General features: G+C 66.8%; 50 protein-coding genes and 1 pseudogene (2 of these 51 cut by a window edge). 25 read left to right on the top strand and 26 right to left on the bottom strand.

Going from position 1 to position 57,671, the window contains the following annotated elements:
- Positions 1–584: the 5' portion of a metallophosphoesterase family protein gene (locus QN239_RS10140; protein WP_499010009.1), read on the bottom strand. Its footprint begins 562 nt before the window's first position; the window shows 584 of its 1,146 coding nt (coding positions 1–584); the start codon lies at positions 582–584; the stop codon falls past the left edge of the window.
- A 79-nt stretch (positions 585–663) separates the two neighbouring features.
- Between QN239_RS10140 and QN239_RS10135 the strand changes: the two genes are divergently transcribed.
- Positions 664–1,155, top strand: coding sequence for a SixA phosphatase family protein (locus QN239_RS10135; protein WP_499010008.1), 492 nt, complete (start codon positions 664–666; stop codon positions 1,153–1,155).
- A gap of 6 nt (positions 1,156–1,161) precedes the next feature.
- On the opposite strand, the gene QN239_RS10130 is transcribed toward QN239_RS10135, so the two are convergent.
- Both QN239_RS10130 and QN239_RS10125 read right to left on the bottom strand, forming a co-directional pair.
- A complete protein-coding gene (locus tag QN239_RS10130) occupies positions 1,162–1,707 on the bottom strand; it encodes a DUF3558 domain-containing protein (RefSeq protein ID WP_499010007.1) in 546 nt (181 codons plus the stop codon).
- Positions 1,704–2,291, bottom strand: a complete 588-nt coding sequence (locus QN239_RS10125) for a DUF3558 domain-containing protein (RefSeq protein ID WP_499016688.1) — start codon at positions 2,289–2,291, stop codon at positions 1,704–1,706. The genes QN239_RS10130 and QN239_RS10125 overlap by 4 nt, the downstream gene beginning before the upstream one ends.
- 105 nt (positions 2,292–2,396) lie before the next feature.
- Between QN239_RS10125 and QN239_RS10120 the strand changes: the two genes are divergently transcribed.
- On the top strand, positions 2,397–4,121 hold the full coding sequence (locus QN239_RS10120; RefSeq protein ID WP_499010005.1) for an ABC transporter ATP-binding protein: 1,725 nt from the start codon (positions 2,397–2,399) through the stop codon (positions 4,119–4,121).
- Complete coding sequence (locus QN239_RS10115; RefSeq protein WP_499010004.1) at positions 4,118–6,004, top strand: ABC transporter ATP-binding protein; 1,887 nt, start codon at positions 4,118–4,120, stop codon at positions 6,002–6,004. The genes QN239_RS10120 and QN239_RS10115 overlap by 4 nt, the downstream gene beginning before the upstream one ends.
- Positions 6,005–6,025: 21 nt before the next feature.
- On the opposite strand, the gene abmR is transcribed toward QN239_RS10115, so the two are convergent.
- Together abmR and QN239_RS10105 are read right to left on the bottom strand one after the other, a co-directional pair.
- On the bottom strand, positions 6,026–6,562 hold the full coding sequence (abmR, locus tag QN239_RS10110) for an ATP-binding transcription factor AbmR (protein WP_499010002.1): 537 nt from the start codon (positions 6,560–6,562) through the stop codon (positions 6,026–6,028).
- 70 nt (positions 6,563–6,632) lie between these two features.
- A complete protein-coding gene (locus tag QN239_RS10105; protein ID WP_187096551.1) occupies positions 6,633–6,836 on the bottom strand; it encodes a hypothetical protein in 204 nt (67 codons plus the stop codon).
- Positions 6,837–6,903: 67 nt separating this feature from the next.
- Between QN239_RS10105 and QN239_RS10100 the strand changes: the two genes are divergently transcribed.
- Positions 6,904–7,752, top strand: a complete 849-nt coding sequence (locus tag QN239_RS10100) for an AIM24 family protein (protein WP_499009999.1) — start codon at positions 6,904–6,906, stop codon at positions 7,750–7,752.
- A gap of 7 nt (positions 7,753–7,759) precedes the next feature.
- On the opposite strand, the gene QN239_RS10095 is transcribed toward QN239_RS10100, so the two are convergent.
- Positions 7,760–8,353 carry a DUF305 domain-containing protein gene (locus tag QN239_RS10095; protein ID WP_499009998.1) on the bottom strand — a complete coding sequence of 198 codons (594 nt, stop codon included), beginning with the start codon at positions 8,351–8,353 and terminating at the stop codon, positions 7,760–7,762.
- Positions 8,354–8,422: 69 nt separating this feature from the next.
- Between QN239_RS10095 and QN239_RS10090 the strand changes: the two genes are divergently transcribed.
- Together QN239_RS10090 and QN239_RS10085 are read left to right on the top strand one after the other, a co-directional pair.
- A complete protein-coding gene (locus QN239_RS10090) occupies positions 8,423–8,629 on the top strand; it encodes a cation transporter (RefSeq protein WP_499009997.1) in 207 nt (68 codons plus the stop codon).
- A complete protein-coding gene (locus QN239_RS10085; RefSeq protein ID WP_499009994.1) occupies positions 8,626–10,827 on the top strand; it encodes a heavy metal translocating P-type ATPase in 2,202 nt (733 codons plus the stop codon). The genes QN239_RS10090 and QN239_RS10085 overlap by 4 nt, the downstream gene beginning before the upstream one ends.
- Here QN239_RS10085 and QN239_RS10080 read toward each other — a convergent pair.
- Positions 10,813–11,922: an adenylate/guanylate cyclase domain-containing protein gene (locus tag QN239_RS10080; protein ID WP_499009991.1), complete on the bottom strand. Its 1,110-nt coding sequence runs from the start codon at positions 11,920–11,922 to the stop codon at positions 10,813–10,815. The genes QN239_RS10085 and QN239_RS10080 overlap by 15 nt on opposite strands.
- A 48-nt stretch (positions 11,923–11,970) precedes the next feature.
- Between QN239_RS10080 and QN239_RS10075 the strand changes: the two genes are divergently transcribed.
- Entirely contained in the window at positions 11,971–12,459 is a 489-nt protein-coding gene (locus QN239_RS10075; RefSeq protein WP_499009990.1) for a DNA-deoxyinosine glycosylase, read from the top strand.
- A gap of 9 nt (positions 12,460–12,468) precedes the next feature.
- A pseudogene (locus QN239_RS10070) lies at positions 12,469–12,892 on the top strand (SRPBCC family protein).
- Here the strand turns inward: QN239_RS10070 and QN239_RS10065 are convergent.
- The 5 genes from QN239_RS10065 to QN239_RS10045 all read right to left on the bottom strand — a co-directional run bounded on the left by QN239_RS10065 (position 12,893) and on the right by QN239_RS10045 (position 16,882).
- The gene (locus QN239_RS10065; protein ID WP_499009989.1) at positions 12,893–13,984 is read right to left on the bottom strand and encodes an HNH endonuclease signature motif containing protein; all 1,092 of its coding nucleotides are present in this window, start codon (positions 13,982–13,984) and stop codon (positions 12,893–12,895) included.
- Entirely contained in the window at positions 13,981–14,271 is a 291-nt protein-coding gene (locus QN239_RS10060) for a hypothetical protein (RefSeq protein WP_499009987.1), read from the bottom strand. The genes QN239_RS10065 and QN239_RS10060 overlap by 4 nt, the downstream gene beginning before the upstream one ends.
- A gap of 124 nt (positions 14,272–14,395) precedes the next feature.
- Positions 14,396–14,656 carry a ribosomal protein L7/L12 gene (locus QN239_RS10055; RefSeq protein WP_499009985.1) on the bottom strand — a complete coding sequence of 87 codons (261 nt, stop codon included), beginning with the start codon at positions 14,654–14,656 and terminating at the stop codon, positions 14,396–14,398.
- Positions 14,640–16,037 (bottom strand): amidase, encoded by a 1,398-nt coding sequence (locus tag QN239_RS10050; protein WP_499009983.1) that lies wholly within the window; start codon positions 16,035–16,037, stop codon positions 14,640–14,642. The genes QN239_RS10055 and QN239_RS10050 overlap by 17 nt, the downstream gene beginning before the upstream one ends.
- Before the next feature lie 17 nt (positions 16,038–16,054).
- Entirely contained in the window at positions 16,055–16,882 is an 828-nt protein-coding gene (locus QN239_RS10045) for an AraC family transcriptional regulator (protein WP_499009982.1), read from the bottom strand.
- 27 nt (positions 16,883–16,909) lie between these two features.
- Between QN239_RS10045 and QN239_RS10040 the strand changes: the two genes are divergently transcribed.
- From QN239_RS10040 to QN239_RS10030, 3 genes are read left to right on the top strand one after another with little or no spacing between them, the layout of a single operon-like run.
- Positions 16,910–17,377, top strand: coding sequence for a VOC family protein (locus QN239_RS10040; protein ID WP_187096560.1), 468 nt, complete (start codon positions 16,910–16,912; stop codon positions 17,375–17,377).
- A gap of 23 nt (positions 17,378–17,400) precedes the next feature.
- Positions 17,401–17,838 carry an HIT family protein gene (locus QN239_RS10035; RefSeq protein WP_499009979.1) on the top strand — a complete coding sequence of 146 codons (438 nt, stop codon included), beginning with the start codon at positions 17,401–17,403 and terminating at the stop codon, positions 17,836–17,838.
- A 3-nt stretch (positions 17,839–17,841) separates the two neighbouring features.
- A complete protein-coding gene (locus QN239_RS10030; RefSeq protein ID WP_499009977.1) occupies positions 17,842–18,288 on the top strand; it encodes a nitroreductase family deazaflavin-dependent oxidoreductase in 447 nt (148 codons plus the stop codon).
- Here the strand turns inward: QN239_RS10030 and QN239_RS10025 are convergent.
- Both QN239_RS10025 and QN239_RS10020 read right to left on the bottom strand, forming a co-directional pair.
- On the bottom strand, positions 18,285–19,340 hold the full coding sequence (locus QN239_RS10025; RefSeq protein WP_499009975.1) for an LLM class flavin-dependent oxidoreductase: 1,056 nt from the start codon (positions 19,338–19,340) through the stop codon (positions 18,285–18,287). The genes QN239_RS10030 and QN239_RS10025 overlap by 4 nt on opposite strands.
- Positions 19,341–19,347: 7 nt before the next feature.
- Positions 19,348–20,181 carry a uracil-DNA glycosylase gene (locus QN239_RS10020; protein ID WP_499009973.1) on the bottom strand — a complete coding sequence of 278 codons (834 nt, stop codon included), beginning with the start codon at positions 20,179–20,181 and terminating at the stop codon, positions 19,348–19,350.
- Between the two features lie 69 nt (positions 20,182–20,250).
- Here QN239_RS10020 and tap point away from each other — a divergent pair, with 69 nt between their 5' ends.
- The 5 genes from tap (at position 20,251) to QN239_RS09995 (ending at position 29,129) form a co-directional block, all read left to right on the top strand.
- Entirely contained in the window at positions 20,251–21,474 is a 1,224-nt protein-coding gene (tap, locus tag QN239_RS10015) for a multidrug efflux MFS transporter Tap (protein WP_499009971.1), read from the top strand.
- Positions 21,475–21,550: 76 nt separating this feature from the next.
- On the top strand, positions 21,551–24,187 hold the full coding sequence (locus tag QN239_RS10010; protein ID WP_499009969.1) for a LuxR C-terminal-related transcriptional regulator: 2,637 nt from the start codon (positions 21,551–21,553) through the stop codon (positions 24,185–24,187).
- Between the two features lie 35 nt (positions 24,188–24,222).
- Complete coding sequence (locus QN239_RS10005; RefSeq protein WP_499009968.1) at positions 24,223–25,587, top strand: FAD-binding oxidoreductase; 1,365 nt, start codon at positions 24,223–24,225, stop codon at positions 25,585–25,587.
- A gap of 2 nt (positions 25,588–25,589) precedes the next feature.
- Positions 25,590–27,932, top strand: a complete 2,343-nt coding sequence (locus tag QN239_RS10000; RefSeq protein WP_499009966.1) for an arylsulfatase — start codon at positions 25,590–25,592, stop codon at positions 27,930–27,932.
- A 6-nt stretch (positions 27,933–27,938) separates the two neighbouring features.
- A complete protein-coding gene (locus tag QN239_RS09995; RefSeq protein WP_499009964.1) occupies positions 27,939–29,129 on the top strand; it encodes an FAD-dependent monooxygenase in 1,191 nt (396 codons plus the stop codon).
- Between the two features lie 12 nt (positions 29,130–29,141).
- On the opposite strand, the gene QN239_RS09990 is transcribed toward QN239_RS09995, so the two are convergent.
- On the bottom strand, positions 29,142–29,705 hold the full coding sequence (locus QN239_RS09990; protein ID WP_499009963.1) for a YdcF family protein: 564 nt from the start codon (positions 29,703–29,705) through the stop codon (positions 29,142–29,144).
- 134 nt (positions 29,706–29,839) lie between these two features.
- Here QN239_RS09990 and QN239_RS09985 point away from each other — a divergent pair, with 134 nt between their 5' ends.
- Complete coding sequence (locus QN239_RS09985; RefSeq protein WP_499009961.1) at positions 29,840–30,223, top strand: STAS domain-containing protein; 384 nt, start codon at positions 29,840–29,842, stop codon at positions 30,221–30,223.
- A 24-nt stretch (positions 30,224–30,247) separates the two neighbouring features.
- Here the strand turns inward: QN239_RS09985 and QN239_RS09980 are convergent, their stop codons facing one another.
- The 6 genes from QN239_RS09980 to QN239_RS09955 all read right to left on the bottom strand — a co-directional run bounded on the left by QN239_RS09980 (position 30,248) and on the right by QN239_RS09955 (position 38,323).
- The gene (locus QN239_RS09980) at positions 30,248–30,856 is read right to left on the bottom strand and encodes an LGFP repeat-containing protein (RefSeq protein WP_499009960.1); all 609 of its coding nucleotides are present in this window, start codon (positions 30,854–30,856) and stop codon (positions 30,248–30,250) included.
- A 487-nt stretch (positions 30,857–31,343) separates the two neighbouring features.
- A complete protein-coding gene (locus tag QN239_RS09975; protein ID WP_499009958.1) occupies positions 31,344–33,128 on the bottom strand; it encodes a UvrD-helicase domain-containing protein in 1,785 nt (594 codons plus the stop codon).
- A complete protein-coding gene (locus tag QN239_RS09970) occupies positions 33,125–35,218 on the bottom strand; it encodes an ATP-dependent nuclease (RefSeq protein ID WP_499009956.1) in 2,094 nt (697 codons plus the stop codon). Before QN239_RS09970 ends, QN239_RS09975 begins: the two co-directional genes overlap by 4 nt.
- Positions 35,219–35,449: 231 nt before the next feature.
- On the bottom strand, positions 35,450–35,776 hold the full coding sequence (locus QN239_RS09965; RefSeq protein ID WP_499009954.1) for a DUF2510 domain-containing protein: 327 nt from the start codon (positions 35,774–35,776) through the stop codon (positions 35,450–35,452).
- Positions 35,777–36,192: 416 nt separating this feature from the next.
- Complete coding sequence (locus tag QN239_RS09960) at positions 36,193–36,894, bottom strand: hypothetical protein (RefSeq protein ID WP_499009952.1); 702 nt, start codon at positions 36,892–36,894, stop codon at positions 36,193–36,195.
- 266 nt (positions 36,895–37,160) lie between these two features.
- A protein-coding gene (locus tag QN239_RS09955; RefSeq protein ID WP_499008985.1) for an IS3 family transposase occupies positions 37,161–38,323 on the bottom strand; the annotation gives its coding sequence in 2 pieces (ribosomal slippage) (positions 37,161–38,036 and positions 38,039–38,323; 1,161 coding nt in all).
- Positions 38,324–38,650: 327 nt separating this feature from the next.
- On the opposite strand from QN239_RS09955, the gene QN239_RS09950 reads away from it, so the two are divergent.
- The 3 genes from QN239_RS09950 to QN239_RS09940 all read left to right on the top strand — a co-directional run bounded on the left by QN239_RS09950 (position 38,651) and on the right by QN239_RS09940 (position 41,789).
- The gene (locus QN239_RS09950) at positions 38,651–39,661 is read left to right on the top strand and encodes a hypothetical protein (RefSeq protein ID WP_499009950.1); all 1,011 of its coding nucleotides are present in this window, start codon (positions 38,651–38,653) and stop codon (positions 39,659–39,661) included.
- A 302-nt stretch (positions 39,662–39,963) separates the two neighbouring features.
- On the top strand, positions 39,964–41,193 hold the full coding sequence (locus QN239_RS09945) for a cytochrome P450 (protein ID WP_499009949.1): 1,230 nt from the start codon (positions 39,964–39,966) through the stop codon (positions 41,191–41,193).
- A gap of 5 nt (positions 41,194–41,198) precedes the next feature.
- Positions 41,199–41,789 carry a TetR/AcrR family transcriptional regulator gene (locus tag QN239_RS09940; RefSeq protein ID WP_499009947.1) on the top strand — a complete coding sequence of 197 codons (591 nt, stop codon included), beginning with the start codon at positions 41,199–41,201 and terminating at the stop codon, positions 41,787–41,789.
- Here the strand turns inward: QN239_RS09940 and QN239_RS09935 are convergent.
- The 3 genes from QN239_RS09935 to QN239_RS09925 are packed head-to-tail and all read right to left on the bottom strand — an operon-like array spanning position 41,761 to position 45,351.
- Positions 41,761–42,474, bottom strand: coding sequence for a siderophore-interacting protein (locus QN239_RS09935; protein ID WP_499009946.1), 714 nt, complete (start codon positions 42,472–42,474; stop codon positions 41,761–41,763). The two genes, QN239_RS09940 and QN239_RS09935, sit on opposite strands and share 29 nt — an antisense overlap.
- A 43-nt stretch (positions 42,475–42,517) precedes the next feature.
- Complete coding sequence (locus tag QN239_RS09930) at positions 42,518–43,657, bottom strand: acyltransferase family protein (protein ID WP_499009944.1); 1,140 nt, start codon at positions 43,655–43,657, stop codon at positions 42,518–42,520.
- Positions 43,654–45,351 (bottom strand): DEAD/DEAH box helicase, encoded by a 1,698-nt coding sequence (locus QN239_RS09925; RefSeq protein ID WP_499009942.1) that lies wholly within the window; start codon positions 45,349–45,351, stop codon positions 43,654–43,656. Before QN239_RS09925 ends, QN239_RS09930 begins: the two co-directional genes overlap by 4 nt.
- A gap of 119 nt (positions 45,352–45,470) precedes the next feature.
- Here QN239_RS09925 and QN239_RS09920 point away from each other — a divergent pair, with 119 nt between their 5' ends.
- From QN239_RS09920 to QN239_RS09910, 3 genes are read left to right on the top strand one after another with little or no spacing between them, the layout of a single operon-like run.
- Positions 45,471–46,013: an LppP/LprE family lipoprotein gene (locus QN239_RS09920; RefSeq protein WP_090364079.1), complete on the top strand. Its 543-nt coding sequence runs from the start codon at positions 45,471–45,473 to the stop codon at positions 46,011–46,013.
- 54 nt (positions 46,014–46,067) lie between these two features.
- Positions 46,068–49,475 carry a TM0106 family RecB-like putative nuclease gene (locus tag QN239_RS09915; RefSeq protein WP_499009940.1) on the top strand — a complete coding sequence of 1,136 codons (3,408 nt, stop codon included), beginning with the start codon at positions 46,068–46,070 and terminating at the stop codon, positions 49,473–49,475.
- Positions 49,476–49,510: 35 nt separating this feature from the next.
- Positions 49,511–50,569: an HNH endonuclease signature motif containing protein gene (locus tag QN239_RS09910; protein ID WP_499009938.1), complete on the top strand. Its 1,059-nt coding sequence runs from the start codon at positions 49,511–49,513 to the stop codon at positions 50,567–50,569.
- 15 nt (positions 50,570–50,584) lie between these two features.
- Here QN239_RS09910 and QN239_RS09905 read toward each other — a convergent pair whose 3' ends face one another.
- A complete protein-coding gene (locus QN239_RS09905; protein ID WP_499009936.1) occupies positions 50,585–52,573 on the bottom strand; it encodes an MFS transporter in 1,989 nt (662 codons plus the stop codon).
- Positions 52,574–52,626: 53 nt separating this feature from the next.
- Positions 52,627–53,880, bottom strand: coding sequence for a multidrug effflux MFS transporter (locus QN239_RS09900; protein WP_499009934.1), 1,254 nt, complete (start codon positions 53,878–53,880; stop codon positions 52,627–52,629).
- Between the two features lie 155 nt (positions 53,881–54,035).
- Between QN239_RS09900 and QN239_RS09895 the strand changes: the two genes are divergently transcribed.
- Both QN239_RS09895 and QN239_RS09890 read left to right on the top strand, forming a co-directional pair.
- Positions 54,036–54,788, top strand: a complete 753-nt coding sequence (locus tag QN239_RS09895; protein ID WP_499009932.1) for a hypothetical protein — start codon at positions 54,036–54,038, stop codon at positions 54,786–54,788.
- A gap of 207 nt (positions 54,789–54,995) precedes the next feature.
- Positions 54,996–57,671: the 5' portion of a multifunctional oxoglutarate decarboxylase/oxoglutarate dehydrogenase thiamine pyrophosphate-binding subunit/dihydrolipoyllysine-residue succinyltransferase subunit gene (locus QN239_RS09890; protein ID WP_499009930.1), read on the top strand. Its footprint extends 1,053 nt past the window's final position; only the first 2,676 of its 3,729 coding nucleotides appear in the window; it begins with the start codon at positions 54,996–54,998; its stop codon lies off the right edge, out of view.

Raw genomic sequence — 57,671 nt, 5'->3', positions numbered from 1 at the left:
TAGTGCACCGCGCCGCGGTCGAGTGCGTAGTTCAGAGCGGCCAGCCGAATCAGCGACGGCTTGGCCGGGTCCGGGTCCAGCACGTCCACGCCACCGTGCGCGACGAGCACCCGCAGCGTCCCGTCGGCGGGCAGCGACTGCAGCACCGCGCCGGCCAGATCGGTGGTCGGCGCCTTGGACCGCCACGGCGCGGCCACGATCTCCAGACCGGGACGAACCTCGAAGACGCCGTCGCGGTCCAGCACGGTAACATTGTCGGGCCGTTCCGCGACGAACAGGGCGCTGGTGTAGACGGAGCCGGCGTCCAGCGGGTCGTGGTTGCCCGGCAGCAGGTAGACCGGAACCCCGATGGCGCGCATGGCTTCCAACGATTTGCTGACCTCGGCGGGCGCGAGCTGGTTGTGCTCGAACACGTCACCGGCCACCACCACGAACTCGGCCCCGGTCTCGGCGGCCAGCGCACCGAGCCCCGCCACGGCCTCCCGACGGGCTGCCGAGTAGCGCGGCTGTGCTTCCGAGCCACCGGCTCCGAGGAAGTGCCGCGTCATACCGAGCTGCCAGTCGGCGGTGTGGAGGAAACGCATGACGGGAAGTCTAGGTTCGACCGCCGACAAGTCCCGGGATGCGCGTCGGCTCGCCGTTGCAAAACCGTACGGTGGCTCTATGCGAACCCTCATCTTGTTGCGGCACGGCAAGTCGGACTATCCGACCGGAGTGTCCGACCACGACCGTCCGCTGGCCCCGCGCGGCATTCGGGAGAGCGCGCTGGCCGGGGACTGGCTGCGCGAGCACGCACCCCGGATCGACGCCGTGCTGTGTTCCACCGCGACGCGGACGCGGCAGACGCTGGCCCGCACCGGCATCGACGCACCGGTGACGTTCGTCGATCGCCTCTACGACTCCAGCCCGGGCATCGTCCTCGCCGAGATCAACGAGGTCGCAGAAGATATCGACACCCTGCTGGTCGTCGGGCACGAGCCGGTGCTCTCCGCGCTGGCGTTGGGGCTGGCCGGGCAGGCCAGCTCCGCGGAGGCCGTCGAGACCATCGAGCAGAAGTTCCCCACGTCGGCGATCGCGGTACTGCAGGTCCAAACGCCGTGGAGTGCGCTGGAACTGGGCGGCGTCCAGCTGGTCACCGTCCACGTACCCCGGTAGCGGTGGTCAGGAGCTGGTGGCCAGCGTCAGTTCCATCAGCTTCAGCGCCATCGAGCAGGCGTCGATACCCGGCGTCTGCGGGTTCACCCACCAGCCGACCACCCCGCTGGCATCGCTGGCGACCCCGCACGCGCCGTTGGCCGCCGGGTTCTTCATCACGATGGACGGCACACCGGCCACCGCGCGGTTCTCGACCTGGTACTTCAGCTTGTCCGCGACCTGCTTCTCGTTGTCCAGGCTGCCCTGCTCGAACCAGAACCGGGTGATGTCGATCAGGCCCGCAGGGTTGGCGGCCTGCCAGCGGCACACCGCACCGACGAAGGTGCTCTGGATGTCCAGCGGATCCGCCCCGACGGTCTTGGCCAGGATGTCCTCGGTGAGGACGTCGCATTCCTTCAGCAGGTTCGGGTAGGTCTTCTGCGAGTCGTTGTTGCGCGGCACATCGCCCGAACCGGCCTTCACCGCCGTCCCGTCCACCGTCGAGGAGCAACCGGCCAGCACCGCGACCACTGAAGCCATAGCGGCCAGCGCAGCGAGAACCCGGCGGCTCATTTGGCGTTCACAATCGATTGCCGGGTCAGTTCCTTGGCCACCTCACACGCGTCCGGATAGGGCTTCTCGGCGAAGCTGACGGACCACTCGATGAAATCGTCGTCGAACTGGATACCGATCTCACACAAGCTCTTGCCCAGCACGGGGTCCTCCCCGACCGCGATGAAACCGCTGCGTCCCTCGATGGTGATGTCGTCGACGCTGGCGCGGGACAGTTCCTCGGTCTTGCGCTCGCGACCGATGGGGCTGCCGCGGAAGCTGGTGAAGGAGAAGTGCGGGCCGACGATGCCGCCACCGGCCAGCCACTGGCACCCCACCGAATTGCGCGCGGTGTTGACCAGACCGGTCACCTTGGTCAACTGCGCGACCGTCTGGTCGCTGATGCCGCCGCACTCGGGGAAGATCGGACCGTGCTTGGCCTGCGGTGCCGCGGCCGTACTGGAAGGGACCTGCGGCGAGCTCGGACTGTCCGAGTTCGAGCAGGCGGCAACCAACGGGAGCGCGGCCGCGGCGGTCACAAGGACCAATGTCTTCGCGGGACCGCTGAATCGGCGGTGGCCTCGTCTGGGCGTCACGACATGCACTGTAGCGGCAGCCTGGCGCAGAACCACTGACATGCGCACTGACCTGCCTTTTCGTGTCCCATGCCGAAGATCGGCGGACACAGGGCGGTATGCGACAGTAACCAGATGCTCTTGGCGTTGCTGCGACGGTACGTGCGGCCCTACCGCGGGTTGCTCATCGTCGTGGCGACGCTTCAGGTGATCAGCACCCTCGCGTCGCTGTATCTGCCGACGATCAACGCCGACATCATCGATCAGGGTGTGGCCAAGGGCGACACCCCGGCGATCGTCCGCCTCGGCGGCGTGATGCTCGGGGTGACCGCCCTGCAGGTGGTGTGCGCGGTGGGCGCGGTGTTCTTTGGCTCCCGGGCCAGTGTCGGCTTCGGCCGCGACCTGCGGTCGTCGATCTTTCGCCATGTGCTCGGCTTCTCGTCGACCGAGACGGCCCGGTTCGGTGCCCCGACGTTGCTGACCCGGACCACCAATGACGTCCAGCAGATCCAGCTGCTGGTGCAGATGACCTCCACCATGCTCATCACCGCACCGATCATGGGTGTCGGCGGTATCGCGATGGCGGTGCACCAGGACGCCGGCCTGTCCTGGCTGCTGCTGATCAGTGTGCCGGTGCTGGCGCTGGCCAACTATCTCGTGATCAGGCATCTGCTGCCGATCTTCCGCTCCATGCAACGCCTCATCGACGGGATCAACCGGGTGCTGCGCGAGCAGATGGCCGGTATCCGGGTGGTGCGGGCCTTCGCCCGGGAATCGCTGGAGCGCAGCAGGTTCGACGAGGCAAACCGGGCGCTGGCGGACACCGCGATCACCGCCGGACGGTGGCAGGCCGTGATGCTGCCGGTGACCACCCTGGTGATCAACGTGTCCAGCGTCGCACTGATCTGGTTCGGCGGGCACCGCATCGACGCCGGGCAGATGCAGGTCGGTTCGCTGATCGCGTTCCTGGCCTATTTCATGCAGATCCTGATGGCGGTACTGCTGGCCACCCTGCTGCTGGTGCTGCTGCCCCGCGCGTCGGCGTGCGCGGAACGCATCACCGAGGTGTTGGGCACCCATCCACAGATCACTGACCCCGCGCATCCGGTGCGCGTCGACGCGCTCCGTGGCGAAGTCTCCTTGCGCGGAGCCACCTTCAGCTACCCGGGCGCGGACCGACCTGTCGTGCAGGGGGTTTCGCTGACCGCCCGGCCGGGCACCGTGACAGCCATCGTCGGCAGCACCGGATCGGGCAAATCGACACTGGTGTCGCTCATCGCCCGCCAGTACGACGTCACCGCCGGCGCGGTGCTGGTCGACGGACTCGACATCCGGGACTACGGCACCGAAACCCTGTGGTCGGCAATCGGGTTGGTGCCCCAGCGCGGCTACCTTTTCACCGGGACGATCGCCGACAACCTGCGCTACGGACGCAGTGACGCCACCGAGGACGATATGTGGACCGCGTTGCGGGTCGCGGCCGCCGACGATTTCGTCCGGGCCGACCCCGACGGCCTGCAGATGCGGGTCGCCCAGGGCGGCATCAACTTCTCCGGCGGTCAGCGGCAGCGGCTGGCCATCGCGCGGGCGGTGATCCGGCGGCCCGCGGTGTACCTGTTCGACGATGCCTTCTCCGCGCTGGACGTACGCACCGATGCACGGGTGCGTGCGGCGCTGCGCGAAGCGTCGGCGGACGCGACGGTGATCATCGTGTCGCAGCGGATTTCCACCGTGGCCGGTGCCGATCAGGTGATCGTCATCGATGCCGGCCGGGTGGTCGGCACGGGCACGCACTCCTCGCTGCTGCGGGACTGCCCGCCCTACGCCGAGTTCGTCGACTCCCAGTCGGTGACCACATGACCCGACCCATGCGCGGTATGCCGCAACCACCGGCCGCCCGGTCCAGGGATTTCACGGGTTCCGCGATCCGGTTGGTGAAGCGACTGACACCGCTGCGCGGGATGACGGTGGCGGTGATCGCGCTGGGCGTGTGTGGGATCGCGATCGGGGTGATCGGTCCGCGGATTCTGGGCCACGCCACCGACCTGCTGTTCAACGGGGTCATCGGGCGTGGACTCCCCGCTGGGATCAGCAAGGAACAGGCGATCGAGGCGGCCCGGGCCAGGGGTGACAACACATTCGCCGACCTGCTCTCGGGCATGAACGTGATACCCGGTCACGGTGTGGACTTCGGCGCGGTGGGGCGCACCCTGCTGCTCGCCCTGGGACTGTATCTCGTTGCCGCACTGGTGGTCTGGGTCCAGGCCAGGATTCTCAACGTCGTCGTGCAAAGAACCATCGCCACGCTGCGCACCGATATCGAGAACAAGGTGCACCGGCTGCCGCTGTCCTACGTGGATGCCCGTCAGCGCGGTGAACTGCTCAGCCGGGTGACCAATGACGTCGACAATGTGCAGTCCTCGCTGGCGATGTCGATCAGTCAGTTGCTCACCGCGGCACTGACGGTCATCGCCGTGCTGGCGATGATGCTGACCATCTCACCGCTGCTGGCCCTGCTGACCGTGCTGACTGTGCCGCTGTCGCTGCTGGCAACGCGGGCCATCACCCGCCGTTCGCAGAAGCTGTTCGTCGCGCAGTGGACGAACACCGGCCGGCTCAACGCCCACATCGAGGAAACCTACAGCGGTTTCACCATCGTCAAGACCTACGGCCACCGCGACCACGCCTGCGCACAGTTCGCCGAGTTCAACGACGATGTCTACCGCTCCAGCACCGGCGCGCAGTTCCTGTCCGGCCTCGTGGGGCCGGCCACCACGTTCATCGGCAACCTCAGTTATGTGGCCGTGGCGGTGGTCGGCGGCGTCCAGGTGGCGACCGGCCAGATCACTTTGGGCAGCATCCAGGCGTTCATCCAGTACGTGCGCCAGTTCAACCAGCCGCTGACCCAGGTGGCCGCCATGTACAACACCCTGCAGTCCGGGATCGCGAGCGCAGAGCGGATCTTCGATGTCCTGGATGCCCCCGAAGAGGCTCCCGATCCCCCGCCTCCGCCGGTGACACCCACCGTCGGCCGGGTGGAATTCGACCGGGTCACCTTCGGCTACCGGCCCGGCACCCCGGTGCTACGCGACCTCTCGCTGGTCGCCGAGCCCGGGACCACGGTCGCCATCGTCGGGCCGACCGGCGCGGGCAAGACCACCCTGGTGAACCTGCTGATGCGGTTCTACGACGTGGATTCGGGCCGGATCCTGCTGGATGGCACCGATATCACGTCGATGCCACGGGCGATGCTTCGCTCGCGGATCGGCATGGTGCTGCAGGACACCTGGCTGTTCGGCGCCAGTATCTACGACAACATCGCCTACGGCCGCCCCGGCGCCGGACCGGACGAGGTGCACGACGCCGCCCGCGCCGCTTTTGTCGACCGGTTCGTGGCCGGCCTGCCCGACGGCTACGACACCAGGGTCGGCGATGACGGTGGCCGTCTCAGCGCCGGCGAGAAACAGCTGATCACCATCGCACGCGCGGTGCTGGCCCGCCCGCAGCTGCTGATTCTCGACGAGGCGACCAGCTCCGTGGATACCCGTACCGAACTGCTCATCCAGCAGGCACTGGCCGAGTTGCGCAGGGACCGGACCAGTTTCATCATCGCCCACCGGCTGTCGACCATCCGCGATGCCGACCGGATCGTGGTGATCGAGGACGGCCGCATCGTGGAGCAGGGCACCCACGCCGACCTGCTGGACCGCCGCGGCGAGTACTGGGCATTGAGTCAGATGTAGCCCCGGTCGCGGCCGCCAGGACTAGAGCCCCGGTCCCTCGGCCCGCAGATCGTCCACCGCCGTCATCGCCGCACGCAGCTTGGACAGCCATTCGTCGGTGTGCTCACCGACCAGACGTACCGACCAGGCCAGCGCGTCGGAACGGGACCGGGCCACACCGGCGTCGACCAGGGTATCCAGTACCTGACGCTCGGGCTGGCGCAGCCGCGTCATGACCGGTACGGCCAAGTGGGTGAACAGGATTCGCTCCTCGCCGGCCCGGACGCCCCAGGAGACCTTGCGCCCGAAGCGATCCTGCGCCTCGTCGGCGATCCGCATGCGTTCGCCGCGGGTCTCCTCGCGGAACTTCGCGGCACGGCCCGACAGCCGCGATGTGCTCTCCTCGCCGTCGGTATCGGGCAACCGGCCGATGACGGTGATCTCTTCGCGGTCGACCACGACGTCCGGATCGCCGGCGAACCAGCCGTCGGGCAGCCGTCCGGCGAACCAGTCGGCGGCTTCCGCGGCGTCGCGCGGGGCACGGTGCCCGTGATCTCGATGATGATGATGTGTCCTCATGATTACATGATTACACCGTTACAAAGGCATGTGGGCGCAGTTCACCGACGGTGAACAACGCGGCTGTTACCTACCGCTTGAGCAGCACTGCCGCACCGCCGGCCAGCACCAGGGCCACCAACAGCAGCCCGGCCCACCCGGCACCGGCCAGCCACCACACCGCGGCAACGGCGATGACCGCCGGCGATACGAGAAACAGCACCATGCCCGGATGTTGCCTGGCCACTGCAAGGGCACTCTTGGCCCGCACCCGATCGAGCTCGTCTCCTGCCATCAACAAAGAATGCCAGCCTAAGGTGGCTCTAGCACGTGCCGAATTCTGGGGAATTTGAGGAGATACGGTGAGTGGTCAGTGGCTCAGAGATCCCGAGGGCCGGTTCGAATACCGGTGGTGGGACGGACAGAAGTGGACCGATCAGGTCTCACATCAAGGACAGGTGCACGCCGCACCGTTGGGCGCGCCGCCCGTGCAGCAGCAGCCGGCGCCACCGCAGCCGGTGACGCCCCCTGCCGGCGACGGATTCACCGGTATCACCGGCGATCTGGTCGACGGACGGTTCAGCGAGAAGGAATCGGCCGCCGTCGCCAACCAGAACAAGAAGTTGCTGCGCGTGCGCGTCGGTGAACCGTTCCTGGCGCGCCAAGGTGCGATGGTGGCCTACCAGGGCAATGTCGAGTTCACCTACGAGGGCGGCGGCGCCGGGAAATTCCTCAAGAAGGCACTGACCGGTGAGGGCCTGCCCTTGATGCGGGTCGCCGGCCAGGGCGATGTGTTCCTGGCCGAGCAGTCCTTCGATGTGCACCTGCTGCATCTGAACAACTCCGGCTTGTCGATCAGCGGCAAGAACGTGCTGGCCTTCTCATCGAGCCTGGACTGGAACATCGAGCGGGTCAAAGGCGGCAGCATCGCCACCGGCGGCCTGTTCAACACGACACTCCGCGGCACCGGCTGGGTGGCCCTGACCACCGATGGGCCACCGGTGGTGCTCAATGCCGCCGAAGCGCCGACCTTCGCCGACACCAATGCGGTGGTGGCATGGTCGGCCAACCTGCAGACCTCGCTGAAGACCAGCTTCAAGGCGAGCGCGCTGATCGGGCGCGGTTCCGGCGAGGCGCTGCAGGTGGCTTTCGCCGGTCAGGGCTTCGTGATCGTCCAGCCGTCGGAGGGCATCACCGTCCCGGTTCAGTGACCGGTCGCTACAGCGTCTGGAGGATCGCCTTCATGGTGTCGATCTCCTTCTGCTGAGTTTCGACGATGGCGTGGGACAACTCGATCGCCGGGCCGTACTGCCCGGTGGCGATCTCGTCCTGAGCCATGGTGATCGCACCCTCGTGGTGCGCGATCATCTGGGTGACGTAGAGCTTGGCGGCTTCCGGGCCGGGGGCGTTGCGCAGCGCCTCGATGTCCTTCTCGGAGACCATGCCCTGCATCGAATCGTGGTTCATCGGCGCCATCGCCGGGCTGCCCCAGGACGTGAGCCAGCCCTGCATCTGCTGGATTTCGGGGGCCTGCGCGGCCTTGATCTCGGTGGCGAGCTGAACCACCCGGGCGTCGACGCCCTGCTTGGCCAGCAGGATGTCGCTCATCTGAACCGCCTGGGTGTGGTGCGGAATCATCATCTGGGCGAACATCACGTCGGCATCGTCATGGGCGGTGGCACCCGCACCGGCCGATGCCGAACTGGGGTGGTCATGGCCGGCGGTGCCGTCGTGGCTCGTCGCACTGGGCTGGCTGCTACAGCCCGCCAGCACCGCAACCGCTGCCGCAATCACTGCCGCTGTCTTCTTCATATCTCTCCTCACATCGCTGGGCCGGACGTGACCGTTTACCCATACCCCCTACCGGTATACCATGGGGGCATGAACATCGTTCTCAATGTCGAGGGTATGAGCTGTGGCCACTGCGTCTCGGCCATCACCGCCGCGGTACAGCCGCTGCCCGGCGTCACCGGAGTCGAGGTCGACCTCGGCGCCGGCACCGTCACCGTCTCCGGCACACCCGGCACCTACCCCGATCGCAAAGCCGTGACTGCCGCCATCGAGGACTGCGGTTACGAGGCAGCATGAGCACCCTCACCCTCGACGTCGGCGGGATGACGTGTGCCTCCTGCGCAGCGCGAATCGAGAAGCGACTCAACCGGATCGACGGCGTTCACGCCACCGTGAACTTCGCCACCGAGCAGGCCCGCGTCGACTTCCCCGACACCGTCAGCCCCGACGATCTGGTCGCGGCCGTCGAGTCGACGGGTTACTCCGCCAGCCTGCCCTCACCGGAACCTGTGGCCGCCCCCGAACGTGACGAGTCCGCCGAGTGGCGGCAACGGCTGCTGATCAGCGCCGCCCTGAGCGTGCCGGTGGTGGCACTGTCGATGATTCCCGCACTGCAGTTCACCAACTGGCAGTGGCTGGCCTTCACGCTGGCGTCGCCGGTGGTGGTGTGGGGCGCCTGGCCGTTCCACCGGGCCGCGTGGACCAACCTGCGGCACGGCGCCGCCACCATGGACACGCTGATCTCGGTGGGCGTCAGCGCCGCATACCTGTGGTCGGTATGGGCGCTGTTCTTCACCCATGCCGGGATGCCGGGTATGAAGATGCCCTTCGAGTGGGTGTCCCGCGGCGGTGCGCCGCACCTGTACCTCGAAGTGGCGGCCGCCGTCACGACGTTCCTGCTCACCGGACGGTATTTCGAGGCGCGGGCCAAGCGCACCTCCGGGGCAGCGCTACGGGCCCTGCTGGATATGGGCGCCAAGGATGTCGCGGTGCTGCGCAACGGGACGAGCGAGGTGCGGATCCCGACCTCACAACTGGCGGTCGGCGATGTGTTCGTGGTGCGCCCGGGCGAGAAGATCGCCACCGACGGCACGGTTACCGCGGGCACGTCGGCCGTCGATGCGTCGATGCTGACCGGCGAGCCGGTGCCCGTCGAGGTCGGTCCGGGCGACACCGTGGTCGGGGCGACCGTCAACGTCGGCGGACGGCTCGAGGTGCGGGCCACCCACATCGGTTCGGACACCCAGCTGGCACAGATGGCCCGGTTGGTCAGCGAGGCGCAGAGCGGTAAGGCCGACGTGCAGCGGCTGGCGGATCGGGTGTCGGCGGTCTTCGTGCCGATCGTGATCGGGTTGGCCCTTCTGACCTTGGCGGGCTGGTTGCTGATCGGCAGCTCGGTGGCCGCTGCCTTCACCGCCGCCGTCGCGGTGCTCATCATCGCCTGCCCGTGCGCGCTGGGACTGGCCACGCCGACCGCACTGCTCGTCGGTACCGGCCGGGGAGCGCAGTTGGGCATCCTCATCAAGGGCCCGCAGGTGCTGGAGTCCACCCGCCGCGTGGACACCGTGGTGCTGGACAAGACCGGCACCGTCACGACGGGTCGGATGTCGGTGGTCGCGGTACACGTCGTCGATGGCGAATCCGAGGCCGAAATCGTCCGGCTGGCAGGTGCTCTCGAGCATGCCTCCGAGCATCCGATCGCCCGCGCGATCGCCGAGCACGCCGGCGGGACACTGCCGCCGGTGGACGGGTTCGAGAATCACGGCGGACGCGGGGTGAGCGGCGTCGTCGACGACCGGGCCGTGGCCGCCGGCCGGGTGTCCTGGCTGTCCGAGGAGTGGGCCATGACGGTCCCGGCCGATCTGCGTTCCGCCGCCGAGGCGGCCGAAACCCAGGGCCGCACCCCGGTATGGTTCGCCGCCGACGGACGTATCCGCGCGGTCATCATCGTCTCCGACACCATCAAGGACACCGCGGCCGAGGCGATCGCCCAATTCCGGGCTCTCGGCCTGACTCCGGTCCTGCTGACCGGCGACAACCGTGGCGCCGCCGAAGCCGTTGCCGCACAACTGGGTATCGAGCAGGTGGTGGCCGAGGTGCTGCCCGCCGGCAAGGTGGCCGAGATCAAGCGGCTGCAGGCTGGCGGTGCGGTGGTGGCGATGGTGGGCGACGGCGTGAACGATGCCGCCGCGCTGGCGCAGGCCGATCTGGGTCTGGCGATGGGCACCGGCACCGATGTCGCCATCGAGGCGTCGGACCTGACGCTGGTGCGTGGCGATCTGCGCGCCGCCGCCGACGCGATCAGGTTGTCCCGAGCCACCCTGCGCACCATCAAGGGCAATCTGTTCTGGGCGTTCGCCTACAACGTGGCCGCGCTGCCGCTGGCTGCGCTGGGACTGCTGAACCCGTTGATCGCCGGCGCGGCGATGGCGTTCAGCTCGGTGTTCGTGGTGACGAACAGCCTACGGCTGCGCCGGTTTTCACCTGTTCGGTAGCCGCGCCCGGAACAGTTTGGTGTCATCCTTGATGCCCTTGAGTCGCCGTGCACCGGCGAAGGACCACTCGAACCCGGCATCGTCGCCGATGGCGTCGCGGGCGGCCTCGGACACCAGTACCGAACCCGGCCGTGCGACGCCGGTGATACGGCTGGCCAGGTTGACCGGGCTGCCGAACCAGTCCCCGCCCCGGCTGACCGCCATACCGGTGGCCACGCCGGCACGCAGACGCAGGAAATCCTCGCCCGCCTCGGTCGCATCGACCAGAGCCAGCATCGTGACCAACAACGGCACCGGGTCCGGGCTGACCAGCATCACGGCATCGCCGATCGACTTGATGAACCGCACCGGTGGCACGACCACGTCGTAGGTCAAGTCGACCAGGCGGCGCGCCAGGTCCTCCAATTCCTCGGGCGGCACCGCCTCGCCGAGTCGGGTGAAGCCGACCAAATCGGCGAAGGCCACCGCCACCGGCCGGGCGCCGGGTAGCGGCAGCCCCTTGGCGCGTTCCCCTGCCGTCACCGCCTCGGTCTCCATGGTGTGGCGCAACTGCAGCCGAAGCATGTCCTGGATCATCGGCCCGAGCAGCGGATCGGCTTGGCGCAGCAGGGCTTCGGAGGCCTTGGCGATCTCCAGTTCGGTGGCGCCGGCGGCCATCATCGCCGAGAGCGCGGTGAACCGAATGGCTTCTGCCGTCTTGGCCAGACCATCGGCAATGACCCTGATCACCGCCACGATGCGCTCCTCATCGAAGCCCAGATCCATGAACTTGACGACATACGAGGTGATGTCACCGTCGATCGCGGGGTGGACCCGCGCGTCCGGATCGTCGGACTGCGGTAGTCCGATGGCGCGCTGGATCCGCCGCAGCAGATCGAGATCGATGCCGGTCGACTCGCAGATCTCACGCGCCGACACCAGCGTGCCGTCATCCCCGAGTACCCGTCGTGACGCCAGGAGCATCGGTGAGTACGCATCACGGATCTGGCCGGTGGTGATGCCCTGCTCCAGTAGCCACTCGATCAGCTCGGCGCGCTCGGCCCGCGCGTCCCCCTCGAGCCCGTCGAGTAGGTCGGCGATGTCTGGAGAGTCCACGACGTCAACGTAGCGGTACGGGATCGTCGGTGTGGGATCGTGGCTGGAATGACCGACGTCCTGCGCGGGCTGCCACCGTTGGTCGGTGCCGGCGCCCGATTGCTGATCTGCGGCAATATGCCCAGCGTGATGTCGCTGGCGGCGGCCGAGTACTACGGCAACCCGCGCAACGCGTTCTGGCGGATCGCCGGTCAGGTGTACGGGTTCACCGCGGACGCGCCGTACCCGGAGCGGGTGGAGTCGCTGCTGGCGCACGGCATCGCGGTGTGGGATGTGCTGCGGACCTGTATCCGCCAAGGCAGCCTGGATTCGGCGGTGCAGCGCGACAGCATGGTGCCCAACGACTTTGCGGCCTTCTTCACCCAGCATCCGTCGATCGAGCGGGTGCTGTTCAACGGGGCGGCCGCCGAGACGAACTACCGGCGGCTGGTCGGCGTCACCCCGGTCCCCGCCGTGCGGTTGCCGTCCACCAGTCCGGCGCAGACCATGCGCTTCGCCGACAAGCTGGCGATCTGGCGCGCCGAACTGGCCGACTAGGATCGCGCCATGAAAGGTTCAGTGACCGTACACATGAACGCGCCGGCCGACCAGGTCTGGAATCTGATCGCCGATGTTCGCAACACCCCCAAGTACTCACCGGAGGTGTTCGAATCCGAATGGCTGGATGGCGCGACCGGACCCGCGCTGGATGCGCGGTTCCGCGGGCACGTCAAGCGCAACGAGATCGGGCCGATCTACTGGACGACGTGCCGTGTCACCGCCTGCGAGCCGGGGACAAGCCGGTGAACAACTGGCATTACGCCCTGGCCCACGCCGGTGACGGCACGGACGTCACCGAGTCGTTTTGGATGACGCCCGGCCTGCTCGACACCGTGTTCGGTATCTTCGGCGGCCAGTTGCGACCCGGCGCAATATCCGGGATATGACCACCACCCTCAACCGGATCAAGGCCGAGGTCGAGGCGGGCTGATCACCCGGACGCGTCTTGGGCCTGGCCCGGCGGTCCGTCACCCAGAATCTGTTCGGGGTGGTGGTAGAGGTTGGTGCGGGCTTGGCCGGTGTCCAGTAGTGGTGGTGGGATCCATTCGACGTGGCCGGTGGTGGTGAGGACGGTTGTCCAGCTGCCGTCTTTGACGAGGCGGTTGTGCGGGCCGCAGGCCAGCACGAGTTGGTCGATATCGGTGCTGCCGCCGCGGGCGAAATCCTGCACCGCGTGGTGGGTTTGGCAGCCATAGGCCGGGACCCGGCACCCGGGGAACGTGCAGCCGCGGTCGCGGTAGGTGAGCACCAGACGCTGATCAGCACTGGCGCAACGACGGGTCCGCCCGAAATGCAGCGGCCGCCCGGTCACGTCATCGAACACCGCCAGGCACAACAGCGAATGCGAGGCCATGCGGATGACCTCACGCATCGGCACCCGGCTGCCGGCCGCGGTGACCGCGTGCCCGGTCGCGGCGTCGAAATCGGCGACGGTCGCACCCAGCACCACCGTCACCGGCAACCCGTTGTGCTCACCCCACTCACCCGAAGCCAACGCATGGCGGGCGACGGTGATCAACGCGTCATGCTGACGCTGCCCGCGGGTGCGGGTATCGGCGTCGATCGCCTCCTGCGACGGGGCGCCCCTGGTGCACGGGGACTCATCGGCGGGATTGCACATGCCGGGTCCGGCGAGCTTGCCCAGCACCGGTTCCAGATACGCCCGCCCCTGCGCAGTTACCGTGCCGTGGAATTCACTGTTGCCGTCCTCGTCCTGCGGACCCAGCACAAACGTCCGGCGCTCCGCACCCCGCTCAGCATCCTCATCCTCATTCGGTTCAGGCCCGTCCGGGTCCAGCACGGCGAGCAGATGCTTGGCCAGCGCGCGCAGGGTGTCTGGATCATGGGCGCTCGCATACCCGGCCAGCCGGGCCTCGGCATCGGCGCGGGTCGGCTCATCCACGGCGAACGGAATCTTTTTCATGGTCGTGGTGATGATGCGGACATGCTCGCCGGTGATCTCCCCGCGCGCCTGCGCGGCCGAGGTGCCCGGATATACCGGCGCCAACGGCTCCCCGGTCACCGACCGCCGTGGGGCCAGCAGTTCCCCTTCGGCCAGGCGGCGCCAGCCTCCTGCGGGGAGAGCCGCAACCGGATCCCCAACGCATCACGCCAACTCCGCGCACCCAACTCAGCCGGACTGGCTTGGGCCTTCACCGCCGCCATCACCCGATGCTGAATCGCCGGAACCCGCCGATACACCCGCTCCAACACGGTCTGAACATCCAGCAACTCGGCCACCGAGGCATCGTCGAACACCGCGCCCGACAACTTGTCGAGCACCGCCTCCACTTCGACCACACCCTCCATGACTCGAACACTAGTACGAACCACCGACAAGATCAGACGTTATCCACAGCTCCAGAAACCATCCACAGATTCACCCGCACAACATGATTCGATGTTGCGCCGACCGAGAGACAGTGCTAGCGCGCTACCCCAGCCGATCCACGATGTCCTTGGCCTCCTTCAAGCCCAACCCGGTCTCGTCACGGAGCACCTTGATGGCCTGGATCTTCTTGCCCTGCAGGGCAAGATTGCGGACTGTCGTGCTCGCCCAGGTCTCATTGGGATCCCCCACCGGTCGCGGCGGCACCGCACCACCCACCATCCGTTCCAGCGCCGCCACCCGGCGCTCGAGTTCCTCGACCCGACGCTGCACATCGCCGTCGCTTGCGCTACCGAACAGTCCCATGGCTCACAGTGTGCCCCGGCGGGCGTCGATGCGCCCACGGCCGGGCCGACTCGATCTGCGCGCCCAGCGACAGCAGCGTCGCCTCGTCGGACGGTCGGCCGATCAGCTGGATCGACATCGGTATCCCGTTGGGGTCCAGTGCCCACGGCACCACGGCCGCCGGCTGCCCGGTGACATTGCACATGGCCTGGAACGGCACCCGTGCTGCCACCAAAGCCAGGGTGGAGATGGCGCCGCGGCGCTGATACGCCCCGATCCGCGACGGTCCGGTGGCCGCGCCGGGGGTGAGGACCACGTCGACGTCGTCGAAGATGGACAGCACCCGCGCCGCGATGGCCGGCTCGGCGGCCCGGATAGCGGCCATCCTGCGCTCGGACAACAAACCGCCGATCCGGGCGAAAGCCCTTGTCCGGGAATCCAGCCGCTCCGGGTGCGGCAACATCTGCACATCGTCGTAGACACCGCGGAAGTACCGCGGCAAGGCGTGGCCGTACACCACGCCGACCGGATAGTCCGGGTCCCGTTCGATGACCTCGTGGCCCAGATCGCGAAGCAGCCCAACGGCTTCGGTGACGGCGGCGCGCTGCGGAGCACCGACCCGTGCCGTCACCCCGGGCGGCACCTTGAGACTCACGGCGATCCGCAGCCGGCCGGGCGCTCGTGCCGCCGCGGCCACGAAACCGCCCCCCGGGGCGGTGGCGTCGAGGAACAGCGCGGCATCTGCCACGGTGCGCGCGAGGGGGCCGTTGGCCACCAGACCGCACCAGGAGTTCTCGTGCGGTGCCGTGGGCACCCGGTCACGCTGCGGCTTGATCCCGAACAGACCACACCAGGTGGACGGCACCCGGATCGATCCCATGCCATCGGATCCCAGCGCGATCGACGCCAAGCCGGCGGCGGTCGCCGCACCACTACCCCCACTGCTGCCGCCGGGGGCGAAATCGGTGTTCCACGGGTTGTGCGTCGCCCCGTAGCTGAGGGTTTCGGTGAACGGCCAGATCATCATCTCCGGCACCGCGGTCTTGCCCAGGATGACCGCACCCGCGGCCCGCAGCCGCCGCACCACCTCGGCGTCCGCGGTGGCGGCGGGGCCGTGCGCGCTGCTCCCGTAGGCGGTCACCTCTCCGGCGACATCGGTGTCGTCCTTGATCGCCACCGGCACACCGAGCAGCGGCAGCCGCTCCCCGACGTCCAGCCGGACCTGCGCCGCGGCGGCCTCCGCCCGCGCCGAGTCGGCGAGAACGACACGGTACGAACGGATCTCGGGATCGATATGCGCAATCCGGTCCAGGAACAGGTCAAGCAGATCGGGCGCACTCAGGGTTCCGGCAGCCAGCATGCGGGCGTGTTCGGCCGCGCCCGCGAACGCGATATCGCTCATCGTGGCCACGGTAGCGCTCACGGCCCGTGTGCGGTGGCGTACTCCCCCGGCGTGTAACCGAGCATGAGGCGAAAGTCGTTGATGAAATGAGCCTGGTCGTACCAACCCAGCCGGATCGCCAGGTCGGCGAAGTCGACGCCGGGCGTGCTCTCGATCTCCAGGGCCGCCTGCTGCAGCCGGTAGCGGCACAACACCCATTTCACCGGGACCCCGACATAATGCGCAAAAACCCGCTGCGTGGTGCGGGTACTCCACGGCGAGATCGCCATCACCTGTGTCACCCGGTGCAGGGTGGTGTCCTGCTGCATCCGCTCGATCAGTCCGGTGAGCTCCCGGTAGACGGGATCGGCCGGCGCACGGACGTCCCCGATCGCGTCATCCAGGCGCGAGCGCACCACGTCTCGATCCTCACCGAATTCGATTGGCGCACCGAAGAGGTCGTCATCCGCAGGTTGCACCAGACCGGTGAGTTCTGCAGCGTCGCGGCCGAATCGCGCGGTGAACCCGCCGGGCCGGAATCGGGCGCCCACCACGGTGCCACGCTCGGCGATGGTGGTGCGGAACACGCGTGGCACCACGCCGTGCACCAGTGTGTTCGGCAGCGCGAAGCCGTGCCGGGCGGCGTCATCGCCCCACTCCCTGGTGAGGTGCATCGACGGGAAGGTGATGACGGTGTTGTCGTGCGGCCCCTCGGCCCGGCGGTCCCACCGCACCGACCAGAAATGTTCGACGAATCTGCCGGCAGCGTCCGACGGCGGCCAGCGGCGCAGCTCGAAGGCCGCGATGCTGCCCGCCCGCCCGACCACACCCCGGACCGGCGCTGGCGTGTTTTTCCAAGCCGCCACGGGCTCAAGGCTACGAAACTGGCCGATATGAGCAGCACTCCGATCCCCCAGGGTTACACCAGCCTGACCCCGTTCCTGTGCGTCGACGGCGCCGCCGCGGCGATCGATTTCTACACCGAAGCGTTCGGCGCCACCTTGATCAGCCGGATGGATGGCCCGGATGGGACCGTCACGCACGCGGAATTGGACTTCGGTGCGGGCCGGTTGCAACTCGGCGATCCCCAGGATGCCTACCAACTGGCCGCCCCGAACCGGGGTGCATTCGCCACCGAGTCGATCGGGTTGTACTGCGCCGATGCCGACGCCGTGGTGGCACGTGCGGTGGATGCGGGCGCCACCGTCCGGGAACCCCTGCAGACCTTCGTCACCGGTGACCGATTCGCGTCCCTCATCGACCCGTTCGGGCGGCGCTGGACGGTGATGACGCGCGTCGAAGACCTGACACCGCAAGAGCAGGAACGCAGGCTTGCCGAGTGGGCGTCCTCGAACACCTGATGGAGGGCGGCTAACGTGGCGGCATGACCTGCGTGTTCTGCTCCATCGTCACCGGCGCCGCCCCCGCGATCAGGATCTACGAAGACGACGACTACCTCGCGTTCCTCGACATCCGGCCGTTCACCCGCGGCCACACCCTGGTGATCCCCAAGCGGCACACCGTGGACCTGACGGACACCCCGCCGGACACGCTGGCCGGGCTGACGGTGCTGGGCCAGCGCATCGCGAAGGCGGCCCGGGTATCCGGCCTGCACGCCGACGGCAACAACATCGCGATCAACGACGGCAAGGCCGCCTTCCAGTCGGTCTTCCACATCCACCTGCACGTGTTGCCACGCCGCACCGGCGACAAATTGTCGTTCGCAAAGGGCCTGGTGCTGCGCCGCGATCCGGATCGCGAGGAGTCCGCACGCCTGCTACGTGCGGGGTTGGCGAGACTGGAGCACACCGCGCAGGATTGACCCATGACGCATCTGTCCCCGATAGAGCAGGCCGGCCTGCGCGTGCTGCACCTGCACGACCTGCTGTACCAGAAGACCAACGGCCTGATCGGTCACCGGGTCCCGGGCCTGCCCAACAGCCTGCTGCTGCACACCGTGGGCGCCAAGACCGGGCAGCCACGCGTCAATACGCTGAGCTACGCCCGTGACGGCGGTGACTACCTGGTGGTCGCGTCGATGGGGGGCGCACCGCGCTCGCCGGGCTGGTACCACAATCTCAAGGCCCGACCGGAGGTCGAGATCAACGTGGGCACAAGGCGACTGGCGGCCACGGCGCGCCCGATCCTGCCCGACGACCCGGATTATGCGCGGCTGTGGCGGTTGGTGAACAAGAACAACGCCAACCGCTATGAGGCCTACCAGCGCAAGACCAGCCGGCCCATCCCGATCGTCGCCCTGACGCCTGCTTAGAGAAGCTCCTTCGCGAGCAATTCCAGCGTCGTCACCCGGGCCGGCGCGGTGGAAGGCGAGGTGCCGCGGTGCGCCGAGCCGACCGGGCTGATCATCACCTCGTCGACATCGAATTCCTCGGCGAGCGAACGGATCTGCTCGGCGGCCTCGGCCGGGTCGCCGAGCACAGTGCGGGCCCGGCCCGCGTCGATGATGAGTTGTTCCTGCGCCGAGACGGTCGCACCGAGCGCATCTTCGACCAGGTCGAGTGGCCCCAGCGGCCGACCGGTGCGCAGCCGTCCCATCATCTGCAGGTTCGGCAGCAGCAGATCCTCGGCCTCGGCGCGGGTCTGGGCCACCGACGCGTTGACCGTCAAGAACGTGGTGGGCTCGGAAAGCTCTGCGCTGGGCCGGAATTCAGCCCGATAGGCGGCCAGCGCCTCGGCGGTGCCCTGCCCGCTGAAATGGTTGGCGAAAACGTAGGGCAACCCCTTGGCCGCCGCCAGGTGCGCCGAATACATCGACGAGCCGAGCAGCCACAGTCGCGGCTCACTGGCCGCGGCCGGGGTGGCCTTCAAGATGTAGTCCTCTTGCTGCGCCACGCCGCCACGGGTCAGTGCCACCCGCACACCACGAGCACCCATCAGGGCGGCCACATCGTCGAGATACTGCGGGAACCGCTCGATATCCGTATCGTCACGGCCGGCTGCGCCGCGCAAGGCCACCGACGTCACCGGGTCCGAGCCGGGCGCACGGCCGATCCCGAGATCGATACGCCCCGGGGCGGCAGCTTCCAGCAGTGCGAACTGCTCCGCGACCGCCAGCGGCGCGTGATTGGGCAGCATCACCCCACCGGAACCGAGCCGGATATGCGAGGTCTGGGCGGCCAGGTAAGCGATCAGCACCGGCGGACTGGTGGCCGCCACCGCCGCCATGTTGTGGTGCTCGGCCACCCAGTATCGGCTGAACCCCAGCCGATCGGCGGTCTTGGCCAGCGCCGCCGTGGCTGCCAGCGCATCGGCGGTGGACTGGTCCGACCGGACCGGAACGAGATCGAGCACAGAAAGACGCACGACTGCGTCAACGCCGGGTGATGCCGGAACGTTCCCGTGCCTGTACGAACACGTCGTCGAGCATGGCCGGTGTCAGCCGGCCGGTGAACATGTTCTGCTGGCTGGGGTGGTAGCAGCCCAGCAACGTGCGGCCCGTGGACAGTGTCGCCACCGCGCCATGACCGAACACCGGCTTCCGCTGTCCGGCGAGCTCCTCGGCGAGCAGTCCCTGGGCGATCTGCCAGGCAAAGCCGCCCAGCGCCACCACCACCCGCACGTACGGCGCAACCAGCCGCCATTCGGCGAGCAGCCACGGCGCGCAGGTCAGCCGCTCCGCGGGGGTGGGCTTGTTGGCCGGCGGGGCGCAGCGCACCGGCGCCACGATCCGCACGCCATTGGCCCGCATCCCGTCGGCGGCGTCGACGCTGAGACCGGAACTGACCAGTCCGGCCCGGTGCATCGCGGCGAACAATTGGTCGCCGGACCGGTCCCCGGTGAACACCCGGCCTGTGCGGTTGGCTCCGTGCGCGGCCGGCGCCAGCCCGACCACCAGGACGCGGGGGCGGGCCGCCCCCCAACCCGCGACCGGGCGGCCCCAGTAGGGCTCGTCGGCGTAGGCACGCCGTTTGGTCACCGCGATCTCTTCTCGCCAACTCACCAGGCGCGGGCATGCCGCGCACACCGTGCAGGCGGCGTCGAGTTCGGCGACCGTTCCCGCGCGGGCGGCCAGCGTCGCGACGGCCTCGGGATCGTGGGCCACCGGCGTCGTGGATTTCGCCCGATCCCCCGGCCAACCCGTCCCGGGTGGCACCGGCGAGGCGAACAGCCGTCCGGTGCGTGGATGGGGAAGCTCGCGGGACACGCCATCATCCTGTCTGAAATTCGATGGCCGGGTACGGCGAAGCGCTGTTAGATTCTCCGGCGAGACGCCATGAACACACGCCCCCGCGGCCCAGCGCTGCTCATCCTGTTCGCTGCCCTCATGGCGGGATCCGGCAACGGCATATCCATGATCGCCTTTCCGTGGCTTGTGTTGCAACGCAACGGATCAGCCCTTGACGCGTCGATCGTCGCGATGGCCGGGACACTGCCGCTGCTGGCATCCACCGTGATCGCCGGCACCGCTGTCGACTACATCGGCCGGCGACGGGTCTCGATGCTCGCCGACGCACTGTCTGCCCTGTCCGTCATCGCCGTGCCGGTCATCGCGCTGATTTTCGGTGTGCACGCCGTCAACGTCGCGGTACTGGCAGGTCTGGCCGCGCTGGGCGCCGCGTTCGACCCGGCCGGGATGACGGCACGGGAGTCGATGCTGCCCGAGGCCGCCTCGCGCGCGGGCTGGACACTCGATCACGCCAACAGCATCTACGAGGCGGTGTTCAACCTCGCCTACATCGTCGGGCCGGGCATCGGCGGCCTGCTGATCACCACCCTCGGCGGGATCAACACGATGTGGGTCACCGCGGCCACCTTCGGCTTCTCCATCGCGGCGATCGGGTTGCTGCGGCTGGAGGGCGCGGGCAAGCCGAACCGCGAGGCACTGCCCGAACGCGTGTGGGCCGGCGTCGTCGAGGGCCTGTCCTTTGTGTGGAACACCAAGGTGTTACGCACGCTGGCCATCATCGATCTGACGGCCACCGGGCTGTACATGCCGATGGAGAGCGTGCTGTTCCCCAAGTACTTCACCGACCGCAACGAACCCGCGCAGCTGGGCTGGGTGCTGATGGCGCTGTCGGTGGGCGGCCTGGTCGGCGCGCTGGGGTACGCGGTGCTGTCGAGATACCTGAAGCGGCGCACCACCATGCTGATCGCGGTGATCACGCTCGGGGTGGCCATGACGATCGTGGCATTCCTGCCGCCGTTGCCGGTGATCCTGGTGCTGTGCGCGATAGTCGGTTTCGTCTACGGCCCGATCGCACCGATCTACAACTACGTCATGCAAACCCGGGCACCACACCACCTGCGCGGTCGGGTGGTCGGCGTGATGGGCTCGCTGGCGTATGCGGCGGGGCCGCTGGGTCTGCTGCTGGCCGGGCCGCTGGCCGATTCGGCCGGATTGCACACGACATTTCTCGCGCTGTCCCTGCCGATGCTGGTGATCGGCGTGGTCGCCGTCGCCTTGCCGTCACTGCGCGAACTCGACCGGCCCGTCTAGCGCACCGGGTCAATCGGTCCGACCAAAAACCCAATAATGCTAGGCATTTCCTGGACATGCCTTTTACGCTGCCTATGTGCGTTTGACGTGGCCGTTGACGGGCCGCACCGAGGAGATCCGAGCTGTTCGCGCGGGGGTGTCGGACCCTGACTCAGCCGGGATCGTGGTGTGCGGTCCGGCTGGTATCGGCAAGAGTCGCATCGTGCGCGACGCGCTGCAGGGCACCGAGTACCGCTGGATCGTCGGCACCACCTCCGCACGCGACATCCCGCTGGGTGCCTTCGCCGCGTGGACCACCTCGGCTGACGATGACCGACTCAAGTTGGTCCGGAGCGTGATCGAGGCGGTGACCGCGTCGCCGGCGGGACGTCCGGTGGTCATCGCGGTGGACGACGCCCACCTGCTCGACGACCTGTCGGTGTTCGTGCTGCATCAGATCGTGCAGCGCCGGGCGGCGAAACTGGTGCTGACGGTACGCGACGGGCGGGACGGATCCGGGGTGCCCGACAGTGTGCGGGAGATCTGGAAGGACCCCGGTCGAGCCGCGGGGACGGGCACCGACAACCTGGCCTTCGACAGGCTCGACGTGCAGCCGCTGGCACCCCAGGAATCGGCGGAGCTGCTCGCCGCCACGCTGAACGGGCCGGTCGATCCCGACGCGGCCACCCGGCTGTGGAAACTCACCCGCGGCAACGCGCTGTATCTGCGCAACATCGTCGAGCAGGAACTCGCCGACGGCCGCCTGGAGCTACGCGGCGGGTGCTGGCAGTGGGGCGGTAAACCGGTGCTGCCCAGCAGTCTCGTGGAACTCATCGATTCCCGGTTCGGCGATCTGCCACCGGCCGTCGGCAATGTCGTCGACGCGTTGGCGGTCGGGGAACCCATCGAGCTGGCGGCACTGCAGCGCATCACCGACCGCGAATCGGTGGAGGACGCCAACGTTCGCGGGCTGATCACGTTGGATCACGGCGATTCCGATGTGCAGGTTCGGATTTCGCATCCGCTGTACGGAGAGATACGCCGGATGCGGGCACCCTCGACGACGCTGCGCCGGCTGCGTGGCCTGGTGGCGACCGAGCTGGCGGCCGGACCCGATCGCGACAAGATGCGCATGGTGGTACGCCGCGCCAGCCTCTGTCTGGATTCCGACCTGCCGCCCGATGCCGACCTGTTCGTGCACGCGGCGCGCGGGGCTATCTGGCTGGCCGATCTAGGTCTGGCGGACCGGCTGGCGCGGGCCGCCATCGCCGGCGGAGCCGGGGCCGACGCGCACTTCCTGCACGCCCACGCGTTGTCGTGGTCGTTTCAGGGTGAGGAGGCCGAGACCGCTCTTGCCGCGCTGACGGCGCAGAACTGGGATGACCGCGACCGCGCCAGATTCGCCTATCTGCGGGCCACCAACCTGCTGTGGGCGCTGAGCCGGCCGGACTGCGCCAAGGCCCATATCGATGCGGTGTCGGTCGGGCCCGAGGGCCGCAGCTGGATCGACGCCTTACTGGTCATCTACTGGTTCGCCACCGACCAACCCGAGGCGGCACTGGAGGCGGCCAAGGTTCTGAACCTGGCCGAACTGCCGGGCGTGGTCGGGGCCGAAACGGCCTTCGCGCTGACCGTCGTCACCGGCGACGCGGGCCGCACGTCCGAAGCGCTGAAAACGGCAGAGACCGGCTACACCACCACGGTGCGCGCCCACGATGCGCCCCCTATGCGGTTCAACATCGCCGATGCCGAGCTCAGTGCTCTGCTCCTGGCGGGCCGGCTCAGCGACGTGTGGCCCGTGGCCGAACGCGTCCGCGAGCAATCTGCGGAACTGCCCGGGGCCGCCCACGCACTCGGTGCGGCGATCGCCGGCCGGGCAGCGCTGGGGACCGGCAGATTGCACGAGGCCTGCAGCCTGCTCAACCAGGCGGCCGTGGCGTTTGCCACCAATCACTCCACCGGGTGGGGCTACCGGTACAACGTCGTGCGCGCCACCGCGCTCGCGATGCGCGGTCGAAGCGCCGAGGCCACCGCGATCCTCGACGAGATCGACGCCCAGCAGCGCCCGTTCCGGTCGCTGGACTACGAGCGCAGTATCGGTAGGGCCTGGGTGGCCGCCGGTCAGGGTGTGGTGAGCGAGGCCGCGAACATCTTGTCGGCAGCCGCGGACACCGCAGCGGCCAAGGGCCAGTTCGCCGCCGAGGTGATGTGCCTGCAATTGGCCACGCAGTTCGGTGCGCACTCCCATGGCGCCAGGTTGGCCGAGCTGGCCGCGGTGACCGAAGGTCCCCGGGCCGGCCTGGCCGCCCGATTCGCCGCCGCGCTGCACGATGACGATGCCACCGAATTGAGCGCGGTGTCAGAGGAATTCGAGGCGATGGGCGATCTGGCTGCGGCGATGGACGCCGCCGCGCACGCGGCGATCGCACACCGGACCCACGATCGGCGCGGTTCGGCATTGAGCTGTTCGGTGCGCGCCGAAGCACTGGCAACGCAGAGCGGGGTGGTCACTCCGGCGCTGCTGCAGGCCGCCGACCCGTTCCCGCTTACCGCACGCGAATGCGAGGTCGTGGCGCTGGTCGCGGTGCCGCTACCCACCAAGGCGATCGCCGAACGTCTGCACCTGTCCGCGCGCACGGTCGAAGGCCACGTGTACCGGGCCATGCACAAGACCGGCACGACCACCCGTGAGGAACTCGCCGAGCTGTGGCGTAAGCGGCGGCGCACGGAGTGAAACCCCACCGGTGGCGCCGGCCATACACTGGCCCGGTGAGCTCCACCCTGGACAGCCTGATCGCGGCATTGCCCGAGGGCACCGTGGTCACCGATCCCGATATCGTCGCCTCGTACCGGCAGGACCGTGCCGCCGATCCCCACGCTGGCACCGCATTGGCCGTGGTCCGGCCGACCCGCACCGAAGAGGTGCAGGCGGTACTGCGCTGGGCCACCGGCCATCAGATCGCGGTGATCCCGCGGGGCGCGGGCACGGGGCTTTCCGGTGGCGCCACCGCACTCGACGGCGCCATCGTGCTGTCCACCGAGCGGATGCGCGATATCACCGTCGACACCGCCACCCGAACCGCCGTCGCACAACCGGGGCTGCTCAACGCCGAGGTGAAGAAGGCGGTCGCGGCCTACGGGCTGTGGTACCCGCCGGATCCGTCGTCGTTCGAGATCTGCAGTATCGGCGGCAACATCGCCACCAACGCCGGTGGCTTGTGCTGCGTGAAATACGGTGTCACCACCGATTACGTGCTCGGTCTGCAGGTGGTGCTGGCAGACGGCACCGCCGTGCGACTCGGCGGCCCACGGCTCAAGGACGTCGCCGGCCTGAGCCTGACCAAGTTGTTCGTCGGCAGTGAGGGCACGCTCGGTGTCATCACCGAGGTGACGCTGAAACTGCTTCCCGCCCAGCACAGCCCGTGCACGGTGGTGGCGTCCTTCGACTCGGTGGAGGCCGCGGCCCGGGCGGTGATGACGATCACGGGCAAGATCCGGCCGTCGATGCTCGAGTTCATGGACTCGGTCGCCATCAACGCCGTCGAGGACAAGCTGAAGATGGGGCTGGACCGCAACGCCGCGGCCATGATGGTGGCCGCTTCGGACGAGCGTGGTCCGGCGGGTGGGTCGGACGCCGAGTTCATGGCGAAGGTGTTCACCGACAACGGCGCCACCGAGGTCTTCTCGACATCCGATCCGGAGGAGGGCGAGGCCTTCGTGGCCGCCCGCCGGTACGCGATCCCGGCCGTAGAGGCCAAGGGCTCACTGCTTCTTGAGGATGTCGGTGTCCCGCTGCCGGCACTGGCCGACCTGGTCTCCGGGATCGCGAAGATCGCGGCCCAACGCGAGGTGTTGATCTCGGTGATCGCCCACGCCGGCGACGGCAACACGCATCCGCTGATCGTGTTCGATCCCGCCGATACTGATATGGCGCAGCGCGCCGAGCTCGCGTTCGGCGAGATCATGGATCTCGCCGTCGCGTTGGGCGGCACCATCACCGGTGAACACGGTGTGGGCCGGCTCAAGCGGCCCTGGCTGGCAGGGCAGATCGGGCCGGAGGCAATGGAACTCAATCGGCGGATCAAGGATGCACTGGACCCCGCCGGCATCCTGAACCCGGGTGCGGGGATCTAGACGTGTCCTTCGAGGGAATCGTCGCCACCGATGTCCGGGACTCCACCCCGGACTGGACGCCCTATCGTGAGGCGCAGGCTCCCGCGGGGGCACCCAATGTGCTGTACCTGCTGTGGGATGACACCGGGATCGCCACCTGGGACTGCTACGGCGGTCTGGTCGACATGCCGAATCTCCGCCGGATCGCCGACCGCGGCGTCCGGTTGACCCAATTCCACACCACCGCACTGTGTTCGCCCACCCGCGCCGCATTGCTGACGGGCCGCAACCCGACCAGCGTCGGGGTGGCGTCGGTGCTCAACCTGGCCGACGGCTTCCCCGGACACCACGGCCGCATCCCCGCGGAGTCGGCGCTGCTGTCCGAGGTGCTCTCCGAGCGCGGCTGGTCGACCTACGCCGTCGGGAAATGGCATCTGGCGCCCATCGAGGACTGCCAGGCCGCGGGCTCGCGCCGATACTGGCCACTGCGCCGCGGATTCGACCGGTTCTACGGATTTCTCGACGGGATGACCGACCAGTGGTACCCCACCCTGGTCCGGGACAACGACCCGATCGATCCGCCGGCCAGCCCGGAGCAGGGCTATCACCTGTCCAAAGACCTGGCCGACAACGCCATCGGCTTCCTTCGTGATCACCGCGCGGCCGCACCCGACAAACCCTGGTTCATGTATCTGTGCCCGGGCGCCGGCCACTCCCCCCATCAGGTCGCCCCCGAGTGGGCCGACCGGTACTCCGGCAGCTTCGATATGGGCTACGAGCGCTACCGTGAGATCGCCCTGGCCAACCAGAAGGCCCTCGGCCTGCTCCCGCCGGACACCGAGCTGTCCCCGATGAACCCGTACGCCGACGCCACCAGCCCGGACGGAATTCGCTGGCCGGACAATGAGAATGTCCGGCCGTGGGATTCGTTGTCAGAGGACGACAAACGGGTGTCCTGCCGGATGGCCGAGGTGTTCGCCGGGTTCTTGTCCTACACCGATGCGCAGATCGGCCGGATCCTGGACCACCTGGAGGACACCGGCCAACTCGACAACACCCTCGTGGTCGTCATGTCCGACAACGGGGCCAGCGGCGAAGGCGGCCCGAACGGCACCCTGGACGAATCGGTACCGATGCTCGGCGGATCCCACACCACCGCGGACGGCCTACGCCTGTTCGGCGAACTCGGCGGCCCGGCCACGGCGATGAACTACTCGAACGGCTGGGCCATGGCGTTCAACACGCCGTACAAGCTGTTCAAGCGGTACGCCTCACACGAGGGCGGGATCGCCGACCCGTGCATCGTCTCCTGGCCGGCCCAACTGTCCGCACACGGCGCGGTCCGCGACCACTACGCCCATGTCAGCGATGTCACCCCGACGGTGTATGACCTGCTCGGCATCGGCGACATCGGCACCGTCAACGGTATCGAACAGACTCCGTTGGAGGGCACGAGTTTCGCTGCCGCACTGCGGGATACCGCTTCTGGCACCGGTAAGCACACCCAGTTCTACTCGATGATGGGCACCCGCGGCATCTGGCACGAAGGCTGGTTCGCAGGCACCGTGCACCCGCCCACCGCGGCCGGACCGCGCGGCTGGGCGGCATTCGACCGGGACCGCTGGGAGCTGTTCCACATCGAGACCGACCGCAGCCAGATCCATGACCTCTCCGCGCAACATCCCGACAAACTGGCCGACCTGCAGGCGCTCTGGCACCGGCAGGCCCTGCAATTCCGGGCCTACCCGTTGACCGACCTGAGCGTGCAGGAGATCGTGCTGCGCGCGGCCGCCGCGATCGGCGAGCCCGCGTCTCGGGCGGTGTTCTACCCGGGTACCCCGGCCCTGCACACGGCGTTTCGCGGGTTGGTACGCGGCAGGTCGTTCACGCTGCAGGTGGCGGTATCGCTCGAGCGACCGGACGCCGAGGGCGTGCTGTTCTCCCAGGGCAGCCGCACGGGTGGGCAGGTGCTGTTCCTGGCGGATGGGCATCTGCACTATGTGTGCAACACGGGCGGGCAGGAGCAGAAGGTCACCTCGGCGCATCCGATTGCGTTGGGACGCAGACTCTTCGAGGTTCGCTACTCCCGCACCGGCGCGGTCGACGGCACCATGGACATGGTCGGTGACGTCGCATTACTGGTCGACGGACAGCCGGCGGGGACGGCGACTCGGGTGCGGATGACCGGGCTGGACATCATGCAAACCGTCTCGGCGGGCCGCGGTGTCACCTACTCGGTATCGGCTGCGTACACCTCACCGTTCCCCTTCACCGGCGGCGGATTCGACGAGGTCGTCCTCGATTTCACCGGCCGCGACACACATGACGACGGCGCCGTGGTCGATACCGCATTCAGACGGGACTGAGCACCGGTGACTTTGCACGCCCTGATTTCGGGTGCAGGTATCGCCGGGCCTGCGCTGGCCCACCAACTCAACGCCCGCGGCTGGCAGACCACCGTGGTCGAACGGTACCCGCAGCGTCGCGACGAAGGACAGAATGTCGATATCCGCGGCGCCGCACGCGAAGTCGTGCGCATCATAGGCATCGACGAGGCGGTGCGCGCGGCCAACACCGGCGAGGTGGGGATGCGCTTCGTCCGAGCGGACGGTTCGGCGGCGGCATCGTTTCCCGTCGACGCATCCGGTGAGTCCGACGGTCCCACAGCAGAATTGGAGATCCTGCGCGGCGAGCTGTCGCGAATCCTCGTCGAGCGCACCGAAGCGCAGACCGACTATCTTTTCGGCACCCAGCTCTCCGACGTCGTCGATCACGGTGATCACGTCACCGCCGTACTGGACGACGGCACCTCGGTGGACGCCGACCTCCTGGTGATCGCCGAAGGACTGCATTCGCGTTCACGCCGCTTCGTCACCGGCGCCGAGGTCACCCCGCTCGGGATGTACCTGGCCTATGTCACCCTGCCCCGGCGGGATGACGACGGCCGTTGGTGGAACTGGCAGCATGTGAACCGATCGCGCAGTGTGCACGTGCGACCGGACAATCTCGGCACCATGCGTGCGGTCCTGACCTTCATCTCCGATGTCCGCGGTATCGACAACCTGGACCAGGCCGACCAGATCGCGATTCTGCGAAGCACTTTCGCCGACGCCGGGGGCGCTGCGCCGCGCATCCTGGACGAGCTCGACCAAGGTGCGCCCATGTACTTCTCGACAGTCGGCCAGGTGCACACCCCCACGTGGAGCAAGGGCCGTGTCACCCTGCTCGGCGATGCCGCCTTCTGCAATGCCACCTTCGGCGGCGCGGGTACCAGCCTGGCGCTCATCGGCGCTTACATTCTGGCCGGCGAGCTGGGCGTGGTGGCCGATCATCACGCCGCACTGGCAAGCTATCAGCGACTGATGAAACCCTTCGTCGGCGCCGCACCCTCCGTCAGCGCCGGTGGGCTGCGCATGATGAATCCGCGCACCGAAACCGGAATTCGCGTGATCCACACGGCTGCCCGCCTCGCCACCAGCCCGATCGGCAAGGCAATCGGCAAGGTGGCCGGACGCGGGTTCACGGGCGAACGCCTGCCGCTGCCGGACTACCCGGTGCCGTGAGGGCCCGCGGCGCTAGCTGATCGGGACCAGCGGGCTGAGCACATCGTGCACGAACTGCACGATGTTGGTTTGCGGCGATCCGTCCGGAAAGCTCACCGTGGCCAGCAGGTTGCCACCGGCGTCGACGAAGTTCCCGTCGGCCCGGTCCTGATGGGTCGACGACGTCACCAGGATGATGCCCGACGTGCCGGCCTGCTTGGCCAACGGCACCGAGAACTGCGCGTTCTGGACGGTGCTGTTGGCCTTGTCCTCCTTGATGATCCGGTCGGCCGGAAAACCGAGTGTCTTGAGCAGGAAGCTCATCGTGCCGGCTTCGGTCTTTCCGTTCTGCGGGTTGCCGCCGGTGACGATGATCGGTGACTGCGGGAACATCTGGGCCACCGCCAGACCGGTGAGGACGCGGCGCCGCAGGATCGGGCGCATGTCACCCTGGGGTGTGAGGCCGTAGCCGAGGATCACGATCGCCGGCTTGGAGAAGTCCTTACCCCCCGGCGCGGGCGCCGCCTGGGCCACCGGAGCGATACCAGCCCACAGACCCGCAAGCGCCAGCACCACCGCCGCAATTCGGCTACGCATCACCGCAGATTCCCCTCGTCACTATTTGACGTTAGCGCCACTAAGGGTTCGTCGCACCGGCGCGCGCCGGTGTTACGTCAACTGCGGTGTGGAACACTCCAAAGACACCACGAGTGGATAAGACGGAGGGGCCGATGAGCCAGCAAGATCCGGACGCCAGGGCGACTTCCGCGGCCAACACGTGCGAAATCGCCGAACGCCGGGTCGGGGCCGTCATCGTCATCGAGGTGTCGGGAACGGTCGACATGATCACGTCGCCACAGCTGGAGGCGGCGCTCACCTCAGCCATGACGGGCGCACCACAGGCCATCGTGGTGGACCTCAGTGCCGTGACTTTCCTGGCGTCGACCGGCATGGGTGTGCTGATAGCGACGCGTGACGAGCTCCCGGCCACCACGCCGCTGGCGGTGGTCGCCGACGGACCTGCCACCAGCCGGCCGCTCGATCTGATCGGCTTCGCCGACATCCTGAACATGCGGCCCACGCTGGACGAGGCGCTGAGCGCCGTCACCGGCTGAGCTCGACGCCTCTTTCACCGGCGGCTACAGCCCGGCCGGCACGACCTTGCCGTTGACCGTCACCTCGACCTGGCCGGTCTTGGGATCGTAGGAAATCCTGCCGTGCTCGAACGTCGTGACGAGAAGCCCGTCGTCGGCGTTTTCGTCGCTGGTCGGGACGCCCAGCGGACCTGCCGACCCGTTCTCGCCCGTGATCGCGGGCACGCCGTCCGGGTCGCGCTGGACATTCCACGCCTCCCGGATCTTGCCCCAGGTGATGTACGCGGGCGTGCCGTCGTCATCGTTCTTGGCCACGATCACGCCGCCCTGAAACTGCTGGAACACCACCCCGCTGTCGCGCGTTCCGGCGTTGTGGTCGCCCGTCAGCGCCAGGCCGAGAGCGTCCTTCTGACTCGGGGTGGCCGAGGCGTACCTGACCGCGATGGGGCCGGTCAGCGTGACCTCGACGTCCCTGTCCCCGATCAGCTTCACCTCGGTCGGCGGCACCGGGGCCTCGGACGTGGCGACCAATCCAACCTCTGGCGGTACTGACGCCCCGACGTTGTCGACGTTGCTGAAGACCAGGGTGATCAGCGCGACGGCAGCCACGCCGCCGGCGGCGGAAGCAGCACGGCGGTATGCGGTCGTCCCCATGGATTCCTCTCTCGGGTCTGCCGGCCTGGGCGGATCGACTACCAAGCTACTTGGGTGCCGAAGATTTTGTTGCCCCAGGAACTGTAGGTTCTCCGTTCAGATGTCATTCCTCCACGACCGTGACCTGCCGGTACTAACGGCGTCCCACCTCCTGTCCTGCGGAATCTGTCCCAGGGTTCTGTCACTTTTTTACCCGCACGGACCAGCGTCAAGGTACCCATTCGTACTGCGTGAAGAATTGCACCTCGTAACGGGACGTACTGGATGGTTTGGCACGCACCGTTTATCACCTGACGGAGAGCGCGCCTTGCATCGCGGTCCCATAGACCTCGAACGTCGGCTGCGATCTAGTCGACCGGCCGCGTAACTCGTTGATCCGGCCACGGCCATGTGCATATCGCCGATGCCGCCGTGGAGGCCAGCGGTGATCGACGCTACTCGGCTCGATACGAAGCCATCGGCAATCTACGCGAAGGTGGCATCCGCATCAGTCGCCGGCAGGTGTCCGCTCATCGACAAAGTCGATCGACACGACGTTGCCAGCGCCTACCCACTCAATGAGCGTAGCGAGACACTTGCCATCGAGCTCTTGGGTGAATAGGAGGGCTAGGTTGTGTTTGGCGCGCGATGCGGCAACGTAGAAGAGGTTACGCGTCCGTTCAAATCTGGCGCGCTCCTGGCTGTTCAGGCTGTCGCGTTGAGGATAGGTCGACAACATTTGCGCGAAGTCGTACAGGTTCCATCCGCGTCCGAGCACGACGATCACGTCATTGAACTCGGCTCCTTTCACGGCGTGCTTTGTGGAGAAGACGGTGCTCTCTGACAGGTAGGTTCTCAGAGCCCGCACCTCTTTGTAGGGGACAGTGCGTAGGGCGTTGTGTTCGACGAGTCGGCGGGGTTCGGTGGGCGGGTAGCCATCTGGCAGTTGCTTGACGGCCTCGCGTAGTTCGCGCTCTCGCTTGGAGACTCGAGTCGGTAAGGCGAACGGCCCTTCGGCCTGGAGCAAATCAAGTACGTCACCGACTGTGCCTTCGGCCGTGATTGTGGCGAGCTTCTTGAGGAAGTTGTTCCACCGGGCTTTGTCGCTCGGGGCTTGTATGGCAGGCCCTTTGGTCCCTAGCGCCGCGAATAGGGTTCCATAGCGGCGACTTTTGAACGCTTCCAGGACCGGCTCGATGACATCGATCAGGTACGCAATTACCGGATCTTCCTTACGAACGAAGGAGTCGTTGTATTTGAAGACGTCATTGAGACTCGAGTAGCCAAGCTCGTTAGCGATGGTGGCGTGGGTGAGCATAAGGACTTTGAGATCGTCAGATTCTCGCGCCCATACGCTACTTGGCGAGTCCGTGCGCAGCCACGTCAAGCAATTTCGGGTAGCCTCGTGCGAGATCTGGCCTTTCCAGTGACCGGTAAGCCGTTCCCCAGGCCAGGCATTCGTGTGATAAACGGTGACGGTGCCCTCTGCCGCGTCTAATGCGGGTGCCTGAGTGAGTTCGGGGCGCAAGCAGTTGAGAAAGTTGACGATCGATCGATCTGACCGAAAGTTCGCGTTCTTGGGTATCGAGGTGACAGTCGGGTGGTCGATGGATCCGCATGTTCTGGCATAGATCTGTTGCCAATGATCGCCGAAGAATCCGATCACCGGGCTTACTTTGTCGATCCCGTGGCCAGAAAGGAAAGCTTCGGCGAGCCCCGCGGGGGTGTCCTGGTACTCATCGACGAAAATGACGGGAAATCTATCGGCGATGAGCGAGCGGAACTTCGGCATCTTGAAGAGTTCGATTGCGAGGCTGGGTATATCATCATGATGGAGAGCGATCTTGTTGTCGTCGAATGCGCGAATGCCGAGGTCGTAGTCGATCTCGACACCGTCGATATCGGGGTGCTCGGCCAGGATTTTGGTCCATGCTTCGGACGCGAGAAGCGCCTTTGCGAGCGCTTTTTGGTAAGGGCTGATCATTTCCCAGAGAAATCCGTGCAGGGTGTCTGCGAAGACGAAGGGGCTTTCGTCGGTGCGTGTAATGATCTCGTCGCGGGCGACATTGGTGTACGTCAGGCATGCGACGCGCTGGTCGCTTCGCGGTAGATACGTTGAGCGTTGAGCGAGTATTCGGTTGAGGGCTTGGATGAGTGAGTAGGTCTTTCCGGCTCCAGCGCCGGCTTCCAGCTTGAAGTTGTGCCACTGCTTCAGCGCGGCGAACATTGTCTCCAACGACTGTTCACTGGCCTGCTGCGCAGTATCGAGTGGAGTCGAAGCGCTCTCGCTCACTTGACCACTGCCTCGATAGGTTCGGTCGTAGTCGTGTCAGCACCGCCGCTGTCGGGATAGGCAAGCAGCCAGTCGAGGCCCCGTTGGATGTAGCGCGGCGTGACCCAGTCCTTTTCGAGAATCGCGAATCGTAGGGCGAACGCGCTCTTTTTCTGAAGTTCTGCAATACGTTGCGCTTCTTCCTCGTCCTTGTCCACATCATCGGTCATCGTGATACTGAAGATGGAGGGGTTGGCAAGGATGAATGCATCTTCGAATGACCGGCCGCATGCTGCTGAGCCGGCCTCGGGTACTTGATACGCGAGATATCGGGCCGGTTTGATGATCTCCGCCGTTTCGGCTGCTCTCAAGAGGTCGAATGGGGTGTTTTCCGATTCGGAGAACCACTTCTTGATAGTGGCGTTGCTGGTTCCGTCACCGTGGTGGACAGTGGTGGCGTGCTTTTGAGTACTGCCGGTCTGCGGACCGACGGTGTCGATGTCAGTGATAACCAAGGCTGGGATGCCGAGGAAGTCGAGCAGCGGGAAGAAAATGTATGCGTACGCGCCCCCCACTTCCATGAGGGTGACGTATTGGTTGGACAGTGCTGGTGCTGTCTTCCTAATTGCTGCAGGAATCATCAGCCGTTCGGTGGTGCCTTCGACGAGGATTGCCTTGTCCGCGAAGAACAGATCTGACCGTGTGAGCGTGAGGTACTGGTGAAGGAACTGCTCATCGAGTCCCTTGGCGCGGCTGAGGTCGAGCACTTCGGCGTGATTGCCTTCCCGTCCTTCTTCGGCGGCCACTACGCGGAAGTATCGAATTCCGGAGAATTCGGCTCGGTTGGCGACGTGTGATGAGTGCGTGGACACCACAAACTGTGGCGTCCACGGATGGGTCTGAGTGTCTAGCGATGGGAACAGCTTCGCGATTCCGGATAGTTGCTCGATGAAGACTTCTTGCATCTGTGGGTGCAGGTGGGCTTCGGGTTCCTCGATGAAGATCAGGTGCAAGCCCGGCATGCCGTCGCGGGTTGCGTATTCGCGGTAGTAGCCGAGGAGCGTGAGCAGCATGAGTACCAGGTTGCGGGAACCCAAACCACTGTAGGACTCCGGGAGCGAGACGCCGGCGACTCCTTTGTGTCGGACCGTTGTGTAGTTTGACAGGAGTCGCTCGATGTCGAGTGTTGTCTCGGCCTCTAGTTCCGGATTGTTCAGTCCCGGGTATCCGAATTGTTCGAGGGCTGGAGCGATGCCCTTCATCATCTCACTCACACTATCGCCCAGATCTTGCTCGATACCTGATACTGCGGCGGCGAGCTGGTCGGCCGTCTCACGCTGCGCAGTGCCGTCACCTGCTTTCGCCGCAGCGGTGAATAGTGTTTGAAAGATTCTGCCGATGAGGTCTTTTGGGCGTTCCTTCTCGTCGTCGAGCCCTCGCTGCGCCCTCAAGAAGTGGACGGTGATAAGTTTCCGAATGGCGTCGACGTTGATGTCGCGCGTGTTGGTCGGATCATTCGGATCAACCGCAGTGATGCTTCTGCTGAAAAGCTGAGGGACGCGCCGGGCGATGGCGGCGAGGATGGTCTCGATATCTGGTTGGGCTGCAGACGCATCGGTGTTGGCGATGCCGTCGAAGAGCTCAGACAGCCGGCCCCCCTGCAAAGAATAAGCCAGTCGGACGATCGCCTCGTTGCAGTCAGGATCAAGATCAACGATCAGAGCGGAGAGGGGACCGTACTCAGGCACGTCGGCAGCGTAAGTGATTCTTAGAGTCAGAGAGATCTCGGGAAGGACCTCACGCGCCCGTGTAGTTTCGCCCTCTCGGTAGAAACGATAGGCAGCGTGAAAGTCCCTGTATGTCTCGACAGAGAAGTCGGCTAGCTTGAGCCTGGGCACGCTCACATCCAGAAATCTGGTGATCACCTCAGCCAAGGTAGTTTTCCCAGTGTTGTTACGCCCTACCACCACCGTTGCTTGCTGCGCTAGGTCGACGTTCACGTTGCGCAACAGGCGAAAGTTGCGAACCTCGATGCCAGCAATCTTCATCTGAGGCTGAGGACTGCCAGCGTAGGCGCCAGATTCGTTTGACGCATTCTTGTCTTTTGACACTCGTAATCCTGTTCTTGGGTTTGCCCTGCGCGCATACGGACAGTCGGAGGCAATGCATTGCGTAACGGACGGCATCACACCGTTTCGGGTCCGCCAATACTCTGCTTGCTGGGCCAAGGACCCGAATTGCCGCGCTCGACCTTCGATCTTCGATCGAATCACGCTCGCGGACAGGCATATTCGCAGTAATCGAGGTCAGCCGCAGCATCATTGGGTGATGGCCGAGTCAAGCTACTTAAGAGAGGCGACAGGCAATCCCTCAGCTGCGTCGCTTCGTTCAGCGGCGATCTCGACGACGCGATCCGACTGGTAGAAGCCTGTCGTCTCGACATTGATGACCGCAACACGCTCAAACCCAGCGATGCTCGAACGCGGCTGAGCGGATACGTCGCCCCTGGGTGGCTGGATGTGCAGGTGTACCGGCGTATCAGCCGGCATGTGACTCGGGTCGTCTGTCCGCTGAGGAGGATGTGTCCATCCGGTCCACTCATCGCCGTTCCACCAACGTAGCTCGGCATGCCCCCAAGGATCGGGATGCCATCCCGCAACTACACCCACCTTCAATCCTCACACTTCCGATAGCTGTCGGTTAGCTATCAAGACGGCTGCTACACCTACCGCGTCATACCTCGGACAGAGAACGGAGCCAGGCGCCGTCTGTCTTTTTCTTTCGTTCTCAACGAGATCTGATTTCTACCAGAGGTGTTAGCCGGTCGACCAAAGCCAGGCCGTCAAGTCGGGATGGTCGCAAACTCGATGCCCTTGAGGGCACAACCCACGTATCAACACGGGCGTCAATATATACGTATCGTTGCTGTCACGGTAGGAATTGCGAACGTCCTCCCCCGAACGACTGACAGGTCGTTCAGTCCCGCCTGAACGCCGTACTCGTAGATGCACGACCACGCGACGACCCAATTCCCAGTTTGCAGTTCGATTTTCGGCGGTGGATGTCCTCAGCGGTGCGCCGTTCGTCAGAACGTTGAAAAGCCATCGACGCTTATCGTCATGCCGTGCCCGGTCGCGTCGTACATGAATGTCGTACCCTGGCTGGTTGGGGTGATGATCCAGCCCATTGCGTGGTAAACCGAGCCGTAAGCCATGGTCACATAGTCCGGATCTCCTGGATCGCCGTATAGCCATTCCCAGACACCGCGTGAGTTGACGCCGACGCCCGAGACGGGCATCCCGTTGTTGATCGGTCCAAGCCTGTTGGCGAAGTGCACGTTGCACTGAACATCGCCTGCGGTCATCGCGCAAACGGTTCGGCCTGACACGGTTCGCACATGTACTTGGCCGTACGGGTCCATGGACAGCGTGACTGGCGCGGGTTGCGTTGGTCGCGAAGGTGACGGGAACCCGGACGCCGGCGGAGCCGCGGTCGCGGCGGTCGTCGCGGGCGCCGGCTGAACCGAAGTGGTAGACGCCAGGCCCGCTGCTGGGAGATCGGACCTGTCGTGCAGAACCATCCACGCCACTGTGCTCGCCACAGCGATAATGGCTGCGCTCGAAGCGACCACGATTCCTGTGATCTGGGTGGGCGTCACGCGCTGTGTTTGCCAGTCTTCGGCGTCGTCGAGCGACCACGCGGTGCGCGCCTGGGTCTCCTCGACGGCCGAGGCGAGCTCGGTCGGAGCTATACCCATGGGGGCCGCGTCGTCTACCTCATCGCCCATCCGCGAATGGTATCGCTGACCTGAGCAAATAGAACCGTGACGTTCGAACAATGAAGAGAACGCCTGACAGTGAGGGTGGGCTCGGAGGCGTTCGCGACCTATCCGCACAGTGCGTGCCACTCATTCGCAACGAAGACTCACCAGACATGCGGGGAAAGCGTCCTGCCTGTCGGTGGCTACGGGCAAAATGCTCGGCCATGTCTAGGTACATCGAGTTTCGCAATGACGACGCTGGGGTCTGCTGCACGATCAGGTGACAGTTGCGGTCACGCAGCCTGACTGGCCGGTGTGGTCATACTCGCTTCGTATTCGATCGGGGTCAAGCGCCCGAGGCCGGCCTGGCGTCGGCGTCGGTGGTAGGTCCGTTCGATCCAGGTGACGATGGCGATCCTCAACTCCTCGCGGGTGGCCCAGCGGCGGCGATCGAGCACGTTCTTCTGTAGGAGGCTGAAGAAGCTCTCCATGGCCGCATTGTCGCCGGCGGCACCGACGCGGCCCATCGAGCCGACCATGTCGTAACGACCCAAGGCGTGAACGAACTTTCGGCTTCGAAATTGACTGCCGCGGTCGCTGTGCAGAATGCAACCGGCCACTCCACCTCGTCGTGCAACCGCACTACTGAGCGCGGTCGTGGCCAACCGGGATTTCATCCGGGAGTCGATCGAGTATCCGACAATGCGGTTGGAGAACACGTCCTTGATTGCGCACAGGTAGAGCTTGCCTTCGCCGGTCCGGTGTTCGGTGATATCGCTGAGCCACAACTGATTTGGTGCATCTGCTGTGAAGTCGCGCTCGACGAGATCGTCGTGCACCGGCGGCCCGACTTTGCCGTTCTTGCCGCGCTTCTTGCCGAACACGCTCCACAACCGATTCTGCGAGCAGATGCGCCAAGCGGTCCGCTCGGCCATCGGCTCACCAGCATCGCGGGCCTCTTCGACCAGGTAGCGATACCCGAACTCCGGATCGTCGCGGTGGGCGTCGAACAGGGCGTTGGCGCGGTAGGCCTCGACGAGTTCGGCGTCAGTGATCGGCTGGTCCAGCCAGCGGTAATAGGGCTGGCGGGCGAGCTTAAGTACCCGGCACGTCACCGCGACGGGAATCCCGTCGGCGGCGAGCTCCTTCACGAGCGGGTAGACCCTTTTCCCGGCAGATTGGCCTGCGACAAATACGCGGTCGCCCGGCGCAGGACCTCGTTTTCCTGCTCCAACAACTTGATCCGCCGCCGCGCATCCCGCAGCTCCGCAGACTCGCCGGTGCTCTTCCCGGGCTTGGTGCCCTCATCGATATCGGCTTGGCGAATCCACTTGTGCAGCGTCATCGGGTGCACACCGAAATCAGTAGCGATCTGCTCGATCGTCACACCGTCATCGCGGTTACGAGCGACCCGCACAACATCGTCACGGAACTCTCGGGGGTAGGGCCTGGGCACAAGGACATCCTTCCAGCTCACCCGTCCCGGGCAAGCCAACTCAGATGTCACCTATTCGTGCAGCAGACCCCTGGTTACCTGGCCTGGCTCGCTACCCACGCCGACGGATACGTAATCAACATCGCGGACAGCCACAGCCTGGCCCAGTCGCGAGTACACAATGCGCATTGCCACACGATCGGCGGCCGGAATCCTCGCGGCGGCACTTGGACCGGGCCGTACAAGAAGGTGTGCGGCGACCGCCTAGACGATGTACAGTGCTGGGCGATCGAGACTGTCGGGCAGCCCATCTCTCCGTGCGGCACGTGCCGACCCGGCACTCGGGACATGAACGCCACGCCGCAGCAGCAATCCAAGATCGCCCCTGCCGCTGTGTCTTCCAGCAGGCCCACGACAGTCACAGCAGCGACACTGGCCGAAGGACGTCGCGCAATCCGGATGCCATCCGCGGGCAGTCCCGCAGTCCAGGCTTGGGCCGACGACTACATCCGTTTCGGGCGCCTCCCGGCCTGGCAGGAGCAGTTGCGCACCGAGATTCGCGAAGCGTGCAACGATCTCGAACCAAACCTCCAGCAGGTCCTACACGCCACATACTTCGGCGCCAAGCGCGTCAACGCTGATGTCGAGAACCTCGTGCTGTACAACATCGGTCCGTCGTTTCGACTCCCGGGACGCAACGGGATCCGCTTCGAGCACGGAACCACGGTGCCAGCCGGCCCGAACGGCGATAAGTACGCGTTCGCCTACCGATACGAAGTAGCAGCCAGGTCAGCTCACTTCACGCATTGGCAGCTCGGCCGAACGCTGGCGGCATTCGACTGGACCGACTTCCATCCGTCCTCAGACTCGAAGCTCGCACAAGTCTGGCTAGCTCTGGCACGCGCCCGGGCGCAAGGACTAATCGAGGTGGCCAAACCAGGATCTGCGGTCGACACCGCGTTCGCCGTACGGGTTCAAGTCCGCCCTCCACAGGGCCGCCAACCCGGGTGGGGAGACCTGATAAAGCCCATCTTCGACGGTGTGATCAGTGCGTTTCAGGCTCATACCGACGCAACGGTCTTGCCGACAGTCACCGAGCGCTTGGCGATGGCCCTAGACGCAGAGCCTGCCGAGATCGAGCAACATCTGCTTGATCAGCGATGGGCCGCGCTGGGCGCCGTCTCGCGACTGGTATCGCCCTACCGCGAGCGCGTGAAATGGGATCCCGCCGACCACTGGTGCGTTGCCGGAGAGCTACTGGCCGCGGATCCGGATGGTTCTCGGTGGAGCATCCAAGGCGAACTCGTCGAGGTCACGCGCCGACAGTTGCAGCTTGGACAAGTCAACAGCCACTTGTAAACGGTAAGCAGCGTCTCGCCGAAAACCCCACCCGATGCGCGTACACCGCCATCGACCGGCCATTATTCGGCGCGATATTCCGAAAGGGCTGCGAAGCAAGATCTTTAGCACACAGGAGCGGCAGCTCAATAACAGTGCATTCCACGGGCTTGATTAGGAATCGCCCCTCCGCTACCGCGGGTCTCGTCCAACTTGTCTGCCCAATTGGACAGACAAGTGGACAAATCATCTGGGATTAGGACAACCAACCGAGATTCTCCAGGACCATTGACACCAGCAACCATCTGCCATACACATAAGACATGTCACTTGATGTGTCTCACGCGCCCCGCTTCCAGCTCGCCGGCGCGGACACCTGGGCCGACCCATTCGCGCTGTACGCCGCACTGCGCGACCACGACCCGGTCCACCACGTCATTCCGGACAATCCCGAGCAGGACTATTACGTGCTGTCCCGGCACGCCGACATCTTCACGGCGGCCCGCGACCACCAGACGTTCTCCTCGGCGCAGGGGCTCACCGTCAACTACGGGGAGCTGGAAATGATTGGGCTGCAGGACAATCCGCCGATGGTCATGCAGGACCCACCCGCCCACACCGAGTTCCGCAAGCTGGTGTCCCGCGGCTTCACCCCGCGGCAGGTCGAGGCCGTGGAACCCAAGGTCCGCCAGTTCGTCGTCGAGCGCATCGAGGGGTTGCGTTCGAACGGCGGCGGCGACATCGTCACCGAACTGTTCAAGCCGTTGCCGTCGATGGTGGTCGCGCACTACCTCGGCGTACCGGAGGAGGACCGCGACCAGTTCGACGGCTGGACCGAGGCCATCGTGGCGGCCAACACCGCCGAGGGCGGGATCACCGGCGCGCTGGAGACACTCGGCGAGGCACTCGGTTCGATGATGGCGTACTTCACCGCCCTCATCGAACGGCGCCGGGTCGAACCGGAGGACGACACGGTCTCGCACCTGGTGGCCGCGGGCATCGGCGCCGACGGTGACATCGCCGGGGTGCTGTCCATTCTGGCGTTCACCTTCACGATGGTCACCGGCGGCAACGACACCACCACCGGGATGCTCGGCGGCTCAGTGCAACTGCTGCACCGGCGACCCGATCAACGACGGCTGCTCGCCCGGCAACCGGAGCTGATCCCCGATGCCGTCGACGAATTCCTGCGGCTGACCTCGCCGGTACAGGGCCTGGCCCGCACCGTCACCCGCGACGTCACGATCGGCGACACCACCATTCCCGCCGACCGCAAGGTGTTGCTCTTGTACGGCTCGGGCAACCGGGACGAGCGGCAGTACGGACCCGACGCCGCCGAGTTGGACGTGACTCGCCGACCGCGCAACATCCTGACCTTCAGCCACGGCGCACACCACTGCCTGGGCGCCGCCGCGGCGCGGATGCAGTCCCGGGTCGCACTGGAGGAATTACTCACCCGCATACCGGAATTCACCGTCGACGAGGACGATATCGTGTGGGCCGGTGGCAGTTACGTGCGCCGGCCGCTGTCGGTGCCCTTCACAGTAGGCTGACAAGCATGCCGGACTGGCTCGCCGAGCGACGCACCGAGGTGGCGGCCGAACGCATTCTCGACGCCGCCGACGATCTGTTCACCCGGCGGGACGCGGCGACCGTGGGGATGAACGACATCGCCACGGCCGCAGGCTGTTCGCGCGCGACGCTGTACCGCTACTTCGAGAATCGCGATGTGCTGTACACCGCGTACGTGCACCGCGAGACGCAGCGGGTGTTCGGCGCGATCGGCAAGCAGCTTGCCGGCCTGACCGATCCGGACGAACGGCTGGTCACCGGGATGCTCGCCGCCGTGCAACGCGTCCGCGACACTCCCGCCCTGGCGTCCTGGTTCGCCAGCACCCACCGCCCCATCGGCGGCGATATGGCCGCGCAATCCGAGGTGATCGCAGCCTTGGCCCAGGGCTTCCTGGCGACACTGGGCGACACGACCGGAGTCGAGGCGAGGGCCCGCTGGGTGATCCGGATACTGGTGTCGCTGCTGCTGTTTCCCGGCCGCGACGCCGAGGACGAGCGCGCGATGCTGGAATCCTTCGTGGTGCCCGTGGTCAGGCCCGAGCAACCGGTCAGGCAGCCCAGTAGGCGCGCGCCTTGAGCGAGCGCTTCGGAATCTTGTAATCCTCCCGCAGGACCTTGGCCACCGCACGGGTCGTGCGGTTGTCACAGGCCACCCAACCGAAGTGCGCGGAGGCGTCGAATGCTGCCGCGGCCACCGCTTCGACGAGCGCCTCCCCCGCGTTCTTGCGGTCCACCCAGGTCACGCCGGGGCGTGCCACCGGCAGCTCACGGTCGCCCTCGTGTGCCGACTCCAGGAACACCCGGGCCGGTGCGTCGCCGATGGCTTCCAGAAGCGAGTTGATCGCCGGTAGCGAGGCGGTGTCGCCGACGATGACGTAACCCTCCGGCGCCGGTGCGGGCAGCACGAAATCGCTACCCAACACGGTCACCTCCAGGATGTCGCCCGGTGCGGCCTCGGTGGCCCACCGCGTGGCCAGCCCGTCGTGCAGGGCGAAGTCGATGTCCACCGTGCCCGCGACCGGATCGGGGTTGACCAAGGTGTAGCCACGCTGATGCGATTTGGCGCCGTCGGGAAACCAGCCGCGGACCCACATCGTCGGGTGGATGGGCCGGTCGGCGAGCAGCTCCGCGGCAGCGAAGTGCAGGCGCAGGAAGTGCGCAGTGATCTCGGTCCGGCCGGTCACCGTGAGTTCGTAGTCCCCGCCGCGCCACAGTTTGACGAGCGCGCCGGACAATCCGCGAGACGGCTTCTGCTCGGACAATGCATCCCCCTCGACGAGTGTTCAATGCTTAAGTAAGGGTACCCTATCCTCGCACTCGAGTGGCGCGGTGCAGAAGCCACGCCAGCGGGATGGTCACCGCCATCGTCCAGAAGAACAGCCACCACATCGGGCCGGTGTAGACCGGGTAGCCCAGGATCTCCACCATCACCAGCTCCATCAGGACCAGGTGGACGAGGAAGATCTCGTAGGAGATCTCACCGAGGAACACCATCGGCCTGCTGCCCAGCAGCCGTGAGTACCAACCGTGATCTCCCAACGCCAGGGGAGCGACCACAAGCGTGGCGATGACCGCGTAGAAGGCGGTCTTGACCAGTGCCTCGGACAGCTTGGCCGGCGAGGTGGTGGGTTCACCGGCGATCGGGGTGGCCACGATGAGGTAGCTGACCAGAGCCAACGGGATACACACCATCGCGTAGGCCCGCACCCCGATCGCCTGCAGCACCGCCAGCAGCATGCCGCCGAGGAACCAGGGCAGATAGGTCGGCAGCCACAAGCGGGCGCCGTCCGGCAGCCCCTGCGTGGTGTGCACCAGCGCCAGCCACGCCGGGTTGACGGCGAGCAGCCCGAACAACCCGATGATCAGCAGTCCCGGCCGCCAGCGCCGCCGGCACAGCACCACCAGCAACAGCCAGGCGAGCAGAGGCAGCGCGACGTAGAACGCCGCCTCGACCGCCAGGCTCCACATCTGTGTGAGCCCCTGGTGCAGATAGGAGAACAGGTAGTTGTCGGTGTAGATCTGGGTCAGCGTCAGATTGCGGAGCAGACCGGTCCAGTTATGGCCGGGATTCGGCCCGGCCTCGCGAAAGTGATAGATGGCGTAGGCGGCCAGCACCGTGACGACGTACGCCGGCATGATGCGGCGCACTCGGTGCCAGGCGTAGCGGCGCACCGACGGCGCGACGGCCCCGGCGGCCGCCCTGTCGACCCAGGGTTTGAACAGCAGATAACCGGACAGCACGAAGAAGATCGGCACGCCGATCTCGGCACGGGACAACAGCAGACCCACGTAGCCGTGGTTGTACTTGCCGGTGGTGTACGCCGCATGGGTGAGCACCACCAGCAAGGCCGCGAGTGCCCGCACACCGGTGAGCGACGCGACGCGGTCCACCGAAGTGACCGACTCCAGGCCGCCCTGTTCGCATGTCTCCGGTCGCAGCGTCACGAATCCTTGCGTCGTGGCTTCTGCGGGCGATCGGGTTGCAGGTTGATCAACACACCCTGAATGCGGGTGTTCTCAAGGGCTTTGAACACCTTGCCCGGCAATTTGGCCGGCAGTTCCACCAGCGAGTGGTCGACGCGGATGGAGATGTGGCCGAAATCGCTGCGGTGCAGACCGCCCTCGTTGGCGATGGCACCGACGATGGCGCCGGGCGCGACCTTGTGCCGCTTGCCCACCGCGATGCGGTAGGTCGCCAGATCGCTGCGCGTGCTGTGCTTCTTGTGCCCGTGCCCGGGCCCGTCCTCGCGCGGCGCCCGGTCCTCGCGCTCGCGCCGCTTCTCCGGCGGCGGCTCGGTCATCAGGAAGGCTTCACCGTCACGCGACTCCAGCGCCAGCGCGGCGGCGATATCGGCGATCGGCACGTCGTGGTCGCGCTCGTAGTCCTCGATGAGCCTGCGGAACAGCTCGATGCCCGGCGCGTTGAGTGCGTCACTGATCGAATCGTTGAACTTGGCCACTCGCTGGGCGTTGACGTCGTCGACGCTGGGCAGTTCGATCTCGATGAGCTTCTGCCGGCTGATGCGCTCGATCGACTTCAGCAGATGACGTTCGCGCGGCGACACGAACAGCAGTGCCGTACCCGAGCGGCCCGCCCGGCCGGTACGGCCGATGCGGTGCACATAGGACTCCGGGTCGTGCGGGATGTCGTAGTTGAGCACGTAGGTGATGCGGTCGACGTCCAGGCCGCGCGCCGCCACATCGGTGGCCACCAGGATGTCGATGCCCTTGGCGCCGCCCGCCTTGAGATTGGCGATGGTCCGCTCACGCTGCGCCTGGGCGATGTCGCCGTTGATGGCGGCGGCGGAGAATCCGCGCGCGCGCAGCTTCTCGGCGACCTCCTCGGTGGCCTGCTTGGTCCTGACGAAGATGATCATCGCGTCGAACTCTTCGACCTCGAGCACCCGCGTCAGCGCGTCCATCTTGCGCCGGCCGTCCACCTGGATGAACCGCTGTGTGATGTTCTCCGCCGTGGCCGTCTTCGTCTTGACCGCCACTTCGACGGCATCCTGCAGGTACTTGCTGGTGATCTTGCGGATGGCCGGCGGCATGGTGGCCGAGAACAGCGCCACCTGCTTGTACTCGGGAGTGTCGGCCAGGATCCGCTCGACGTCCTCGGCGAAGCCCATCTGGAGCATCTCGTCGGCCTCGTCGAGCACCAGGTAGTCCAGGTGCGAGAGGTCCAGGCGGCCCTTCTCCAGATGGTCGATCACGCGCCCCGGCGTGCCGACCACGATCTGTGCACCGCGCTTGAGCCCGGCCAACTGCGGACCGTAGGAGGAACCGCCGTAGATCGGCAGCACATTGATACCGGGCAGGTGCGCGCCATAGCGCCCGAAAGCCTCCGCCACCTGCAGCGCAAGCTCACGCGTCGGCGCCAGCACCAGTGCCTGGGTGTGCTTGCTGGACGGGTCGATCTTGGACAGGATCGGGATCGCGAACGCCGCGGTCTTCCCGGTGCCGGTCTGGGCCAGGCCCACGACATCGGACCCGGCCAGCATCGGCGGAATCGTCGCGGCCTGGATCGCCGACGGCGACTCGTAGCCGACGTCTTTGACGGCCTGCAGCACAGCCGGGTGAATCTGCAGGTCAGCGAAGGTCGTCTCGGCGTCGGTCGCGCCGTCATCAGGGGAAGTCATTTCACGAGCAGTCTAGAGCGTGCGCGCCGCCCTGCCTGGCGGAGCCGGATTCCCGTCGCTCCGCTTGCCTCGGCAAGCAGGTACGGTTCGGTGTTGTGCGGAGGGTGGCGCTGGGGGCGATGCTGGCGGTGGCAGTCACATCGGGACCCCTCCTGACGAGCTGTGGATCGAGCGATTCGACCGTCTCCAAGACACCGGAAGCCAGCACCGGGCAGGCCCCCGTTCCGTCTGTGGCCGCACCCGCACCCATCGTCACCCCGACGACGGCGGCTCCCGCCCCCGATCCCTGCGCGGTGAACCTGGCCGCCCCCGAGATCGTCAAGGCGGTGTCCGAACTTCCCCGCGATCCGCGCAGCAATCAGGCATGGAGCCCGGAGCCCTTGGCAGGCAACTACAACGAGTGCGCGCCCCTGTCGGTGGTGATCGTCAAGGCCAACACCAACGCGCCGAACGCCAGCACTCGGGCCGTGATGTTCCACCTCGGCAAGTTCATCCCGACCGGGGTGCCCGACACCTACGGCTTCAACGGCATCGACGAGACCGCCAGCACCGGCGACACCGTCGCCCTGAAATTCAGCAACGGCACGCCCGGGTTGGACAGCGTGGTGCGATTCCGCTGGAACGGCAACGGCGTCGAGCTGATCGGCAACACCGGGCACTGAGTCGTCGGCACTGTCGTCGTCGAGGTTGTCGGCCGTCTCCCCTAGCCTGGGGGCGTGTTCGTGGCCGACGATCGTGTGATCTACAGCGCCTCCGATCTCGCGGCCGCGGCCCGGTGTGAATACGCGCTGCTGCGTTCGTTCGACGCGCAACTGGGCCGTGGCCCGAAGGTGTCGGCCGCCGACGAACTTCTGGCCCGCACCGCAGCGCTCGGCCACGACCACGAACAGCGCCATCTGGAGGAGCTGCGCACCGAGGACACGGTCACCGTGATCGGGCGGCCGCCCTACACGGTCGCGGGTCTCACCGCCGCCGCCGAGCAGACCATGGCCGCGGTGGAGCGCCGGGCACCCGCGATCTATCAGGCGGCGATGTTCGACGGCCGGTTCGCCGGGTTCGCCGACTTCCTGCATCTCGAGTCCGGTCCAGCCGGGCAGCGCTATCGACTTCGGGACACGAAACTGTCCCGGTCGGTGAAGGTGGAGGCGCTGCTGCAGCTGGCCGCCTATGCCGACGCACTGACCACTGCTGGTGTCCCGGTGGCTGCGGAGGTGGAGTTGGTGCTCGGCGACGGCGCGGTGTCGCGGTACCAGGTCGACGAGCTGCTGCCGGTCTACCTGCCGCGGCGCGCGGCCCTGCAGCGGCTGCTCGACGAGCATCTGGCCGGCGACCGGCCGGTGTCCTGGGCCGACGAGCAGGTGCGGGCCTGTTTCCGGTGCCCCGAGTGCAGCGTGCAGGTGAAGGAGACCGATGACCTCCTGCTGGTCGCCGGGATGCGCACCAGCCAGCGTGCCCGGTTGATCGACGCCGGCATCGGCACGGTGCACCAGTTGGCCGCCCACGAGGGTGCGGTGCCTGAACTGTCCAAGCGCACCGTCACGACGCTGACCGCGCAGGCGCGACTGCAGATCGCCGAGCGGATCGACGGCAAACCACCGTTCGAGGTCGTCGACGCGCAGCCGCTGATGGTGCTGCCCGACGCGGACAAGGGTGACCTGTTCTTCGATTTCGAGGGCGATCCGTTGTGGACGGTCAACGGCCGCGACTGGGGTCTGGAGTACCTGTGGGGCGTGCTGACCGTCGCCGACGAGTTCACCCCCTTCTGGGCGCACGACCGGGAAGCCGAGCGCCGGGCACTGGTCGATTTCCTGGCCATGGTGCGCAAACGGTTGAAGCGCTATCCGAAGATGCACATCTACCACTACGCGGCGTACGAGAAGAGCACCCTGCTGCGGCTGGCCGGCCGGTACGGCGTCGGCGAGAACGAAGTGGACGACCTGCTGCGCAACGGAATTCTGGTCGACCTCTACCCGTTGGTGCGCAAGAGCATTCGCGTCGGCACCGAGAGCTACAGCATCAAGTACCTCGAACCGCTGTACATGGGTGGCGAGCTGCGCGACGGCGAGGTGACCAATGCCGCCGACTCCATCACCCAATACGCCCGGTACTGCGCCCTGCGCGACGAGGGCGACGCCGACGAGGCAGCCAACGTGCTCAAGGAGATCGAGGACTACAACCGCTACGACTGCCGCTCCACGCGCCGGTTGCGCGACTGGCTGGTGGCCCGGGCCATCGAATCGTCGGTCCCGCCCCGCGGGCCGCAACCGTTGCGGGACACAGCGGCTCAGGACGAAGTCAAGGTCGCCGACGCACTCGATCGCACCCTGATGAAATTCGCGGGCGACGGTATCGAGGAACGCACGCCGGAGCAGACCGCCGTCGCGATGGTGGCCGCCGCCCGCGGATTCCACAAACGCGAGGACAAACCCTTCTGGTGGGCGCACTTCGACCGCGTCAACAATCCTGTCGACGAATGGTCGGACAACAGTGATGTTTTCGTCGCCGAACGAGCCGAAGTCGTCAACGACTGGCACCAACCGCCCAAGGCGCGCAAGCCCCAACGTCATGTCCGACTGACCGGCGAACTCGCCAACGGCGGACTCGCGCACGACATGTACGCGCTCTACGACCCGCCGGCACCCGCCGGCCTGACCGATGATCCCGACCGCCGCGCGTTCGGATCGGTCGCGGTGCTCGAATGCGACGACCCCGAGGTTCCGACGGCGGTCGTGATCTGCGAGCGGGAACCGAAGGGCGGCAGCACCTTCGATCAGCTGCCCTTTGCGCTGACACCCGGTCCACCGATCAACACCAAACCGCTGCAGGAGTCGATCGCGGATACCGCGGCGGCGGTCGGAGCGGGACTACCCGACCTGCCCGCCGATGCCGTCACCGACATCCTGTTACGCCGCGCACCGCGCATGGTCGGCGGTGGGCCGCTGCCTCGCACCGGCGACGTGGCCGCGGATATGGGCACCGCGCTGCTGGCCCTGGACTCGTCGTATCTGGCCGTGCACGGCCCGCCCGGCACCGGCAAGACGTTCACCTCCGCCAAGGTCATCGAGCGCTTGGTCAACGGGCATGGTTGGCGCGTCGGCGTGGTGGCTCAATCACATGCCGTGGTGGAGAACCTGTTCCGCGATGTCATCGCCGCCGGGGTCGACGGCGCGCGGGTGGGCAAGAAGGTGAATACGGTGAACTCCGGCTGGACCGCGCTGACCAACCCCGAGTTCGCAGGTTTCATCGCGAACAACGAGGGCTGCGTCGTGGGCGGAACGGGGTGGGACTTCGCCAATGCCAACAAGATCCCGAGGCGGGCGCTGGATCTTCTGGTCATCGAAGAGGCCGGTCAGTACAGTCTGGCCAACACCATCGCGGTGGCCCCGTCGGCCCGCAATCTGATGCTGCTGGGCGACCCGCAGCAGCTGCCGCAGGTCAGTCAGGGTACCCATCCCGAGCCGGTCGACGGTTCCGCGTTGGGCTGGCTGGTCGACGGGCATCACACGCTGCCCGAGGAGCGAGGCTACTTCCTCGACTACTCGTTCCGGATGCACCCCGCCGTGTGCGGACCCATCTCCCGGTTGTCCTATGACGGCCGCCTCCGGGCACGCGAAGAGGTCAGCGGCGCAAGGCATCTGGAGGGCGTGACGCCGGGCGTACGGGTGCTGACCGTCGATCACGACGGCAACTCCACCGACAGCCCGGAGGAAGCACAGGCGATCGTCGCCGAGATCACCGCGCTGCTGGGTACCCCCTGGACCGATGAGCACGGCACGGTCGCGCTGGCCGCACAGCACGTCCTCGTCGTCACCCCCTACAACGCACAGGTGGTGACGTTGCGCCGCGCGCTGGACACGGCAGGCCTGGCCGAGGTCGAAGTGGGCACCGTCGACAAGTTCCAGGGGCGGCAGGCGCCGGTCGTCTTCATCTCTATGGCGACCTCCTCGGCCGAGGAGGCCCCTCGCGGAGTGTCGTTCCTGTTCAACAGGAATCGACTCAACGTGGCGGTCAGCAGGGCCAAGTACACCGCATTCATCGTGCGGTCGGCACATCTGACCGACTACCTGCCCGCCACCCCCGACCGGCTGATCGAACTCGGCGCGTTCCTGGCACTCACCAGCTGACCCTACTTGTCGGACCCCTCTGCGAGAATGTTCTTATGTCCAGTACCGCAACATCTTTGGCCGCCGGACAGCGGCTGGAGATGTTGTTCGACGAGATCGCCGAGTTGTGCGGACAACGCAATGCCATCGACGGGCGCCTGGTACAGATCGTGGCCGAATTGGAGCGCGAGGAGCTCGCCGGCCTGACCGGCGCACGTTCCATGTCCGCGTTGGTGGCGTGGAAGACCGGGGTCGCCCCGCGTAACGCCGAGACGGTGGTGGCGGTAGCACGGCGGCTGCAGGAGTTTCCGCGTTGCACCGAAGCCCTGCGTGAAGGCCGGTTGTCTCTGGATCAGGTCGGGGTGATCGCCGAACGCGCCGCCGCCGGCTCCGATGCGCATTACGCCGAACTCGCTGCGGTGGCCACCGTCAGCCAGTTGCGCACCGCAATCACGATGGAACCGCGACCCGATCCCGAGACACCGCCCGAATCCGGGCCCGAGGTCACCACAACCTCCACCGGGGAGCGGTACACCACTTATCGGATTCGGCTGCCGCGGCTGGAAGCCGCGAAATTCGATGCCGCGCTGCAGTCCCATCACGATGCGCTGATCGCCGAAGCCAAGGGCGACGCCGGTGAAGCGTTCCCGACGCGGGTGGATGCGTTCATGAGCCTGGTTGAGGCCGGCTGGGATTCCGACGTCGCGCGCCGCCCGCATGGGCAGCACACCACCGTGGTCGTGCACCTCGATGTCGAGAAGCCAGCAGCTGCGCTGCATCTGGGCCCGGTCCTCTCCGAGGGCGAACGCCGCTACCTGCTCTGTGATGCCATCTGCGAGGTGTGGTTCGAACGCCACGGCCAACCGATCGGCGCCGGCCGGACCACCCGCACCATCAGCCGCCGACTGCGCCGGGCACTGGAGCACCGCGACCGCTGCTGCGTCGTGCCGGGCTGCGGTGCCACCCGCGGACTGCACGCCCACCACCTCACCCACTGGGAGGACGGCGGGTACAGCAACCTCGACAACCTGGTCCCGCCCTACCCCGGACCGACCGGCGAACGCGCCCAATGGTGGTGGTACCAACCCTTCGAACCACCACCAGGGGTCAACTAGATCGCTGACCGTCCGTCACTCGTCGCGGGAGTGCCTGCCTCGACTGGGGCGCGAATGTCTGCCCTCGGATGGCGCCTCGGCCTGATCGTCGGACGGCGGTAAGGGCTGGAGCCAGCCGCCCTGGTCAGCGTGGAAACCGTTGTGCGGGCGGGCGATCTGGTCCACCGGACGGTCCGCGAGCAGATCGTCGAGGATGCTGCGCCACGCGCGATCGGGTTCCGGTTCCGGTTCTGGTTCGGGTTCCGGTTCTGGTTCGGGTTCGACGTGCTGCCAGGTGTCGACGGGCCCGGCGTGCCAGGTATCGGCGGGCGCGGGCAGCGGGTGTTCGACATGGGCATACAGCGGTTCGGTCATCGACTCATCCGCCATCCCATCGACGACGGGGAGCAGGTCAGTTGGCGCATCGGCTCCGGTGCAGCGGGCGGCCGGTTCAGCCCAGTCCACCGTGTACTCGATGTAGTCATCCTCGTCGTGCCAGTGCTCGTCCACGGAATGCTGCGGCGGCGGGGACGGGAGCCGCGGCGCGGGCAGGCCGGTGACCAACCGGGGCGCGCCGACGCTGCCGCGCAGGAACAGCGCGGCGACCACCCCGAACAACGCCACGAACGCGGGCAGCAACAGCGATTGGGACAGCGCCGCCGAGAACGGCTCGCGCAGGAAATCCGGCAGGACGGTGGCCTGCCCCTCGGCACCGGCGGGTGCGGCGCCGCCGGCCGGCATCTCGGCCCCGATCCGCGAGGTCATGAACGCCGCCATCCCGGCACTGCCGAGCACCGAGCCGACCTGACGGGTGGTGTTGTAGACGCCGGACCCGGCCCCCGCGAGCTGGGGCGGCAGGTTGCGGGTCGCGGTGGCCGCCAGCGGTGACCAGATGAATGCCATCCCCGCTCCCATCACCGTCAGCGGGAGCAACAACCGCCAGATGGGTGTGCTGGGCGTCAACTCGATCGACAACCAGGTCAGCCCGATCGCCATGGCCGCGAAACCGAACCCGATGATCGGGGCGGGATGCGCCCGGTCGACGATGCGCCCCACGACCGGTGCCAGCACACCCGTCGCGATGGCCATCGGCGCGGTGAGCAATGCCGACCGGGTGTAGGACAACCCGCACACCGCGGGCGCATAGAACATGACAGGCAGGATCATCGCGGTCACCGTGAAGCCGATCACGGCGATGCCGACATTCGACAGGGTGAAGTCGCGGTCCCGGAAGATCGTCAGCGGGATCAGCGGCTCGCGCGGGTTGACGGCCTGCCAGTAGACGAATGCGGCCATGAAACCCGTGCCCGCGACGATGGTGGCCCTGATCCAGGGCGCCCAGTGGTGCGACTGGCCCTCCTGCAGTCCGAACACGATGAGGAACATCGCGATGCCGGACAGCGCGACGCCGAGCACGTCGAAACTGTGCTTCTTGGTGGGCAACGCCGGAACCAGCCATACCGCCAGCCCCAGGCCGAGCACACCGATCGGCACGTTGACGAAGAAGATCCACTGCCAGCCCAGCCCGTCGACCAGGACGCCACCGGCCAGCGGTCCGACCAGGGTGGCCACCCCGGCGGTCGCACCCCACACACTCATCGCCACGCCGCGGCGGTCCGGCGGGAAGATGCGGGTGATCGTCGACAGGGTCTGCGGCGTCAGCAATGCCGCCCCGATGCCCTGCACCACCCGCGCGGCGATCAGCATCTCGATCGAGCCGGACAGGCCGCACCACAGCGAAGCCAGGGTGAACACCCCCAGCCCCAGCAGGTAGAGGTTCTTGGGGCCGAACCGGTCACCGAGGCGGCCGGCCACCAACAGCGGTACGGCGTAGGCCAGCAGATAGGCGCTGGTCACCCAGATGACACCGTCGTAGTCGGTGGACAACGCCTCCATGACGCGTTTGTTGGCCACGGCGACGATCGTCGAGTCGACGAGGATCATGAAGAACCCGACCAACATCGCCCACAGGGCGTGCCAGGGGTTGGCCGGGCGCACGCGTTGCTCAGTCAGGATTTCGGGCATCTACTCGGGGTGTCGAAGAGGCGGCGCGACCGATGCGCCGTACTGCCGACAACTTACGCCGCGTCGGCGACAGGCTCGCCGGCCGGCACATCCTCGGACTCCGCGGTGGCGGACCCGACCGCCAGCAGCGCGAACAGTGCGACGCTCGAACCGACGACCATCACCAGGGCGAGCGCGAACTCGTTGTTGCCGAGCACCCCGACCAGTGGAGCCACGGCGGCGCCCAGTCCGAACTGGGCCGCACCCAACAGCGCGGCCGCTGTCCCCGCCGCGTCGGAATGTCGGGACAGTGCCACCGCGGGCGCGTTCGGGATGACCAGACCCATGGCGGCGAGGATCAGCCAGATCGGTACCAAAAAGCCCCACAGTCCCCCGACTTCGCCGAGCGCGAGCGCGACGAACACCGCCGCGGTGACCGCCGACGCGGTCAGGGCCGACACCGTGATGGTCTGTGGCGTGAACCGCTTGAGCAGCAGCACGTTGGCCTGGGTCGCGCCGATCAGTGCGACCGCCCCGGCGGCGAATACCAGCGCGAAGGTCTGCTGGTCCAGCCCGTAGTGGCCCTGCAGCACGAACGGCGCCGCGGCGATGTAGCCGAACAGTCCGGCCATGCCGAGGGCGGCGACCAGAACCAGGATGACGAACCGCACGTCACGCAACAGCTCGCCGTAGGTCGCGAGGATATTGCGCACGTGCAGCGGACGCCGGTGCGATACCGGCAGGGTCTCGGGCAGCGCCAGCGCGGCCATCAGCAGAAGGGCGCCGGCCAGCACCACCAGCGCGGCGAACACCCAGTGCCAGGAGGCCTTGAGCAGCACGACGGCCCCCAGAGACGGCGCGATCACCGGTGCCACACCGAGCACGAGCATCAGCCGCGACATCACCGTGGCCGCGGCGGTACCCGTGTACAGATCACCGACCACCGCGATCGCGACGACCGACGCGGCGGCCGCTCCGACACCCTGCAGCCCGCGGCCGAGCCCCAGCACGACGATATTCGGGGCGAACAGGCATATCAGGGACGCGACCATGTGCAGCACGATCCCGGCCATCAGCGGCCGGCGCCGGCCCAGCGAATCCGACAACGATCCGACCACCAGCTGGCCCAGCGCCAGCCCGGCCAAGGTGCCGGTCAGCGTGAGCTGCACCACCGAGGAGGACACCGACAGGTCGCCGGCGATGCGCGGCAGGGCAGGCAGGTACATATCGATGGTGAGTGGGCCGAGCGCGATCAGCAGCCCCAGCACCGTGATGATCCGGATGCGGCTGGGGGTCTGGATCGCTTCCACGCTCACGGATGTTGCCACGGTCAGAGGCAGCGCCGCACGTCCGTTTTTTCTTCCGCGCTGGGCGAACAGTGACCGCCGTCACGTTCGGGCACCGAGGCTCCGGCGCCGGTCGTTGACGAGAAGTTAGCCTTGTTGTGCATACAGGGCACGGGATCTGCACAGGAGACACAGCGATGAACGCTCGGTCCAACACCACGAGCCGGCTTCCGGCTACCCGTGACGGCGTCGACGAGGATCCCAGCGCGGCCGCCAAGGTCCTTTCGCAACTCTTGGAACGCAGCACCCGGTTGCAGGCGCCCGCGGTCACCGCCTACGTCCGCCGGTTGCGCGACAAGAAGCCCGACGCCACCCCCGCCGAGATCATCACCAGCCTGGAGAAGCACTACCTGGCCGCGGTGATGGCCAGTGGCGCGGCGGTCGGGTCGGCCGCGGCGTTCCCCGGTATCGGGACGCTGGCCGCGCTGTCGGCGGTGGCGGGCGAGACCGTGGTGTTCCTGGAAGCGACCGCCGTCTTCGTCCTGGCAGTGGCCGAGGCACACGGCATCCCGGCCGAGCATCGGGAACGGCGCCGCGCCCTGGTGTTGGCGGTGCTGGTCGGCGATGACAGCAAGCACGCGGTGGCCGACCTGCTGGGCAGCGGGCGCACCAGCGGCGCCTGGCTGTCCGACGGTGCTGCGACGCTGCCGTTGCCCGCGGTGTCCCAGTTGAACAACAGGCTGCTGCGGTTCTTCGTGAAGAAGTACACGCTCAAGCGCGGCGCGATCGCCTTCGGGAAGCTGCTGCCGGTCGGCATCGGTGCCGTCGTCGGTGGGGTGGGCAACCGGCTGATGGGTAAGAAGATCGTCGGCAACGCCGGCCGGGCATTCGGTAATCCGCCGCCCCGCTGGCCGTCCACCTTGCTCGTTCTGCCCGCGCCGCGTCCGTAGAACCGGACATATCGACCCACTTGCCACTGACATAACCGGCCATATGTCAGCTCGGGTCACCGGCCTGGTGCGTCAGTCCGATGTGCCTGGTCGCGCCGCGACCGGAAGCGATAGCCTTGTTGCGGCCGAGCGCGGATATCCGCACACACGTGGTGGGCTCGTCACACACGCCCGCCGTGACAGATGGAATCGAGGCGAAGAACTGCCGTGACCAGTTCCCCATCCCCCTTCGGACAGAACGAGTGGCTGGTCGAGGAGATGTATCGCAAGTTCCGCGAAGATCCCTCCTCGGTAGACCCCAGTTGGCATGAATTCCTCGTCGACTACTCGCCCGAACCGGTGACCGAGACGGTCGCCACCAACGGTGCCGCCGCCCGCCCCGCGCCCGCCGCCGCGCCCACCCCGGCACCGGCACCGGCACCGGCACCGGCGCCCGCCAAGGCCGCGGCTCCGGTCGCTCCCGCCACCCCGGCACCGGCCTCTCCCGCCGCCACACCCAAGGCTTCTCCCGCCGCCGCACAGGCAAAGCCCGCCGATGACTCCGAGGTCTCGGTGCTGCGCGGCGCCGCCGCGGCCGTGGTGAAGAACATGAACGCCTCGCTGGAGGTCCCCACCGCCACCAGCGTGCGGGCCATCCCGGCCAAGCTGATGATCGACAACCGCGTCGTCATCAACAACCATCTCAAGCGCACCCGCGGCGGCAAGATCAGCTTCACCCACCTGCTGGGATACGCGATCGTGCAGGCCGTCAAGAAATTCCCGAACCTGAACCGGCACTTCGCCGAGGTGGACGGTAAGCCGAGTGTCGTCACACCCGCGCATACGAACCTGGGCCTGGCCATCGACCTGCAGGGCAAGGACGGCAAGCGCCAGCTCGTCGTGGCAGCCATCAAGCGTTGCGAGACAATGCAATTCGGCCAGTTCATCGCCGCCTACGAGGACATCGTGCGGCGCGCCCGCGACGGCAAGCTCACCGCCGAGGACTTTGCCGGCGTGACGATCTCGCTGACCAACCCGGGCACCATCGGCACCGTGCACTCGGTGCCGCGGCTGATGAGCGGCCAGGGCGCGATCATCGGCGCCGGCGCCATGGAGTACCCCGCCGAATTCCAGGGCGCCAGCCCGGAACGCATCGCCGATCTGGGTATCGGCAAGCTCATCACGCTGACGTCGACCTACGACCACCGCATCATCCAGGGTGCGGAATCCGGCGACTTCCTGCGCACCATCCACCAACTGCTGCTCGATGACGACTTCTTCGACGAGATCTTCCGCGAGCTGGGCATCCCCTACGAGCCGGTGCGCTGGCGTATCGACAACCCGGATTCGATCGCGGACAAGAACGCCCGCATCATCGAGCTGATCGCCGCCTACCGCAACCGCGGTCACCTGATGGCCGATATCGACCCGCTGCGCCTGGACAAGACCCGGTTCCGCAGCCACCCCGACCTGGACGTGCTCACCCACGGCCTGACCCTGTGGGACCTGGACCGCGAGTTCAAGGTCGACGGGTTCGCCGGCAAGGAGTACAAGAAACTCCGCGACGTGCTGTCGGTGCTGCGCGACGCCTACTGCCGCCACGTCGGTGTGGAGTACACCCACATCCTGGAGCCCGAGCAGCAGAAGTGGTTGCAGGAGCGTATCGAGGTCAGACACGAGAAGCCGACCGTCGCCGAGCAGAAGTACATCCTGAGCAAGCTCAACGCCGCCGAAGCGTTCGAGACCTTCCTTCAGACCAAATACGTTGGGCAGAAGCGCTTCTCACTGGAAGGCGCCGAGACCGTCATCCCGATGATGGACGCCGCCATCGACCAGGCCGCCGAGCACGGGCTCGACGAGGTGGTCATCGGCATGCCGCACCGCGGTCGGCTCAACGTGCTGGCCAACATCGTCGGCAAGCCCTACGTGCAGATCTTCAGCGAGTTCGAGGGCAACCTGAATCCGTCGCAGGCGCACGGTTCCGGTGACGTGAAATACCACCTCGGTGCGAGCGGCACCTACCTGCAGATGTTCGGGGACAACGACATCGAGGTCTCGCTGGTGGCCAACCCCAGCCACCTGGAGGCCGTCGACCCGGTGCTCGAGGGCCTGGTGCGCGCCAAGCAGGACCTGCTGGACTCCGCAGAAGGGGCAGACGGCGGCTCCGAGAAGTTCTCCGTGGTGCCGATGATGCTGCACGGTGACGCCGCGTTCGCGGGTCAGGGAGTGGTGGCCGAGACGCTGAACCTGGCGCTGCTGCGCGGGTACCGCACCGGCGGCACCATCCACATCATCGTCAACAACCAGATCGGCTTCACCACCTCGCCGCAGGACTCCCGCTCCAGCGAGTACTGCACCGACGTCGCGAAAATGGTTGGCGCACCGATCTTCCACGTCAACGGTGACGACCCGGAAGCCTGTGTGTGGGTGGCCCGGCTGGCCATGGAGTTCCGCCAGCAGTTCAAGAAGGACGTCATCATCGACATGCTGTGCTACCGCCGCCGCGGGCACAACGAAGGCGATGACCCCTCGATGACGCAGCCCGAGATGTACGACGTGATCGACCACAAGCGCGGCGTCCGCAAGACCTACACCGAAGCACTGATCGGTCGTGGCGACATCTCGATCAAAGAGGCCGAGGATGCGCTGCGCGATTACCAGGGTCAGCTGGAACGCGTCTTCAACGAGGTGCGCGAGCTGGAGAAGCACACCATCGAGCCGAGCGAATCGGTCGAATCCGACCAGCTCACCCCGAAGGGGCTGAACACCGCGGTCGACAAGTCGCTGCTGGCCCGTATCGGCGACGCCCATCTGTCCGCGCCGGAGGGGTTCAACGTGCACCCGCGGGTGCAGCCCGTCCTCGACAAGCGCCGGGAGATGGCCTACGAGGGCAAGGTCGACTGG

This window comes from Mycolicibacterium sp. Y3 (assembly GCF_051188035.1).
Lineage (GTDB): Bacteria > Actinomycetota > Actinomycetes > Mycobacteriales > Mycobacteriaceae > Mycobacterium > Mycobacterium fluoranthenivorans.
The sequence above is the reverse complement of the archived record's forward strand: the minus strand, read 5'-3'. Positions and strand labels throughout refer to the sequence as shown.

Excerpts from the sequence above, each read along its gene's own strand:
- QN239_RS09940 (WP_499009947.1), top strand. The coding sequence starts at position 41,199 with ATGCCGGACTGGCTCGCCGAGCGACGCACCGAGGTGGCGGCCGAACGC.
- QN239_RS10135 (WP_499010008.1), top strand. The coding sequence starts at position 664 with ATGCGAACCCTCATCTTGTTGCGGCACGGCAAGTCGGACTATCCGACC.
- QN239_RS09920 (WP_090364079.1), top strand. The coding sequence starts at position 45,471 with ATGCTGGCGGTGGCAGTCACATCGGGACCCCTCCTGACGAGCTGTGGA.
- QN239_RS10055 (WP_499009985.1), bottom strand. The coding sequence starts at position 14,656 with ATGGGACTGTTCGGTAGCGCAAGCGACGGCGATGTGCAGCGTCGGGTC.
- QN239_RS10090 (WP_499009997.1), top strand. The coding sequence starts at position 8,423 with ATGAACATCGTTCTCAATGTCGAGGGTATGAGCTGTGGCCACTGCGTC.
- QN239_RS10085 (WP_499009994.1), top strand. The coding sequence starts at position 8,626 with ATGAGCACCCTCACCCTCGACGTCGGCGGGATGACGTGTGCCTCCTGC.
- QN239_RS10075 (WP_499009990.1), top strand. The coding sequence starts at position 11,971 with ATGACCGACGTCCTGCGCGGGCTGCCACCGTTGGTCGGTGCCGGCGCC.
- QN239_RS10035 (WP_499009979.1), top strand. The coding sequence starts at position 17,401 with ATGACCTGCGTGTTCTGCTCCATCGTCACCGGCGCCGCCCCCGCGATC.
- QN239_RS09990 (WP_499009963.1), bottom strand. The coding sequence starts at position 29,705 with ATGCGTAGCCGAATTGCGGCGGTGGTGCTGGCGCTTGCGGGTCTGTGG.
- QN239_RS10040 (WP_187096560.1), top strand. The coding sequence starts at position 16,910 with ATGAGCAGCACTCCGATCCCCCAGGGTTACACCAGCCTGACCCCGTTC.
- QN239_RS09985 (WP_499009961.1), top strand. The coding sequence starts at position 29,840 with ATGAGCCAGCAAGATCCGGACGCCAGGGCGACTTCCGCGGCCAACACG.
- QN239_RS09925 (WP_499009942.1), bottom strand. The coding sequence starts at position 45,351 with ATGACTTCCCCTGATGACGGCGCGACCGACGCCGAGACGACCTTCGCT.
- QN239_RS09980 (WP_499009960.1), bottom strand. The coding sequence starts at position 30,856 with ATGGGGACGACCGCATACCGCCGTGCTGCTTCCGCCGCCGGCGGCGTG.
- QN239_RS10115 (WP_499010004.1), top strand. The coding sequence starts at position 4,118 with ATGACCCGACCCATGCGCGGTATGCCGCAACCACCGGCCGCCCGGTCC.
- QN239_RS10060 (WP_499009987.1), bottom strand. The coding sequence starts at position 14,271 with ATGGAGGGTGTGGTCGAAGTGGAGGCGGTGCTCGACAAGTTGTCGGGC.
- QN239_RS09905 (WP_499009936.1), bottom strand. The coding sequence starts at position 52,573 with ATGCCCGAAATCCTGACTGAGCAACGCGTGCGCCCGGCCAACCCCTGG.
- QN239_RS10050 (WP_499009983.1), bottom strand. The coding sequence starts at position 16,037 with ATGAGCGATATCGCGTTCGCGGGCGCGGCCGAACACGCCCGCATGCTG.
- QN239_RS10095 (WP_499009998.1), bottom strand. The coding sequence starts at position 8,353 with ATGAAGAAGACAGCGGCAGTGATTGCGGCAGCGGTTGCGGTGCTGGCG.
- abmR (WP_499010002.1), bottom strand. The coding sequence starts at position 6,562 with ATGAGGACACATCATCATCATCGAGATCACGGGCACCGTGCCCCGCGC.
- QN239_RS09910 (WP_499009938.1), top strand. The coding sequence starts at position 49,511 with ATGTCCAGTACCGCAACATCTTTGGCCGCCGGACAGCGGCTGGAGATG.
- QN239_RS10105 (WP_187096551.1), bottom strand. The coding sequence starts at position 6,836 with ATGGCAGGAGACGAGCTCGATCGGGTGCGGGCCAAGAGTGCCCTTGCA.
- tap (WP_499009971.1), top strand. The coding sequence starts at position 20,251 with ATGAACACACGCCCCCGCGGCCCAGCGCTGCTCATCCTGTTCGCTGCC.
- QN239_RS09895 (WP_499009932.1), top strand. The coding sequence starts at position 54,036 with ATGAACGCTCGGTCCAACACCACGAGCCGGCTTCCGGCTACCCGTGAC.
- QN239_RS09960 (WP_499009952.1), bottom strand. The coding sequence starts at position 36,894 with ATGGGCGATGAGGTAGACGACGCGGCCCCCATGGGTATAGCTCCGACC.
- QN239_RS10130 (WP_499010007.1), bottom strand. The coding sequence starts at position 1,707 with ATGAGCCGCCGGGTTCTCGCTGCGCTGGCCGCTATGGCTTCAGTGGTC.
- QN239_RS09950 (WP_499009950.1), top strand. The coding sequence starts at position 38,651 with ATGAACGCCACGCCGCAGCAGCAATCCAAGATCGCCCCTGCCGCTGTG.
- QN239_RS10030 (WP_499009977.1), top strand. The coding sequence starts at position 17,842 with ATGACGCATCTGTCCCCGATAGAGCAGGCCGGCCTGCGCGTGCTGCAC.
- QN239_RS09945 (WP_499009949.1), top strand. The coding sequence starts at position 39,964 with ATGTCACTTGATGTGTCTCACGCGCCCCGCTTCCAGCTCGCCGGCGCG.
- QN239_RS10120 (WP_499010005.1), top strand. The coding sequence starts at position 2,397 with ATGCTCTTGGCGTTGCTGCGACGGTACGTGCGGCCCTACCGCGGGTTG.